This is a genomic window from Streptomyces sp. NPDC048659 (assembly GCF_040650575.1).
Classification (GTDB): Bacteria; Actinomycetota; Actinomycetes; order Streptomycetales; family Streptomycetaceae; genus Streptomyces.
On sequence record NZ_JBEZHM010000027.1, the window covers coordinates 1 to 56678 of the forward strand.

Sequence of the window (56678 nt, forward strand, 5' to 3'; positions counted from 1 at the left end):
GGCCGAGAGGCCGAGCGAGACGAGCCCGACGACGGCGGCGGCGGGCAGCATCCCGAGCCCGGTCTCGGCGGCGCCGTAGCCGAGCCCCCCCTTCCGCGCGTTCAGAACCAGCCGTCCAGGGTGGCCTCCTCGCAGAGCCGGACGACCGGCCTGCGGCCCGCGCCGAGGGTGCCGGGAGCGAGCCTGACCCGGACCCCGGGGCGTACCGCGTGCGGCGGCCCGTCGACCCGGCAGCGCACCACGAAGCCCTCGGCCATGTGCACCGGCCAGAGGTCCGCCTCGGCCGCGGTGAAGCCGCGCCGCACCGACACCACCCCTTCTCCCGCGCTGAGTTCGGGAGACAGGTCGGTCGACCCGCAGGTCGGGCAGAGCAGGCGCTGGAAGGTGGTGGTGTGGCACCAGCGGCAGCGCTGGAAGTGGAGTTCGGGCGCGGCGGCCGACTCCTCGGCGAGGACGGCGGTCCCGCTGCGCAGACCCGTGGACCCGGTGTGGAACACGATGCTTCTCCTTGCACTCGGCGGCTCAACCGTGCATGGAGCGAGGGTATGGCACTCAGTGCCAGTAAGAAAGACCTGAGTTCCCTCAATTGGCGATACTGAGATCCCCTCGGGCCCCGGAAACGTTTCCTCGCGTTCCCTGGCGCTTCCTCGCGTTCCCTCAGCTCTCCCCGAGGCTCGACTCGACCTCGCGCACCACGCGCCACATCGGGGTGGACCGCTTGGTGATCACCACGACCACGTCGTCGTCGCCCTCGGCGGGCGCCGCGGGCGCGGCGGGCTCCGGGTTCCAGGTCTCCCGGACGAACTCCAGGGCCCGGTCCACCTCGGCCAGCGGGTCGCCCTCGCCGCCCGAGCGCAGCCAGTGGCGCAGCGCGTGGTTGTGCGCGGCGACGACGGAGGCGGCGATCACGTTGGCCCGCAGGGTGCCGTCGCGGCGGTCGGCGAACCGGGTGCGGAGGTAGTCGCCGAGGGTCTTCTCGTACCGCCAGACCACGGAGAGCTCGTACGTGCGCAGGCCGGTGACCTCGCGGGTGAGGCGGTAGCGCTGGACGGAGAAGGTGGGGTTCTCGGCGTACATCCGCATGACCAGGCGGGTGGCCTCGCAGATCCGCAGCAGCGGGTCGTCGGTGTCCTCGCTCGCGGCGAGGAACTCGGTCATGTCCGCCAGGCTCTGCTCGTGGTCGGGGAAGACCACGTCCTCCTTGGAGGGGAAGTAGCGGAAGAAGGAGCGCCGGCCCACCCCGGCCGTCTTCACGATGTCGTCGACGGTGGTCTGCTCGTAGCCGCGCTCCAGGAAGAGCTGGAAGGCCGCCGCGACGAGGGAGTCACGCATCGAGGGCTTGGCGGGGTGGGTGCTCATACCCCGGAATTTAGCACTCGGATCCCTCGCGCGGCGGCACTTGGTGCCACGGTGGTGGTCAGCGGGCCGCCATGCGCAGGGCGCCGTCCATCCGGATGGTCTCGCCGTTGAGATAGTCGTGCTCGGTGATCATGGTGACCAGGCGGGCGTACTCCTCGGGGCGGGCCAGCCGCTGCGGGAAGGTGACGCCGGCGGCGAGGCCGGCCCGGATCTCCTCGCTGAATCCGGCCATCATCGGGGTGTCGACGATGCCGGGGGCGACCGTGACGACCCGGATGCCGAACTGGGCGAGGTCGCGCGCGGCGGTGACCGTCATCCCGGCGACGGCCGCCTTGGACGCGGCGTACGCGATCTGGCCGACCTGGCCCTCGAAGGCGGCGATGGAGGCGGTGTTGACGACGAGTCCGCGCTGGCCGTTCGCGTCCGGCTCGTGGCGGGCGATGGCCTCGGCGGCCAGCCGCATCACGTTGAAGGTGCCGACCAGGTTGACGTCCAGGACGGTCCGGAAGAGCCCGAGGTCGTGCGGGCCCTTGCGGCCGAGGATCCGCGCCGAGGGGGCGATGCCCGCGCAGTTGACCGCGAGCCGCAGCTCGGCGCCGTCCTCGTCGATCCGCGCGAGCGCGGCCCGGACCTGCTCCTCGTCGGTGACGTCGGCGGCGAGCAGGGTCACCCCGTCGGGCAGCCCCGCGCCGGCCGCGTCGACGGCCTTGCCGAGGTCGAGGCCGTAGACGGTGGCCCCCTTCGCGGCGAGCGCGGCGGCGGTGGCCGCTCCGAGCCCGGAGGCGGCACCGGTGACGAGTGCGGCGGAACCAGCGATGTCCATGGGTCTCCTTGTGAGAGCGTGCTCGTGCTGACCGCTTACAGCGGCTTGCTCATGAAGAGGGCGGTCTCGCCCTCGCTCGCCGTCCCCCGGTAGAGGGTGGTGTCGAGCCCGCAGAGCTCGAAGCCCATCCGGCGGTACGCGCGGACGGCGGGCGCGTTCACGTTGGTCACCTCCAGCCAGGCGGTCCGGGCGCCCCGGCTCCGCCCGTACGCGCAGGCGCGCTCCATCAGGGCCTGACCGACCCCGGCGCCGCGGTGCGCGGGCGCCACCGCGATGGTGTCGACGACCAGGCGGCGGTTCCACTCCTCCACACGGAAGGCGACGTATCCGCGCACCGCCTCGCCGCCGGGCCCGTCGACGGCGACCTCGACGCGCAGGCCCTCGAAGGGCGCCTCTCCGTCGTCGCCCTCGTCGGGGAAGACCTTGAGGAGGGGCGGGTCGACCGGCGTCTCGCGCAGCGTGAAGCCGTCGGGGCCGGCCAGCACCTCGTACACGCGGTCCGTGCGGAAGGAGTCGTCGAGCGCCTCGATCGCGGCCCGGTCGGCGGGCTCGGCCGGACGGCAGACGACCGGCGGGGGGCCGTGCGGGGCGGGCTGGGGCGGGTGTCCGGAGGTGTGCAGGGGTCCGGCCTCTCTTCCGTTCATGCCTTGAGCTGGCGGCTGATGACCAGGCGCTGGATCTGATTCGTACCCTCGAAGATCTGCATGATCTTCGCCTCGCGCATATAGCGCTCGACCGGGAAGTCCCGGGTGTAGCCGTAGCCGCCGAGGACCTGGACGGCGTCCGTGGTGACCTTCATCGCGGTGTCCGTGGCGATCAGCTTGGCCGCGCTGGCCTGGCGGCTGAAGGGCCGGCCGAGGTCGCGGCGGCGGGCCGCGTCCAGATAGGTGGCGCGGGCGGCGTCCACGGCGGCGGCCATGTCGGCGAGGAGGAAGCCGAGGCCCTGGTGGTCGACGATCTTGCGGCCGAAGGTGCTGCGCTCGTTGGCGTACGCGACGGCGGCGGAGAGCGCCGCCTGGGCGAGCCCGGTGGCGCAGGCGGCGATGCCGAGGCGGCCGGAGTCGAGGGCGCTGAACGCGATCTGGAGGCCCTGGCCCTCCTCGCCGATGAGCCGGCCGGAGTCGACGAGGGCACCGTCCCAGTGGGCGGAGGTGGTGGGGACGGCCTGGAGGCCCATCTTGCGCTCGGGCCTGCCGAAGGTCAGCCCCTCGGTCTCGCCGGGCGCGAGGAAGCAGGAGATGCCGTGGCTACCGGGCGCGGTGCGGGCGAAGAGGGCGTAGAAGCCGGCCTTGCCGCCGTGGGTGATCCACGCCTTGTTGCCGGTGATGCGGTACGCGCCCTCGGCGGTGCGCTCGGCCTTGCAGCTGAGGGCGGCGGCGTCGGAGCCCGCCTGCGGCTCGGAGAGGCTGTAGCCGCCGATCAGGCGCCCTTCGAGCATCTCCGGCAGCCAGCGCTCCTTCTGCTCGGGCGTGCCGAAGGAGTGCAGCGGGTGGCAGGCGAGTGTGTGCACGCTGGTGGCGACGGCGACGGCGGCCCAGCGGGCGGCGAGCTCCTCCAGGACCTGCAGGTACACCTCGTAGGGCTGGCCGCCGCCGCCGAACTCCTCGGGGTACGCGAGGCCGAGCAGCCCGGCCCGGCCCAGGGTCGCGAACAGGCCCTCCGGGTAGGTCTCGGCCTCCTCGTGCGCGTCGGCGCGCGGCGCGAGCTCCTTGTCGGCGATCTCCCGCGCGAGGGCGATGAGGTCCGCGGCTTCGGGGGTGGGAAGCAGGCGGTCGACATCCATGGCGACTCCAGTCAGGACGCGGGCTGATACGCGAAACGGTACTGCGAGGGGTACGTCAGTACCGGTGAGAGTAGCGCAGATGGGTGTCGGCACAAGCCCCCGCACGAGGCGACCGGCATACTGTTCGGGTGATCGAGACCTCAGCCGCCGACGCACCCAGGCTCACGGGCCGGGGCGCCGCCCGCCGCTCCGAGCTCTTCGAGAAGCTGGTGGCGCTGCTCGTCGGCGAGGGCTTCGCCCAGCTGACCCTGGACGATCTCGCCGCCCGGCTGCATTGCTCCAAGCGCACCCTGTACGGGCTGGCCGGGAGCAAGGAGCAGCTCGTCCGGGCCGCCGTGGTCCACTTCTTCCGGCGCGCGACCGTCCGCGTCGAGTCGGTGCTGGCGGCCGCGACCGGCCCGGCCGAGCGGCTGGCGGCCTATCTGCGGGCGGTCTCGGCCGAACTGGCGCCGGTCTCGCCGCGCTTCTTCGACGACGTGGCGGCGTTCGAACCGGCGGCCGAGGTCTACGAGCGCAACACCCGCGCGGCGGCCGGGCGGGTCCAGGAGCTGATCGAGGAGGGCGTGACGGCCGGGGTGTTCCGCGAGGTCCACGTCACCTTCGCCGCCGACGTGATCTCCTCCGTGATGGTCCGCATCCAGCGCCGCCAGGTCGCCGCCGCGACCGGCCTGGCCGACGCCGAGGCGTACGACCAGCTCGCGGAACTCCTGCTCAACGGGCTGCGCCGGGGGTAGCGGCGGCGTACGCGCGCGAGGGGCCCCGCGACCAGCACGGGGGTCAGTCCGGGTTCGCCGAGGTGGCGGTCGATGAAGGCGTTGATCCGGGCCGCCAGGACCTGCCGCCCCGGCCGGTCCGTTAGTGGCCGGTTCCCGCCCGGGCGCGGTCACCCTGTGCGCTTGATCCACTACCGTGTGCCGCGCACCTGTCCGACCGTCTCCCAAGGAGAGAACCGCGTGGAGCACAGCCGTACCGCCCTGAGGATCCGGGCCGTCCTCGCCGCCCTCGGCGTCACCGCCGCCCTCGCCACCGCGCCCGCCGCCGCCGAGACCGCCCCGCCGCCCGCGCCCGGCGCCGCGGCGGGCCGCCACGCGCCCTGCACCGGCGAGTTCGAGGGCGACAAGCGGCTCGGGCCGAAGTACCTGCCGAAGAGGTGGCAGGAGCCCGTGGGCCCGCTGGTCAGGAACTACCACCGCACCGGGCGGCTCTCCTCCGCCGACTTCCTCAAGAAGTACTGGGAGGGCCCGGCCGACACCGGGAGCTGGAAGTACCCGCCGAACGACGGCTTCGGCGAGGTCAACGGGCAGGTCGACAAGGCCCCCAAGGCGCTCCGCGAGGGCGCCCGGCTCGACCGCTTCGGCTCCGAGTACGGCGGCTATCTGGCCCCGGCCGGCGACGCGTACGCCAAGCGCGCGCTGCCCCCGCAGAACCTCAACACCCGGGACGCGGCCTTCGCCTGCGACTACCACCTGTACGAGGTGACGAAGACCTTCGTGGTCTGGGAGGGCTCCATCGCGCCCTGGTTCGAACAGCCCGGCGGCGGGCGCCAGATCAAGCTGGACGCGGCCTTCCTGAACCCGGGCGAGGGCCAGCGGCTCAACGTGAAGTGGCTCCTCGACAACGGCTATCTGGTACGCCTGTCCGCGTGACCGCACGCGAACGCCTCGCGCGGGCACTCCGGGAGGCCGGGGTGCCCGACGAGGTCTACTGGATCGAGGGCGCCCACGAGCCCGTACCCACCCCGCCCGACTTCGCCTACCTCCGGGCGGCGCCGGACGGCGAGGGCTGGGAGACGGGCGTGTACGAACGCGGGACGCACCACCCCGTGGCCCGGCACCCCGCGGAGACGGACGCCTGCGACCGCCTTCGCGCGCTGGTGCTGTAGTTCCCGTCGGCCGGTCAGGCCACCGAGCCGAGCCGGCCGGCCGGTTCGCGCGGGCCGTCGTGGTGGATCGGGGTGTGGGCGCCGGTGAGGGCGGCACCGGTGCCGCCGCGGCGGTTGGCGACGATCTCGGCGCCGATCGACAGCGCGGTCTCCTCCGGCGTACGGGCGCCGAGGTCGAGGCCGATCGGGGAGCGCAGGCGGGCCAGTTCGATCTCGGTGACGCCGACCTCGCGCAGGCGCTTGTTGCGGTCCTCGTGGGTGCGGCGGGAGCCCATGGCGCCGATGTAGGCGACGGGCAGCCTGAGCGCGGCCTGGAGCAGCGGGACGTCGAACTTGGCGTCGTGGGTGAGGACGCAGAGCACCGTGCGGGCGTCGACGTCCGTGGTGGCCAGGTAGCGGTGCGGCCAGGCGACGACGATCTCGTCGGCCTCGGGGAAGCGCGCCTTGGTGGCGAAGATGGGGCGGGCGTCGCAGACGGTGACGTGGTAGCCGAGGAACTTGCCGACCCGCACGAGCGCGGAGGCGAAGTCGATGGCACCGAAGACGATCATGCGGGGGGCGGGGACGGAGGACTCCACGAGGAGGGTCAGCGGCTGTCCGCAGCGGCTGCCGTCCTCGCCGATCCCGACGGTCCCGGTGCGGCCCCCGTCCAGCATCGCGCGAGCCTCGGCGGCGGCGGTGCGGTCCAGCTCGGGGTGGCCGCCGAGCACACCCTCGTACGAGCCGTCGGGGTGGACCAGGAGGGCCCGGCCCATCAGGTCGTCGGGGCCCTCGACGATCCGGGCCAGGGCCGCCGCCTCGCCCGAGGCGGCGGCGGCCAGCGCGGCGGGGTAGACCCCGCCGCGGACCGGGGTGACGAGGATGTCGATGATGCCGCCGCAGGTCAGACCGACCGCGAAGGCGTCCTCGTCGCTGTAGCCGAAGCGCTCGACGACCGTGCGGCCGTCTTCGAGCGCTTGCCGGCACAGCTCGTAGACGGCGCCCTCCACACATCCCCCGGAGACCGATCCGATCGCCGTGCCGTCGCTGTCGACGGCGAGTGCGGCGCCCGGCTGCCGGGGCGCGCTCCCGCCGACCGCCACGACGGTGGCGACGGCGAACACGCGTCCCTGCTCGACCCACCGGTGCAGCTCTTCGGCGATGTCCAGCATCTCGACTCCTCGGAATGTGTGGGGAGGGCGACGTTACGGGCGACGTCAGCCGACGCCCAGCCAGCTCTCGATCGGGTTGATCGCGAAGTAGATGACGAAGATGCCGGTCAGCGCCCACATGAAGCCGCCGACCTCCCTCGCCTTGCCCTGCGCGGTCTTGATGACCACGTAGGAGATGACGCCGGCCGCGACACCGGTGGTGATGGTGTACGTGAAGGGCATCAGGACCACGGTGAGGAACACCGGGATCGCGACGGAGCGGTCGCTCCAGTCCACGTGCTTGGCGTTCTGCATCATCATCGAGCCGATGACGACCAGGGCCGCGGCGGCGACCTCCTGCGGCACGATCGCGGTGAGCGGCGTGAAGAAGAGGCACAGGGCGAAGAACGCGCCGGTGACCACGGAGGCCAGGCCGGTACGGGCGCCCTCGCCGACGCCGGTGGCGGACTCGACGAAGACCGTCTGGCCGGAGGCGCCGCCGGCGCCGCCGAGGATGCCGCCCGCGCCGTCGATGAACAGCGCCTTGGACAGGCCCGGCATCCGGCCCTTGTCGTCGGCGAGCTTGGCCTCGGTGCCGACACCCAGGATGGTGGCCATGGCGTCGAAGAAGCCGGCCAGCACCAGGGTGAAGACGATCATGGTGATGGTGATGTAGCCGACGTCGCCCCAGCCGCTGAAGGACACGTGCCCGATCAGGGAGAAGTCCGGTGCGGAGACGGCGCTGCCGTGCAGCTCGGGGGCGCCGGAGAACCACGCCTTGGCCGGGATGTCGGCGACCGCGTTGAGGACGGCCGCGACGACCGTGCCGGCGACGATGCCGATGAGGATGGCGCCGGGGATGTTGCGCGACTGCAGGGCGAAGATCAGCAGCAGGGTGAAGGCGAAGATCAGGACGGGCCAGCCCATGAGCTCACCGGCCGGGCCGAGGGTGACCGGACCGCCGCCGGGAGCGGGGTTCTCGTGGACGAAGCCGGCCTTCACGAAGCCGATGATCGCGATGAAGAGACCGATGCCGATGGTGATGGCGTGCTTGAGCGCGAGGGGTATCGCGTTCATGATCATCTCGCGGAGGCCGGTGACCACCAGGAGACAGATGACCGCGCCGTACGCGACCGACATGCCCATGGCCTGCGGCCAGGTCATGACGGGCACGACCTGCGAGGCCATGACGCCGGAGACGCTGAGTCCGGCGGCGAGGGCGAGGGGGACCTTGCCCCAGAAGCCCATCAGGAGCGTGGTGGCGGCGGCGCACAGCGCCGTCGCGGTGATCAGCGCGGGCTGGCTGAGGACGTTGCCGTCCACGTCCTTGCCGCTGAGGATCAGGGGGTTGAGCAGGAGAATGTACGCCATCGCCATGAAGGTGGTGATGCCGCCGCGGATCTCCGTCGGGACGGTGGATCCTCTCTCCGAGATGTGAAAGTACCGGTCGAGCCAAGACCTTCCGGCGGGGTTGCGCGAGCCGGAGCCCGCGTCCTCCGCGGTGGTCTTGGGCTCCACTGACGACTGGGTCATGGGGCCTACTCCCAAGGTTCAAAGGGGCACCCGCATCAGACTTCGAAGGATGTTTCTGATCTGTGAAGCTGCGGGATTTGGGAAATCACGTGGGCTGCACGACCCGGGGGACGGCCCGAGACGAACGGATGGTGCGGTGTCCCCGGACGGTGCGGGCGGGGGAAGTGTGACGTTCCTGGGAGGCACGCACCGTCCGGAGAGGTCCTACAGGGTGCCGGTGAGCGCCTCGGGGCGGACCGGCGTCTTGTTGAGCTCCAGGCCCGTCGCGTTCCGGATCGCCGCGAGGACGGCCGGGGTGGACGACAGGGTCGGGGCCTCGCCGAGTCCCCGCAGGCCGTACGGCGCGTTGGGGTCGGCCAGTTCGAGGACGTCGACCGGGATGGTCGGCGTGTCGAGGATCGTCGGGATCAGGTAGTCCGTGAAGGAGGGGTTGCGCACCTTCGCGGTCTTCGGGTCCACGATGATCTCTTCCATCACCGCGACGCCCAGGCCCTGGGTGGTGCCACCCTGGATCTGGCCGACGACGGAGAGCATGTTGAGCGCCTTGCCGACGTCCTGCGCGGTGGCGAGCTCGATGACCTTGACCAGGCCGAGCTCGGTGTCCACCTCCACCACCGCGCGGTGCGCGGCGAAGGTGTACTGGACGTGGCCGTCGCCCTGGCCGGTGACCAGGTCGAACGGCACCGTGGCACGGTGGCGGAACTCGAGTTCGAGGTCGATCGGCTCCTCGCCCTCCAGGATGTCCGCGAGGGTCGCGAGCACCTCGCCGCCGTCGGTGACGACCTTGCCGCCCTCCAGGAGCAGCTCGGCGGTCGCCCAGGCGGGGTGGTAGGAGCCGTTCTTGCGGCGCCCGATCTCCAGGACCTTCTCGCGGACGGCCTCGCAGGTGTTCTTCACCGCGCCGCCGGTCATGTACGTCTGCCGGGAGGCGGATGTCGAGCCGGCGGAGCCGACCTGGGTGTCGGCCGGGTGGATCGTGACCTGCGTGACGCCGAGCTCGGTACGGGCGATCTGGGCGTGCACGGTGACGCCGCCCTGGCCGACCTCGGCCATCGCCGTGTGGACCATGGCGACCGGCTCGCCGTTGATGACCTGGAGCACCACGCGGGCGGTCGAGTAGTCGTCGAAGCCCTCGGAGAAGCCGACGTTCTTGATGCCGACGGCGTAGCCGACGCCTCGGACGACGCCCTCGCCGTGCGTGGTGTTGGACAGGCCGCCGGGCAGCGCGCGGACGTCCGCGCCCTCGCCGGCGGTCTCCCACTGGCGCTCCGGCGGCATCGGGCGGGCCTTGACCCGGCGCAGCAGCTCGGCGACCGGGGCCGGCGAGTCGACGACCTGGCCGGTCGGCATGAGCGTGCCCTGCTCCATGGCGTTGAGCTGGCGCAGCTCGACCGGGTCCATGCCCAGCTTGGCCGCCAGCTTGTCCATCTGCGCCTCGTACGCGAAGCACGCCTGGACCGCGCCGAAGCCGCGCATGGCGCCGCAGGGCGGGTTGTTGGTGTAGAGGGCGACGGCCTCGATCTCGACGTCGTCGACCACGTAGGGGCCGGCGCCGAGCGAGGAGGCGTTGCCGACGACGGCCGGGGAGGCCGAGGCGTAGGCGCCGCCGTCGAGGACGATGCGGGCCTTCAGGTGGGTGAGCTTGCCGTCCTTGGTGGCGCCGTGCTCGTAGTGCAGCTTCGCCGGGTGGCGGTGCACGTGCCCGAAGAAGGACTCGAAGCGGTTGTAGACGATCTTGACCGGCTTGCCGGTGCGCAGCGCCAGCAGGCAGGCGTGGATCTGCATCGAGATGTCCTCGCGGCCGCCGAAGGCGCCGCCGACGCCGGAGAGCGTCATGCGGACCTTCTCCTCGGGCAGGCCGAGGACGGGGGCGATCTGCTTGAGGTCCGAGTGCAGCCACTGGGTGGCGACGTAGAGGTCGACGCCGCCGTCCTCGGCGGGCACGGCCAGGCCGGACTCCGGGCCGAGGAACGCCTGGTCCTGCATGCCGAAGACGTACTCGCCCTCGACGATCACGTCGGCCCGCTTGCGGGCCTCCTCGACGTCGCCGCGGATGATCGGCTGGCGGTGCACGATGTTCGGGTGCGGGACGTGACCGGAGTGGTGGTCGTCGCGGCCCTCGTGGATCAGCGGCGCGTCCGGGGCGAGCGCGGAAGCCTCGTCGGTGACGACGGGCAGCTCCCGGTACTCGATCTTGATCTTGGCGGCGGCGCGGCGGGCGGTCTCCGGGTGGTCGGCGGCGACCAGCGCCACCGGCTCGCCGTGGTGGCGGACCTTGCCGTTGGCCAGGACGGGGGTGTCCTGGATCTCCAGGCCGTAGTTCTTCACCTCGGTCGGCAGGTCGTCGTAGGTCAGCACGGCGTAGACGCCGGACATCGCGACGGCCTCGGAGATGTCCATGGAGACGATCTCGGCGTGGGCGACGGTGGAGCGCAGGGTCTGGCCCCACAGCATGTCCTCGTGCCACATGTCCGAGGAGTAGGCGAACTCGCCGGTCACCTTGAGGGTGCCGTCGGGGCGGAGCGTGGACTCGCCGATGCCGCCCTTGGTGTGGTTCTGGGTGACGTTCGTCGGCGTGCCCGCCGGAACGGTGCGCGTGTTCTGCGCCATGGTCAGACCGCCTCTCCCTGACGGGCGGCCGCCAGGCGGACCGCGTCGAGGATCTTCTCGTAGCCCGTGCAGCGGCAGAGGTTGCCGGAGAGGGCCTCCCGGATGTCCTGGTCGGACGGGTCGCTCTGGCGCTCCAGGAGCTCGTCGGCCGCGATCAGCAGACCCGGGGTGCAGAAGCCGCACTGGACGGCGCCGGCGTCGATGAACGCCTGCTGGATGGGGCTCAGTTCGACGCCCTCGCCGGTCTGCGAGTCCTGCGTCGGACGGGCCTGCCACCGCTTCGCCTCGTCGAGCGAGGTGCCGCAGGCGCCGGAGGCGCAGCCGCCGTGGCCGGGGCCGTGCTCGGCGCGGTCCTTGGCGAACTCCGCCAGGCCCTCGACCGTGACGACCTCGCGGCCCTCGACCTGGCCGGCGGCGACCAGGCAGGAACAGACGGGGACGCCGTCGAGGCGGACCGTGCAGGAGCCGCACTCGCCCTGCTCGCAGGCGTTCTTCGAGCCGGGCAGGCCCATGCGCTCGCGCAGGACGTAGAGGAGGGACTCGCCCTCCCAGACGTCGTCGGCTTCCTGCGGGCGACCGTTGACCGTGAAATTGACGCGCATGGTTATGCAGCTCCCTCAAGCGTGCGGCCGTTGCCGCGGTACTGCTCCCAGGTCCAGCCGAGCTGGCGGCGAGCCATGATGCCGACGGCGTGACGGCGGTACTTGGCGGTGCCTCGGACGTCGTCGATCGGGTTCGCGGCGCCCGAGCAGAGGTCGGCGAACTGCTTCGCGATCGACGGGGTGATGATCTTGCCGCTGTCCCAGAAGCCGCCCTCTTCGAGGGCCGCGTTCAGGAACGCCTCGGCCTCCTTGGCGCGGATCGGGGTCGGCGCGGCGGAGCCGATGCCGGTGCGGACCGTGCGGGTCTCCGGGTGCAGCGCCAGGCCGAAGGCGCAGACCGCGATGACCATCGCGTTGCGGGTGCCGACCTTGGAGTACTGCTGGGGGCCGTCCGCCTTCTTCACGTGGACGGTCTTGATCAGCTCGTCGGGCTCCAGCGCGTTGCGCTTCACGCCCGTGTAGAACGCGTCGATCGGGATGAAACGGGTGCCGCGCACCGACTCGACCTCGACCTCGGCGCCGGCCGCGAGGAGCGCGGGGTGGGCGTCGCCGGCCGGCGACGCGGTGCCCAGGTTGCCGCCGACGCCGCCGCGGTTGCGGATCTGCGGGGAGGCCACCGTGTGCGAGGCGAGCGCCAGGCCCGGGAGCTCCGTGCGCAGGTTCTCCATGATCTGCGTGTACGGGACGGAGGCGCCGAGGCGTACGTTCTCCTCGCCGACCTCCCACTCGCGGAGCAACTCGATACGGTTGAGGTCCAGGAGGTACTCGGGACGCCGGTGGTCGAAGTTGATCTCGACCATGATGTCGGTACCACCGGAAATGGGCACGGCCGTGGGGTGCTCGGCCTTGGCGGCGAGCGCCTCCTCCCAGCTGGCGGGGCGAAGGAAGTCCATGGTGGCTCTCTTCTTGTGCTTCTAGTGAACGGGGGGGGTCGTCCGTACGGGCCTGGGATGACGGCCGGCCCTCGACGATCTCTTCATGAGCTGTTAACGCGGTGTGTGGCCTAGTACACAAGCCCGTGTCGCCGGGGTGCAGTCACCGAAAACATGAAGGAGTTGGCTGGCTGCCATCCTCGTCTTGTAGATTCGAACGAACGGCGGGAAGCAGAAACCTCTCCGTTTTCCCCTGGAAACGGTGGCACCACGCCACCGGCGACAACGCGACACCCACGAGAAGGAACGGCGGCGACAACATGCGGCTGCGCGCACTGCTGGAAAATGACGCGCTCGGGCTGCGCCTGCTCGGCGGCGACGAGGAGCTGGACCGCACCGTCCGTGGCGTGATGACGACGGACCTCAAGGACCCCAGCCGCTATCTGTCGGGGGGAGAGCTCGTCCTCACCGGCCTCGCCTGGCTGCGGGACGCCGACGACGCCGAGCCCTTCGTCCGGATCCTGGCCGCCGCCGGGGTCGCCGCGCTGGCCGCCGGCGAGGCCGAGCTCGGCGACATCCCCGACGATCTCGTACAGGCGTGTTCGCGCCACCGCCTTCCCCTGTTCGCAGTAAACGAGTCCGTTGCGTTCGCGACGATCACCGAGCATGTTGTTCGACAGGTGTCCGGGGAGCGGGCCGGGGACCTCGCCGCCGTCGTCGACCGGCACCGGCGGCTCATGACCTCCGGGCCCGCCGGGGGCGGGCCCGAGGTCGTCCTCGATCTGCTCGGCTCCGACCTCGACCTCCGGGCCTGGGTGCTCTCCCCCACCGGACGCCAGATCGCCGGCGCCGGAGAGCCCCTGGAGCCCGCCCTCGCCGCCACCCTGGCGGGCGAGCACCTCGCCGCCACCCGCACCGGGCGGCGCGGGCCGCACCGGCTGAACCTCGGCGGAAGCACCTACTCCCTCTTCCCGATCCGCAACACCGGGCGCGGCGCCGCGCCCGCCGCCCGGGACGTCCGCGAGACCGTCCTCTCCGACTGGCTGCTCGCCGTCGAGGCCGACGCCGGCGACTGGCCCGCCGCCCGGCTCGACCTGCTCCAGGGCGTCACCCAGCTCATCGCCGTCGAGCGGGACCGCCGCGACGCCTCCCGCACGGTGCGGCGACGGCTCGCCCAGGAGGTCCTGGAGCTCGTCCAGACCGGCGCCGCGCCCGCCGAGATCGCCGCCCGGCTCCGGGTCGCCGCGCCCGTGCTGCTGCCCGGGCTCGGCAGCGCCCCGCACTGGCAGGTCGTCGTCGCCCGCGTCGAGTGGGACGAGACCGCCGGGCAGGGCGGCACGCTCGACAGCGGGCCCGTCGCCCAGGCGCTCCTGGAGGAGATCCTGGTCGACCCCGCCAGCTCCGGCGCCGACTCCTCCGACCGCATCGCCGTCGCCCACAGCGGCGACGAGGCCATCGCGCTCGTACCGCTCGCCGCCGCGCCGCTGCCCGACAGCGAGGACGAGCCGCCCGCCGTCGCGCTCGGGCTGCACGCCGACGCGCTGCTCGCCGCCGTGCGGGCGCCGCTCTCCTCCGGGCTCTCCGACGACGGGCGCCTCACCCTCGGCGTCAGCGCCGCCGTGCACTCCGCCGAGGGGCTGCGCGGGGCCCTCGAAGAGGCCCGGCACGCCCGCCGCGTCGCCGCCGCCCGGCCGGGGCGGGTCTGCGCCGCCGGGCACCACGAGCTCGCCTCGCACGTGCTGCTCCTGCCGTTCGTGCCCGACGACGTCCGGCGCGCCTTCACGGCGCGGCTCCTCGACCCGCTGCGCGACTACGACCGGCGGCACAGAGCCGAGCTCATCCCTACGCTGGAGGCGTTCCTCGACTGCGACGGGTCCTGGACCCGCTGCGCCACCCGGCTCCACCTGCACGTGAACACGCTGCGGTACCGGGTCGGGCGGATCGAGCAGCTCACCGGGCGGGATCTGTCCCGGCTGGAGGACAAGCTCGACTTCTTTCTCGCGTTGCGGATGAGTTGATCTTTTCTTGTGTGATCCGTTCATCTCTTCGGGTGATCAACGGAGTTGACGGGGCGGCGGGTCTTCGCCGCCCCGTTCCGTGTTCTGGCGCCCGGTGGCGATCATCCTCCTTGTGAAATCTTTCACCCGACCCCTTGGCCCCGGGGCCGTGCGCGTGCTGAGATGCGCTCCTACTCACAGCTCGATGGCGCGCTCGGGGAGGGCAATGTGGCGTACGGCCGGGGAACCCCACTGGAGACGGCGGTCTGGAGACTCCGCTCCCGTGGTTGCTGGACGGACGCGGCCGAACTGCTCGCCCCACGCGCCACGGAACCCGGCGCGGCCCTGGAGCGGGCCGCCCTGCTGATCGAACGGTGCCTCTACACCGAGCAGGGCTGGGGCGACGCGGAGGACGCGCTGCGGGCGGCCGAGGCCGTCGCCCGCACCGACGAGGAGCGGGGGGCCGCCGCGTGCGAGCGGGGGTATCTCGCCTACGCCTCCACCCTGTTGGGGGTCCGGGACCGCGTCGACGAGGCCCGGGCCGCCCTGGGGCGGGCCGCCGCCCTGCTCGAACCCGAGTCCTCGGGGCGGGCTCTTCTCGATTTTCGGCGGGGGCTCATCGCGCAGAACCTCGGCGAGTCCCCGCAGGCCGCCCGCGCGGCCTACCGCAAGGCCCACGCCGGGGCCGCCGCCCACGGCGACTCGCTGCTGCTCTCGTTCACCTGGCGGCATCTCGCCGGGCTCGCCCTGCGCGAGGGCGAGCTGGCCGAGGCGCGGCACGGGTTCGCCGAATCCCTGCGGATCCGGGAGGAGTTGGGGTACCTCGTCGGGACCGCCCCGGCGCTCGCCTCGCTGGCCGAGGCCGAGGTCGAGCCCGAGGCGGGGCGGCTGCGGGCCGAGGCGTTGCGGCTGTTCCGGCTGTTGGGCGGGGTTCCCACCTGGCTCGCCTCTCAGTTGACGCCCCGGCCTGCCCTGTAGGGGTGGGTGCCGCGGGGGACGGGGAGGGGGTCGCGTTCCGGACTGCATGATTTACGGCGCGGGGCGGGTCACTGTGGGGAGCCACGCTCTTGTTCCGCGCCGCAAATCACGCTTTACGTCCGGAACGCGACCCCCTCCCCGTCCCCCGCTCCCGTCCGTCCGTCGTCAGCCGGTGGTGCGGTCCAGGAGCGTCAGGGACTCGTCCATGCCGATCAGGAGGGCCGCGTCCGGTGTCACCGCCACCGCCCTCACCGGCGGGCCCGGGCGGAAGGTGCGGTTTCCCTCAGGGCCGTGGAGCTGTACGGTGCCGTCCGCCCACGCCATCGCCACGAACGGGCCGTACGGCGTCTCCGCCGCGTGCAGTGCCACGACCGGGGACGGGCGTTCCGCCAGGGGGGTCGGGTCGGGGTCCTCGCCGGGGATCCAGCGGCGGACCGTTCCGTCTATGCCTCCGCTGCACACGAACGGGGTCTCCGACTCCACCGCCGCCACCGCCGTCACCCTGCCGCTGTGCGGCGCCGCCTGGTGCAGGCCGGTCAGGCCGAAGGCGTGCACCGAGCCCAGGCGGTCGCCCACGATCACCGAGCCCTGGATCGCGGCCAGGGCCGTGCCCGGGTGGCGGGTGAGGGTCGCCGCCACCGCTTCGGTGAGGCGCTGGAGGTACGGCGGGCGGGGGGCCGTGCCGGGGACCGGGTGGAGGCGGCCCCGTTCGTCCAGGAGCAGGACCGTGCCGTCGGGGGTGGGGGCCAGGGCCGTCACCCTGCCCCGGACCGGGTGGACCAGGCGGCCTCGCGGGTGGGCGTCCGCCGCGTTCAGGAGGTGGACCGTGCCGGTGCGGTCCGCCGCGAGGACCGTGCCGCCCTGGACCGCCAGCGCGGCTATGGGGCCCGGCCAGGGTGGGGTCACGTCGCCGGTGACCCTCGTCCACCGCACCTTCCACGGGGCCGGTCTCGCGGCCTCCTCCAGCGCGGGGGCGATCCTCGGGTCCGCTCCGTCGCCCAGGGACGTCAGGAGGGCCAGGGCGCGGTCCGCCGGGGTGGCGGCCGCGCACAGTGCCTGGCCCGCGCGCAGCCAGGCCGGGCGCAGGCCGCCGTGCTCGTCGTCCGCCTCGCGCACGTAACCCGCCGTGACGCGGTAGGGGTCCGCCGTGACCACCGCGGTGGGGTCGGAGAGGTCCGGGAGGTGCTCCTCTTGTGCGGGCGGGGAGGGTGGGGGCTCGTGCTGTTCCGCGTCGATCACGGTCGCTCTGGACGCGGTGAGGATCGCCTGTTCCGGTGTGGTCTCCCGGGTTTCCACGACGATCCGGATCCTGCCTTGTGTGGCCAGGTCCCTCAGCAGTTCGGCGATGCGGGTGGGTTCGGCCGCCTCGTGGAGGGCCGGGAGGAGCAGGATCGTGCGGGGGGTGCGGCCCGGCTCGGTGGTCGCCAGGACGTGGACCAGGTCGGCGGGGGATGCGGCGACCACGCCTAGGTGGGACGCGATCGCCCAGGCGGCGCCCAGGGCCGACTGGCCCGTCAGCGGGACGAGGGCGCGCGTGGTGCGGCGGCGGCCGGCGGCGCGGGGGGTCTGGCCGGCCAGCCAGTCGAGCAGGCCGGGGGCCTCGGTGACGAGGCAGAGGCGCGGGGCCTCGGGGTCCGTGAGCCAGCCGAGCAGGGCCGCGGCCCCGGGGCGCTCCGCGCGGACGGACGGCATGGGCACCTCTCGGTCGGCGCGGGCGCGACGGGTGTCGTGCTGACGTGGTCGACCTTAGTCGCCCGGGGCGCTCGCGTCGTCAGTCCTGCGCCCCCGCGAAATGCTCCCGTACGAGTGAGGAGACGACCTGGAGGTCCTGGGCGATCAGGGCGTCGAGCAGGGCGCTGTGCTCGGCGGCGTCCGCGACGAGTTCGCCGTGGGTGGTGGCGGGGGCGCTGACGAGCGGCCACTGGGAACGGCGGTGCAGGTCGTCGGCGATGAGCAGGAGCTGGCGGTTGCCCGCGAGGGCGAGGACGGCCCGGTGGAAGGCCCGGTCGGTCTCGGCGTAGTGGGCGCGGTCGCCGCGGGCGGCGGCGGCCCCGGTGGCCTCGGCGAGCGGGCGGAGTTCGGTCCAGCGGGCGGCCGGGACGGTGCGGGCCAGGCGGAGCATGACGGGGACCTCGATGAGGGCCCTGATCTCGGCGAGCTCGGCCAGTTCGGTCGGGGTGCGTTCGGTGACCCGGAAGCCTCGGTTGGGGACGACCTCGACGGCGCCCTCGGTGGCGAGCTGCTGCATGGCCTCGCGGACGGGGGTGGCGGAGACGCCGAAGCGTTCGCCGAGCGCGGGGGCGGAGTAGACCTCGCCGGGGACGAGTTCGCCGCCGACGAGGGCGGTGCGGAGGGCTTCGAGGATCTGGCCGCGGACGGAGTGGCGGCGGACCGGGCGGGGGGCCAGGCCGGGGGCGGGGTCCTCGCCGTGGGTGTGTTCGCCGCGGACGTCCTGGGCGCGGGTCTGTTCGGGGACCCTCGCCGCCGTGGCCGAGCGGTCCGTGGTCCGCTCGCGCGTACTGCCCTGCTCCACCCGGGTCCTCCTGCGCTTTGGTGCCGGGCCCGGCTCGCGGTGCCGGGGTCCCTTGTGCACGATAGGCGGACGGCGTCGCAGTTCAAACATGATGCGCATCGGGTAAGGTAAGGCTAACCTGCTAACGATCGCGATTCGGTGGTCCCGTATGGCCGTCCCCGCTCTGCTGCCGTCTCCCTCCGCCTCGCCCGTCGCGGCCTCCTACGCCCGGCTCGGCGAGGTCTTCCCCGGTCTGCGCGTCGACGAACACGAACGGGGCGCGCTGCTGCCCCGCGGTACGGGGTGGGTCGGCGCGGACGAGCTCGGGGCCGGCGAGGCCGCGCTGGACGCCTTCCTCGCCTGGGACGAGACGCAGGTACGCCGGGACTACGGGCGGTCGGCCCGGCCCGACGTGGTGGCCAGCTTCGGGCTGCACCGGTACGCCTGGCCCGCCTGCCTGCTGGTGACGCTGCCCTGGTTCCTGCACCGCCGGGTCCCCCGGCTGCCCGCGCGGGACGTGGCCTTCCACCGCGCCCTGGGACGCTTCGCGGTCCGGGTCGAGGAGTTCGCCTGCCTGCCCGGCGACCCCGCCGCCGCGCTGCCCGGCGCCCGCGTGGTGCCCGACGAGGAGGCGCTGCGCGCCGAGGTGCGGGCCTCCCTGGGCGAGCACTTCGAGGTGCTCCTGGCCGGCTTCGGGCCGCGGATGCGGCGGGGGCGGCGGGCGCTGTGGGGCATGGTCACCGACGAGATCGTCGAGGGGCTCTGGTACATCGGGGAGCTGCTCGGCGAGGAGCCGCGGGCCATGGCCGAGCTGGAGCTGCTCATGCCGCGCACGGCCAAGCCGTACGTGGGGCCGGCCGGCTTCCGCGAGCTGGCGGGCTCCGCCGAGGTCTGCGGCGCCTCCCGGGCCACCCGCGACCGCGCGACCTGCTGTTTCTTCTACACCCTGCGGCCCGAGGACACCTGCACGACCTGTCCGCGCACCGCCGACGAGGAGCGGGTGCGCAGGCTCGCCGCCGCGGGCTGACCGAGTCTTGCCCTTACGCCACCCTTCGGGGTGAGTCGATTCGTACGTAAGTTCCTTGTTCGGCAGGTCAGTTCGAGGCGATCCTACCTATTCGTATGGCCTGCGGACCCGATGGCGTGCTCTTGCCCCGAAACCCCGTGCCCGCCCGTTCCGGTCGGCCAGTATGGGCCGCCGTATCGGCCTAACTGCGAGGCACTACTGCGAGGCAAGGGACACCCCGATGAGACTGACCGACATATCGCTGGACTGGCTGCTTCCGGGCGGCGTGATGGTGGCGGGAGTCCTGACGGCGGTGGCGGTCCTCGCGCGCGGGAAGCGCGCCGGTGACCAGGCCGCGGCCGACGACTCCTGGGAGCGCAGCGAGGAGCGCCGCAGACGCAAGGAGGCGGTCTACGGCACCGCCTCGTACGTCCTGCTCTTCTGCTGCGCCGCGGTCGCGGCGGCGCTCTCCTTCCACGGGCTCGTCGGCTTCGGCCGGCAGAACCTCAACCTCACCGGAGGCTGGGAGTACCTGGTCCCGTTCGGCCTCGACGGTGCCGCCATGTTCTGCTCGGTGCTCGCCGTCCGCGAGGCCAGCCACGGCGACGCGGCCCTCGGGTCGCGCCTCCTGGTCTGGACGTTCGCGGGGGCCGCGGCCTGGTTCAACTGGGTGCACGCGCCGCGCGGCCTGGGCCACGCGGGGGCGCCGCAGTTCTTCGCGGGGATGTCCCTGTCGGCGGCGGTCCTCTTCGACCGGGCGCTGAAGCAGACCAGGCGGGCGGCGCTGCGCGAGCAGGGGCTGATCCCGAGGCCGCTGCCGCAGATCCGGATGGTCCGCTGGCTGCGGGCGCCCCGGGAGACCTTCGGCGCCTGGTCGCTGATGCTCCTGGAAGGCGTACGGACGCTGGACGAGGCCGTCGACGAGGTGCGCGAGGACCGCAAGGAGAAGGAGGCCAACCGGATCCGCAGGCGGGAGCAGGCGAAGCTGGACCGGGCGCGGCTGAAGGCGCTCAACCGGCAGCACCGGGCCTTCGGGCGCGGCGGCGGCCGTCAGGTGGAGGTGTCGGCCCTCGGGACCGGCACGGGTGCGGGCTCCGCGACGCCGGTGCAGGCCGCCGTCGCGGAGCCCGCCATAGCGGACCCCGGACAGTTGCCGCTTCGACACCGGCCCTCCCTGCAAGCCGTGAAGGGCGCTGAGACCCGGACCGTGGATCTCACCGCCGAGGACGACACCCAGACGCTGCCCCGGCTCGACTCCCTGGAGCGCAAGCTCGCGGATCTGGAGCAGCAGTTCGGCTGAGTCCGTTCACATGGACGGCGGGGCCGCCTCAGGCGGCCCCGCCGTTCAGTTCGAACCAGACCACCTTGCCCACCTCGCGGTTCTCCACTCCCCAGGAGTCGGCGAGCGCCCGGACCAGGAGCAGTCCTCTGCCGTGCGGGTCGTCGTCGGCGGGCCGGGCGCGCGGGGGGCGCAGTCCCGGGACGAAGTCCCTTACCTCGACCCGTAATTGCTCGGGCTCCACGGTGGCCGTCACGACCGCTCCGTCGCCCGTGTGGATCAGCGCGTTGGTCACGAGCTCGCTGGTGAGCAGTTCGGCGACGTCGCCGGCGCCGGGCGCGCCCCACGTCGCCAGGAACGCCCGCAAGGCGTGCCGCACCTCCGGGACCGCGGTGAGATCGGTGCGTCCCACCCTTCTGAGCAGTTGAGTCGGCTGTCGCGCCTCCCCGGCCATATCCCCCACCCCTGCGTCGGATCGAACAGGCTCACGGGGATGAATGCCCCCTGGGGAGGCGCGCATTCATGAACGTCAGGGGCGAGGCACGTTACGCAGGTTGGAACGGGCCATCTGGAGCATCCGACCCACTCCCCCGTCCAGGACGATCTTGCTGGCGGAGAGGGCGAAGCCGGTGACCATCTCGGCGCTGATCTTGGGCGGGATGGAGAGCGCGTTGGGGTCGGTGACGACGTCGACGAGGGCGGGGCCCTTGTGGCGGAAGGCGTCCTTGAGGGCGCTCGCGAGCTGTTTCGGCTTCTCGACGCGGACGCCGTAGGCGCCGGCGGCGCGGGCGATGGCGGCGAAGTCCGGGTTCTTGTTGGTGGTTCCGTACGAGGGCAGTCCGGCCACCAGCATCTCCAGTTCGACCATGCCGAGCGAGGAGTTGTTGAAGACGACCACCTTCACCGGGAGGTCGTACTGGACCAGGGTGAGGAAGTCGCCCATCAGCATGGTGAAGCCGCCGTCGCCGGACATCGAGACGACCTGGCGGTTCCGGTCGGTGAACTGGGCGCCGATCGCCTGGGGCAGGGCGTTGGCCATGGAGCCGTGGCTGAAGGAGCCGATGATGCGGCGGCGTCCGTTGGGGGTGAGGTAGCGGGCGGCCCACACGTTGCACATGCCGGTGTCGACGGTGAACACGGCGTCGTCGTCGGCGAGTTCGTCGAGGACGGAGGCCACGTACTCGGGGTGGACGGGGACGTGTTTCTCGACCTTGCGGGTGTATGCCTTGACCACGCCTTCCAGGGCGTCGGCGTGCTTCTTCAGCATCTTGTCCAGGAAGCGGCGGTCCGCCTTGGCCCGGACCCGCGGGGTGACGCAGCGCAGGGTCTCGCGGACGTCGCCCCAGACGGCGAGGTCGAGCCGGGAGCGCCGGCCGAGCCGTTCGGGCCGCACGTCGATCTGGACGATCTTGACGTCGTCGGGCAGGAAGGCGTTGTACGGGAAGTCGGTGCCGAGCAGGATCAGCAGGTCGCACTCGTGGGTGGCCTCGTAGGCGGCGCCGTAGCCGAGCAGTCCGCTCATGCCGACGTCGTACGGGTTGTCGTACTGGATCCACTCCTTGCCGCGCAGGGCGTGCCCGACGGGGGCCTTCACCCGGGCGGCGAAGTCCATGACCTCGGTGTGGGCGCCCGCGGTGCCGCTGCCGCAGAACAGCGTCACCCGTTCGGCTGAGTCGATCATCCGGACCAGGGCGTCGATCTCGCCGTCGCCGGGGCGGACCGTGGGCCGGGCGGTGACCAGGGCGATCTCGGCGGCCTTGTCGGGCGCGGGCTCGGAGGCGACGTCGCCGGGCAGCGAGACGACGCTGACGCCGCTCTGGCCGACCGCGTGCTGGATGGCGGTGTGCAGCAGCCGGGGCATCTGCTTCGGGTTGGAGATGAGCTCGCTGTAGTGGCTGCACTCGCGGAACAGCTGGTCCGGGTGGGTCTCCTGGAAGTAGGAGAGGCCGATCTCGCTGGACGGGATGTGGGAGGCCAGGGCGAGGACCGGGGCCATCGAGCGGTGGGCGTCGTACAGGCCGTTGATGAGGTGCAGGTTGCCCGGTCCGCAGGAGCCGGCGCAGGCGGCGAGCCGGCCGGTGATCTGGGCCTCGGCGCCCGCCGCGAACGCGGCGACCTCTTCGTGCCGCACCTGGATCCAGTCGATGGCGGAGTTGCGGCGGATCGCGTCGACGACCGGGTTCAGGCTGTCGCCGACCACTCCGTACAGGCGCTGGACGCCCGCGCGGACGAGGATGTCGACGAACTGTTCTGCGACGTTCTTCTTGGCCATGGATCCATCAACCCATGGCCCGACGGGTTACGCCTCCCAGACCGCGGCCCCGGTGCGGTCGTCGGCGTAGCCGGTGACGCGGAGCTGGGTGTCGGCGAGGAAGGCGGCGAGTCCGGGGGGCTCCGCGCCGGCCCAGCGGTCGGCGAGCTCGCGGGCGAGGGCGGGTTCGCCGCGCAGCGGCTCGGCGAGGCCCGGGGAGGCGAGCAGCAGGGTGTCGCCGGGGCGGGCGACGGAGGCGCGGAAGCGGAAGGGTTCGGCGGGGGGCGGGGGCGGCTCCGCCGGGACTTTCAGGGCTGGGTTGGGGGGTGGGGGGACGCCCAGGTCCGTCGTGGGGGTTTCGGCGGGCGCGGGGGGCGGCGAGCCGAAGCCGACGACGGGGGCGCCGGGGGCGGGCTCCGGGAGGAGGGGTTCGATGTCCTGCCAGGCGCCGTCGCGGAGCCGGAAGAGGCCGCCGGTGCCGAGGCCGAAGAAGATCCGGGTGCGGCAGCCGGGGTCGGCGGAGAGCAGCAGGCAGCGCAGGCCCGCCGTGTACTCCGCGGGGGTGAGGCCGAGCTCGGCGGCGCGGGCGCGGAGCCGGGTGGTGGTGCGGTCGGTGAGCCGGTGGAGGCCGGATTTGAGGTCGCCGCGGCGGCCGGTGCGGATGTCGTCGGAGAGCCGGGCGTGGCTGCGGCCGACGGCTTCGGCGATCCAGCGGCAGGCGTCGGCGGCGGCGAGGTGGGCGTGGTCGGAGGCGCGGGGTCCGGCGGCGACGGCGACGAGGACGAGGGCGGCCTCGGCGTGGCCGAAGCGGGCGGTGAGGAGGGCGTCGCGGCGGGGTTCGCCCCGGTAGCGGGCGGAGTCGCCGCGGACGGAGGCGGCGCGCAGGGTGTAGGTGCCGTAGCGGGCTCCGTCGAGGACGGTGTCGGCGACCAGGGCGGCGAGTGCGTCGGGGCGGGCGGCGGGCAGCGCGGTGGGCTCGGGCTCGTAGGTGGGCGGCCGGGTCCCGACGTGGCCGGCGCGGGGGCGGGGGGCGGGGACCTGGAGGGTGGGCTCGGGCGGTTCCTCAGGCGGCGGGGGCGGGGCCGGTTCGTCGGTGGCGAGCTCCCAGGGCGGCGCCTCGGGGGCGGCCGTCGTGGTGCCCGCGGTCGTGGCGCCCGCCGTCGTGGTTTCCGCCGTCGTGGTGCCCGCGGCGGAGTCGAAGCGCTCGTCGAGGCTGTCGGAGGTCGCGACGGGCCCGGTGTCCGGGGCCGCGGCGTCGTAGAGCTTGTCCCACCAGTTGTCCCCCTGCTGAGTCATGCCCTTATTGTCCACCGCACAGGCCGCCAGAAAACGGGACATCCGGAAATGTCTCGCGGAAGTCGGATGGCCCGATGGCCGGATGGAATGAATGGTCCGCCGGGCGACCCCACCCCCCACGGGAAGGACGCCCGGCGGACCGGCGTGATCAGCGCACGTCGTAGGCGCGGACCACGGTCTGGGTGACGGAGTTGCCCCGGGCGTCCGTCAGTTCGGTCTTCAGGGTGACCTGCTTGCCGGTCGCGCCCGCGTGGTTCACGGTCGCGGTCCAGCCGCCGCCCTGCCGGGAGACCCGGGCCGGGATCCAGGTCTCGCCCCCGTCGTAGGAGTACGAGAGCCTGGCCGAGGTGAGGGCCGCGGGGGTGTAGCCCGCGTGACCCGTCGCGCCGAGGCCGATCCGCTGTCCGTCGGTCGCGGCGAGGGTCTTGAGTCCGTCCTCCGGAAGGTCGTACCGGGGGAAGAGAATCGGGATGCCCTGAGAATAGACGCTCTCGTCGAGCTTGGAGGTGAATTTCCAGGCCGAGTTGACGGATGTGGAGCGGGCCCACACCCGGCTGCCGAGCTTCATGGTGTTCTGTTCCAGCGTGTACGTGCCGGGCGCGGACGGCACCTCGAAGGCTCCGGACGGCCAGCCGGTCTCGCCGATGACCTCGCCGTCCTTGCTCAGGCGGAGGTTGCCGATGTCACCGAAGGAGCCGGGCTCGGCGTGGTGGGTGGTGTCGCCCCACATGGCGTCGGCGAAACCGATGAGGTTGCCCTGGCGTTCGGCGACGAGGACCGGCGCGCCGGTCGCGTCGCGCGGGGCGGTGGGGGCGATGACGCCGTCGTACCAGCCTTCGGTGCGGCGCTCGCCGGGGGTGTAGCGGTGGGTGGCGCCGACCATCAGCTCGCCGAAGGGGAAGCTGCTGCCGATGAGCTGCCGCCAGGAGGTGTCGCCCGCGCTGTAGTACTCGGTGCGGGCGCCGGGGGCGGCGACGGTCTCCAGGGAGCCGAAGGTGACGGCGGTGCCGTCCGGCCGGTAGGCGGCGGGGAACTCCATGAAGTCGGCGGCGACGCCGGCGGAGCCGTAGCGGGAGTCGGTGCGGCCGAGGTCGCGGTCCCGGACCCGGTAGGCGCGGTCGTCGCGGACCTGGCCGGTCTCGGGGAACGCCAGGTTGTAGAGGTAGGGGCTCTTCGCGGTGGCCTTCCAGGTGAGCGTGGTCTCGCCGGTGCGGAGCCTGCCGAGCAGGGCGGCGGCCTCGTCGGCGGGGAGGGAGAGGACCGGCAGGACCGGTCCGGTGAAGCCGCCGCCGGGGTACCAGCGGCCCGGGGCCTGGTGGTACGTGAGGACGGCGACGGCGCCGGCCTCCTTGGCGTCGCGGGCGAGGCCGCCCGCGTCCTCGCTGTCGTCGGGGAGGCGGACCAGGGCGATCCGGCCCTTCACCCCGGCGGCGGCGAGCTCCTCGGGGGTGCCGGTGCCCGCGTCGACGAGCCGGGCGGAGCCGGTGCCGTCGAGGTTGTCGGAGGTGAGGGAGGCGGTCAGCGGGTGCAGTCGCAGGCCGTCGCGGGTGGCGAGGCGCTCGATCTGCGGGGCGGCGGCCCGCCAGTAACTGCCGAACTCGAAGTCGCCGTCGGCGGCGCGGCCTTCGACCGAGGCGTAGTAGGCGCGGACGGTGCGGGGACCGGTGGCGGTGCCGGCGTGCAGCCAGGTGTCGTCCCAGGAGCGGGCGAACGCGAGGGTCGCGCCGCGGGGCTCGGACGGCTTGTCGGTGCGGACCGACAGGCGGTGGGCGGCGCGGGCGTCGAGGACGACGGTGGTGTCCTTGCGCAGCTCCAGCTGCGGGCGGGCCAGGTAGCTGATCGAGTCGATCAGCCCGGTGTCCGTACCCGCGTCGGGGGTGGCGACGAAGGAGGAGAGGAAGTAGCTTCCGGCGCGCAGGCGGTAGACCTGGTCGGCGGAGCCCTCGTTGAAGCGGCGGGAGCCGCTGGAGTCGTCGGTGCCGATGACGTCGAGCGAGGAGGCGCCGTCGGCGGGCCTGCCCTGGCGGTCGATCAGCTTGACGCGCAGGGTGACGGTCTCCGGCTCGACGTACAGCGCGAACGGGGTGGCGACGCGTACGCCGCCGGGGCCGGTGGCGACCACGCGCCCGGTGACGTCGCCGTACTGGGCGCGCTCCAGGTGGGCGGCCGGGTCGAGGCGGAGCGGGACGCGGACGGTCGCGCCGGCCGGGACGGTGACGGTGCGTGCGTCGAGGCGGGCGAGCGGGGAGCGGACGGCGGAGCCGTCGTTGCCGGTGACCTTCTCGACGGCCAGGCTCAGGGTGACGGGCTTGGCGCCGGTGTTGGTGTACGGGACCGACGCGGTGGTGCGGTCGGTGCGGTCCTGGGGCCAGTTGAAGGTGCCGCCCTGGACGGCGGGGGCGCCGAGGACGGTCTGTCCGATGGCGGCCTTCACGTCGAGCCGGCCGCCGCCGACCTGGCGGGTGTCGCCGGGGACGCGGCTGTCGGCGGAGGAGACGAGGGCGGCCTTGATCTGCTGGCCGGTCCAGTCGGGGTGGCGCTGCTTGACGATGGCGGCGGCGCCGGCGACGTGCGGGGTGGCCATGGAGGTGCCGGACATCGACTGGTAGGCGTAGACGCCGCGGCCGCCGGCCGCCGCCGCGGAGATGTCGACGCCGGGGGCGGCGATCTCGGGCTTGAGGGTGTGGCCCGCGTCGGAGGCCGGGCCTCGGCTGGAGAACCACGCGGTGGAGTCGTCGCGGTCGACGGCGCCGACGGTGAGCACGCTGGGGGCGCAGCCGGGGGCGGAGACGGTGTTGTTGCCGGGGCCGGAGTTGCCGGCGGCTATCACGAACAAGGTGCCTTTGTTCTGGGCGAGTTGTTCGGCGGCGGCGCTCATCGGGTCGGTGCAGTCGGTCTCGGAGGGGTTGCCGAGACTCATGGAGACGACGTCGGCGCCCTGGGCGACGGCCCATTCCATGCCGGCGATGATCCACGAGGTGGCGCCGGAGCCGGAGTCGTCGAGGACCTTGCCGTTGAGGAGGGCGGCGCCGGGGGCGACGCCCTTCTTCTTGCCGCCGCTGGCGGCGCCGGAGCCGCCGACGGTGGAGATGGTGTGGGTGCCGTGGCCCTGGCGGTCGTCGGCGCCGTCGGAGTCGGTGAAGTTCTCCGAGGCGACGATCCGGCCCTTGAGGTCGGGGTGTTCCGCGTCGGCGCCGGTGTCGAGGACGGCGACCTTGGTGCCGGTGCCGTCGTAGCCGGCGGCCCACGCCTCGGGGGCGTGCACCTGGGCGGTGGAGCGCTCCAGGGTGGCCTGGACCTTGCGGTCGAGCCACAGCTTCTTCAGACCGCCGCCGGCGGCCGAGCGGGCGGCGGCGGGTCCGGTGACGTCGGCCCAGAAGGTGGCGGCCTGCTTCTTGTCTGCGGTGAGCGCGACGGCGTCGACGGTCCTGAGGACCTGGCCGCGGGTGGCGCCGCGCGGGGCGGGCGGGACGGAGCGGGCGGTCGCCAGGTCGGTGCCGTAGACGGCGATCAGCGGCAGGGTGGCGGAGCCGGCGTCGTCGTAGCCCTGGCGGACCAGTCCGGTGACGTTGAAGAGCTCCTCGTCGACGCGGCCGGCGGCCAGCGCGGGGGTGGCGCCCTCGGGGTAGACGTACAGGTCCTGGCCGGCCCGGCGGGTCTGCACGAGGGGCACGGTGCCGTCCTCGCGGGGCAGCGCGGCGGCGGCCGGGTTGCCGTCGGCGTCGCGGGTGACCAGCACCCGGTCGCCGGTCACCAGGGTCACGGTGGCGGGCCGCTGCCCGTTCTGCCCGTTCTGGCCGGCCTTGGCGCCGACCAGCGGACGCTTGCCGGTCGCCTGGACGTCCTGCGGCGCTTCGGCCGCGGACGCCGCGACCGCGGTGACGGCCAGGACGGCGGCGGTCGCTGCCCCCAGGGCCGTACGCGAAATCGGGCGCATCGCTCTCCCCATCTGATTCCGGTCATGAAGGCATAAAAGGCTTATGACCAGAGGCTGTTGGTGCTGCGGTGGCGCCACATTGGCAGAGGTGAGGGTGGTGCAGGCAGGATGGGCGCGGCGGGAATGCGCCGTGGCCGTTTCCCGCCAGAGCGCGAACGGAACGAAGGCGTCCGGTGAACGTCCGGCGAATGTCCGGGTCGTCCGGTGACGTCCGGTGAGGGGTGGGGTCAGCGATGCTGGGTGCGATAGGACTCGACGAGCGGCAGGAGTCCGCCTACCGGGCGCTGGTCGCGCTGGGCGCGGCGGAGGTCGCCGACCTGGCGCACCGGCTCGCGCTGCCGGAGACCGACACCGAGCGGGCGCTGCGGCGGCTGGAGTCCCAGGGCCTGGCCGCCCAGTCCTCGGCGCGCACCGGGCGCTGGGTCGCCGCGCCGCCCGGGGTGGCGCTGGGCGCGCTGCTCACCCAGCAGCGGCACGAGCTGGAGCAGGCGGAGCTGGCGGCGGCGCTGCTGGCGCGGGAGTACCGCGCGGAGGCGACCGAGCCGGCCGTGCACGACCTGGTGGAGGTGGTGACGGGCGCGGGGGCCGTCACCCACCGCTTCCTCCAGCTCCAGCTCGGCGCGACCGAAGAGGTCTGCGCGCTGGTGACGGGCAAGCCGATCGCGGTGTCGGGGATGGAGAACGACGCGGAGGCGCAGGCGGCGGAGCGCGGGGTGGGCTACCGGGTGGTGATCGAGCGCGAGGTGCTGACGCTGCCCTCGGGGCTGATCGAGCTGTCGGCGGCGCTGGGCCGCGAGGAGCGGATCCGGATCGTGGACCGGGTGCCGACGAAGCTGGTGATCGCGGACCGGGCGCTCGCGATGGTGCCGCTGACCGGGCGCGGCGCGGAGCCGGCCGCGCTGGTGGTGCACGCGAGCGGGCTGCTGGAGTCGCTGATGGGGCTGTTCGAGTCGGTGTGGCGGGAGGCGCTGCCGCTGCGGCTCGGCGCGGGGGCCCTGGTGACGGAGGACGAGACGCCGGGGCCGGACGCGACGGACCTGGAGATCCTGTCGCTGCTGCTGGCCGGGATGACGGACGCGAGCGTGGCGAAGCAGCTGGAGCTGGGGCTGCGCACGGTGCAGCGGCGGGTGAAGGGGCTGATGGAGCTGACGGGGGTGACGACCCGGCTGCAGCTGGGCTGGCACGCGTACGAGAAGGGGTGGGTGGCGCGGCGGTAGGGGCGGGCGGGGCGGGGGCGGCTCTTGGGCCCTGGGGTCATGGCCCAAGGTCCAGGGGTGGGCGTGGGCACGCCAAGGCGTGGCCGTATCGTGGCGGCCTGTTCTCGTCCGCCGGCCCCCGGCTTCCGGATCCGGGCCCCCGGCTTCCGGATCCCGGATCCCAGCCCCCGGGCCCGCTATCCCGGATCCCTTCCCGCCCAGGAGCACCCCATGAACGGAAGGCGCCTGCGCGCCCTGCTGGCCTTCGCCGCCCCGATGCTGGAGGACGGGGAGCGGGTGGAGGTGACCTCGCTGATCAACCTGAGCTCGGTCACGGTGCGCCGCACGGCCGCCTACGGGGTCGCCTCCGCGCTCCTGAGCGGCGGGGCGCTGGCCGTGGTGCCGGTGCCGGTGCCGATGTACCTGGTGATGACCGACCGGCGGCTGCTGGTCTTCCGGATGGACCGGGTGACGGCGAAGCCGGTCGAGCACGCGATGACGATCCAGCGCGCCCACCTCTACCGCTCGGAGATCAGGGAGCGGATCCTCAACTCCTCGTTCGTGCTCTCCTCGCCGTACAGCGAGACCTCGCTGAAGCTGGTCTTCCCGCTGATCGACCGCAAGGCCCGCGACCTGGTCGCCGCGGCGCTGCCGCTCGCCGTCGGCTGACCCGTACGTACCGCGCGACCTGCGCGGACACGCGGATTCCGGCACCCTTGGCAGATGGGTGTGTGGCAGCTCCTGCTGATCGCGATGGTGATGCTGCTCGGACTGTTCGGGGTGCTGACGCCCGGCGTGCCGGGGACGTGGCTGGTGTGGGCCGGGGTGCTCTGGTGGTCGCTGCACGAACAGACCGGGCTCGCCTGGATCCTGCTGGTCTCCTCGACGGGGCTGCTGCTCCTCACCCAGGTGGTCGTGTGGCAGCTGCCGCCGCGCCGCTTCCGGGGCGTGGGCATCACCCGGCGGATGGTCGGGTACGCGGGGGCGGGCGCCCTGCTGGGCTTCCTGCTGGTCCCGGTGGTGGGCGCGATCCCCGGTTTCGTCGGCGGCGTCTACCTCTCCGAGCGGCTGCGCCTCGGCGGCCACGGCCAGGCCCGGGCGGCCACCCGCACGGTGATGCGGGCGGCGGGCACCAGCGTGCTGGTGGAGCTCTTCGCGTGCCTGCTGATCGTGGGGGCTTGGGCGGGGGCGGTGATCTGGGGGTGAGGGGCCTCAGGGCGTGAGGCGGAGGTAGCGGGCCGCGTACGAGCGCCAGGGGCTCCACTCCGGGTGGTCCGGCAGGCCCTCCGGGGCGACGTCGGGGTCGCCGAGGGCGCGGGTGCGGATGGCCGTGGCCGCGCGGGCGGTCAGGCCCGGCACGGTGGCCAGCGCGGCGGCGGTGGCCGCCCGGTCGGCGCCGGGGTCGAGCCGGAGGGTGCCGTCGTCGAGCGCGCGGGCCAGCGGTCCGGCGACCGGGTCGGCGGTGAGGGCGGCGGGCTCGGGGAAGACGTGGGTGAGGCCGCCGCAGGGCGTCTCCAGCGGAGTGCCGTGCGCGGCGAGCAGCCGGGCGGCCCGGTCCGGGCCGGCCAGGGTCCGTACCGCGAACTCCTCCGGCTCGGCCGTGCCCGGCGAGCGGACGCCGGGGCGGGCGGCGACCTCGGCGGCGAGCGCGGGGTCGGCGCCGAGGCGTTCCGCGACGGCGTACGGGTCGGCGTCCAGGTCGAGCAGGCGGCGCAGCCGCTGGACGGCGGTGGTGAGGTCGCGCAGCTCGGTGAGGTGGAGGCGGGCCTCCAGCCAGCGGCCCGGGGAGCGTTCGTCGACGGAGACGATCCCGGTGCCGTACGGGAGGCGCAGGGTGCGCCGGTAGGTGCGGGCGCCGGGCGCGCCGACGACCTCCTCGACACCGGGCAGGACCTCGGCGGCGAGCAGGTCGAAGACCTCGCCCGCGGCGTACGGGCCGCGGTGGGCCAGCCGCAGCGGCACCCCGGCGGCCAGCGCGGGGCGCGGCCCGGCGCCGGTGCCCGTGCCGGATTCCTCGCGGAGCCGGGTGGGGGTGCGGGCGTAGACGGCGCGGATGGTGTCGTTGAACTGGCGCACGCTGGCGAAACCGGCCGCGAAGGCGATCTCGGTGACGGGCAGGCCGGTGGTCTGGAGCAGCAGCCGCGCGGTGTGGGCGCGCTGGGCGCGGGCCAGGGCGACGGGCCCGGCGCCGAGTTCGGCGGTGAGCTGGCGCTGCACCTGGCGGGCGCTGTAGCCGAGGCGTACGGCGAGGCCGGGGACGCCCTCCCGGTCGACGACGCCGTCGCCGATCATGCGGACGGCGCGCCCGACGACGTCGGCCCGGACGTTCCATTCGGCGGAGCCGGGCACGGCGTCGGGGCGGCAGCGGCGGCAGGCCCGGAAGCCGTGGCCCTGGGCCGCGGCGGCGGTGGGGAAGAAGCTGACGTTGCGCCGCTTGGGGGTGACGGCGGGGCAGCTGGGGCGGCAGTAGATGCCGGTGGTGGAGACGGCGAAGAAGAAGACCCCGTCGAAGCGGGCGTCGCGGCTGCTGACGGCTTCGTAACGGGTGTCCGTGGCGGTGGCTGTGACCGTGGCCGTGCGCGTGCCCGTACCCGCGCCTGTGCCCGTATCCGTATCCGTATCCGTGTCCTCCATGCCCTCCAGTGTGCGGGAGGTCCCCGGCCCTCGGCTGGCGGTTTTCGGACGCCGAGCCGGGGTGCCTGGGGACGCACGGACACGCGGACACGCAGACACGCGGACACGCGGACACGCGGACACGCGGACACGCGGACAGACGTCAGCGGATGCGGCCCCGCTTGATGTCCATGGCCGCGCGGCCCTCCGCTCCCTGGCGCTTCCAGTTCTTGAGCATCTCGGTGCGCAGGCGGGCGTCGGTCTTGGCGGCGAGCCGCCGGTTCTCGCGGAGCAGCTTGCGGTAGCTGTCCAGGCGGCGCTCGGGCAGGGTGCCGTCGGCGATGGCGGCGGTGACGGCGCAGCCGGGCTCGCTCTCGTGGGCGCAGTCGGGGAAGCGGCAGTCGCCCGCCAGGTCCTCGATCTCGCTGAAGACCTGGCCGACACCCGCCTCGGCGTCCCAGAGTCCGACGCCCCGCAGGCCGGGGGTGTCGATGAGCACGCCGCCGCCGGGCAGGGCGAGCAGGTTGCGGGTGGTGGTGGTGTGGCGGCCCTTGCCGTCGACGTCGCGGGCGGCCTGGACCTCCATGGCGTCCTGGCCGAGCAGCGTGTTGGCGAGGGTGGACTTCCCGGCGCCGGACACGCCGAGGAGCACGCTGGTGCCGCCGGCGGCGACCGCGTGGAGCACGTCGAGCCCCTCGCCGGTCAGCGAGCTGACCGGCAGGACCTGGACGCCGGGGGCGACCGTCTCGACGTCCTCGACCAGGTAGGAGAGGCCGACGGGGTCGGGGACGAGGTCGGCCTTGCTCAGCACGACGAGCGGCTGGGCGCCGGACTCCCAGGCGAGCGCCAGGAAGCGCTCGATGCGCCCGAGGTCGAGCTCGACGGCGAGCGAGACCGTGATGATGGCGTGGTCCACGTTGGCGGCGAGGATCTGCCCCTCGGACCGCTTGGAGGAGGTGGAGCGGGCGAACGCGGTACGGCGGGGCAGGCAGGCCCGTACGTACCGGGGGTCACCGGCGCCCTCGGGGTCGACGGCGGCCCAGTCACCGGTGCAGATCACCCGCAGCGGGTCGTGCGGAGTGACGAACGCGGTGTCGGCGCGGACGAGCCCGGCCTCGGTGACCAGGTCGCACTGGCCCCGGTCGACCCGGACGACCCGGCCGGCCAGCAGGCCCTGCGCGGCGTACGGGGCGAACGCGGCGGCCCAGTCCTCGTCCCAGCCGTAGGCGGCGAGCGGGTTCCGGTCAGCGGAGAGGGAAGACGGGTGGAGCGGAACGTTGAACAAGGGGAACCCTTCGAAGGGTGGCCCCGGCGGCGCGCTCCAGCGCGCGGAATTCGAGTGGGTGTCAGCCGGAGACCACAGGGGTGGGAACGATGAACTCCTGAATGCGGGCAGAGCCCGTCACCGTGACAGTCATCAATGTCCTCACCTCCTGCTTCTTCTCTACGAACCGACAGCGCGCCCTGGGCGGCGACGCAGCCGCACCGTGGAACGAGCAGAACCATAGCCCCGCCCCAGGCCAGGGCACCACCGATTAAATCCGGAGCCCCGCCGATCAGAACGCGTGGAGGTACACCCGGGCCTTGCCGCCCGCCAGGTCGTACACGTACACGTCGATCCACTGGACGCTGCCGCGCCGGGAGTCCCGCACGCACGGCGGGCACACCCCGGCCCAGCGGGCGCCCTTGAGCGTCTGCGGCTCCGGCAGACCCAGGTGCCCGAAGAGTTCGCGACTCGGCGGGACGTCCACGGCTTTGGTGTGGATCGGCTTCTCGGAACGAAGGCCCTCCGCGACCCGTACGGCCGTCGCCGCGTCCGTGACGAAGGAGAGAAGGTAGACGTCTTCTCTGGGGTTGACCTGAACCGCGCCCTTCACCTCCGCGGCGCCCGCCGGAACGCCGACCTTCATGAAGTCGGCGGCCTGCCGCGCGCCGGCTCCCTTCTCCCAGTACGGGTAGGGGTCCCGCGAGGCGCGGTCCCGGTCGGCGGTGGAGCACGAGCTCAGGAGCAACGAGGCGGCCAGCACCGTCAGCAGACGCCGGGTGGTCTTGCGCGTGCCATGGTGGAAGGTCGAGCCGCTTCCCCGCATGTCGAACTCCCGGGCGATGCCCATCTCGTGCGACCGTCCCCTCTCGTCGTCCCGGATCACGATGCCGCCGGGGAACATCGTCTCCTTGGCGTGGTCCCCGTTGTATCGGTCCCCGGCATCGACCTGGTAGTCGAGGGAGACCTTGGGGTCACCGTCCGCGCCCGGGCTTACCGGCACCATGCCGGAGATGCTCCGTCCGTGTGCGCCGACCGGGTGGAACCACTCGTCGCTACGGAAGCCCGCAGGGGTGCCAAGCATTCTCCGGGCGGTCATCTGCCGGTGGTGGTGTGCCTCGGGTGCTCGGGTAGGTTCGTACCCCGGGCCGTCGCCCGCCGGGAGCGCCGGCGCGGTCCGCGCGTGCGTGACCGATTCCGTGCGCCTGCGACAGATCAAGAGCGATGGGGTGGGCCGCATGCGGCGGCGTCGAATATGGGGGACGGCCGCGGCCGTCGTGGCCGGGCTCACCGGGGTGTTGGTCCTTCAGGGCGCGACCGGGGACACCGGCGGCGGTGACGGCGCGGGCGGCGGCGGGCCGGTCCGGGCCGAGACCCGTTCGCTGGGGCTGACGACCTCCGCCGGCGGGCGCGCCGCGACGCTGGGGCAGCGGGACACCGAGCGTTTCAGCATGCTCGGCGTCACCTGGACCGATCCCTCGGCCCGGATCACCGGCACCGTCGAGGCCCGCACCCGCGCCGCCGGCACCGACCGGTGGGGGCGCTGGGTGCGCCTGGACGGCGACAGCGGCGAGGGCGAGCGCGACGCGCGGCGCGGCGGCACCGAGCCCGCCTGGGTCGGCGACTCGGACGGCGTGGAGGTCCGCGTGGTGGCGGGCGGCCGGGCCTCGGCCGCGCTGCCCGCCGGGCTGCGCCTGGACATGGTCGACCCGGGCCGTTCGAAGGCGAGCTCGCTGGATCCGGCGGCCTTCGCCGTCGAGGGCGCCCCGGCCGCCGACGAGACCGCCGACCCGGGCTCCTCGCCGTCGGGCGAGCCGACGCCGGACGGCGGTACGGCCACGGCCACCGACCCGGCGGTCCCGACCGCCCCGACCGGTCCCACGCCGGACGGCTCGGCCTCGCCGACCGACTCGGCGAGCCCCTCGGGCCCGGCGACCGACACCGCATCCCCCTCGCCTTCGGCCTCCTCGGCCACCGCCTCGCCGACGCCGTCCCCGACGGTGACCGGTCCCCCGTCCACGGCGCCCCGGCCGCCGATCCGCACCCGCGCGCAGTGGGGCGCCGACGAGTCGATCAGCCCCGAGGCCCCGGGCTACCTGCCGGACGGGAAGGTGAGGGCGGTCGTGGTCCACCACACCGCCGAGTCGAACGACTACTCCTGCGCCGACGGCCCCCGAGTGGTGCGTGGCATCTACACGTACCACGTGAAGGTGCAGGGCTGGAAGGACGTCGGCTACAACTTCCTCGTCGACAAGTGCGGTGTCGTCTACGAGGGCCGCAAGGGCGGGGCGGACCGTCCGGTGCAGGGCGCGCACGCCTACGGCTTCAACGCCGAGACCACCGGCGTCTCCGTGCTCGGCACCTACGTCCAGAGCGCCCCGCCCACCGCCGCCATGGTCTCGGTGGCCCGGGTCGCCGCCTGGAAGCTCGGGCAGTACGGGGTGGACCCGAAGGGCACCGCCACGCTGACCGCGGGCAGCGCCGGGGCCAACTACTTCAAGAAGTCCTGGGCCGCGGGCGCCCGGATGACGTTCCCGACGATCCTCGGGCACCGCGACAGCTACAACACCCAGTGCCCCGGCAACGCCTTCTACGCCCAGCTCGGCACCATCCGGAACTGGGCGGCCGGCCCGGTCACCGGCCTGACCGTGAAGAGCGTCGCCGGCGCGAGCCACACGAACGCGGGGTACGTCACCCGCGGCCCGGTCACCGTCGGCTGGAGCTCGACCACCCCGGCGGACCTGATCGCCCGTCACGAGCTGCTGCTCGACGGCAAGGTCGTCGCCACCGCCCCCGGCTCCGCCGTCTCCGCCGCCGCGATCGTCCCGGCCGGCACCCACACCCTCCAGCTGCGGGCCGTGCACCAGTCGAAGCGGACGGCCACCGCCCCCGCCCTGACCGTCGTCGGCGACACCACCGCGCCCCGCTTCTCCGCCGCGCCCACCGCCGAGCTGACCACCGGCACCGCGACCGCGTCCGCCGCGCCGGTGAAGCTGCGCTGGAAGGCGGCCGACGCCGTCGCGCTGCGCGATGTGCGGCTGACCTCGCCCGCCGTCACCTACGGCCCCACCGCCACGGTCTCCGGCGTCCTCGGCGCCCGCCCGGGCACGGCCACCCCCTGGACGCTGACCGCCTACGACCTCGCGGGCAACAAGGCCGCGGCCGGGGTCTCCGCCACCCCGGTGATCCTCCAGGAGACCGCGGCGGCCCGCTCCGGCACCTGGGCCGCCAAGTCCTCGGCGAACTACCTGGGCGGCGCGTCCTACTCCAGCGGCACCAAGAACGCGTCGCTGAGCTGGACCTTCACCGGCCGCTCGGCCGCCTGGGTGGTCTCCCGCTCCGCCGCCTCCGGCCAGGCCCACGTGTACGTCGACGGGGTCAAGGCCGCGACCGTCGACCTCAAGTCCGCGACCACCCGCTACCGGGACGTCGTCTGGACCAGGACCTGGGCGGGCAGCGGCAAGCACACCGTGAAGATCGTGGTCGTCGGCACCGCCGGCCGCCCGACCGTCACCACGGACGGGCTGATCCACCTCAAGTAGCGGCCCGGGAGCCTCCGGGAGTCCCCCGGAGCCCCTGGGAGCCCGCGGCCCCGGTGTCCGATCCGTACAAGACGGACGGCCCGGGGCCGTCTACGTTCGTGGCCATGGACACCACGCACGACACCTCCACCGACACGGCCGCCCCGCCGCCCGTCCCCCGCCTCGACGTCATCGGTCTCGTCACCGCCGACATGGGCGCCTCGCTCGCCTTCTACCGGCTGCTCGGCCTGGACCTCCCGCCCGGCGCCGAGGACGCCCCGCACGTGGAGCTGGCGCTGCCCGGCGGGCTGCGGGTGCTGTGGGACACCGAGGACGTCGTCCGCACCTACGACCCCGACTGGACCCGCCCGGCGGGCGGCGAGCGGATCGGGCTCGCCTTCCGCTGCGCGGACCCGGACCACGTGGACGCGGTCTACGCGACCCTGACCGGCGCCGGACACCGCGGGCACCTCAAGCCCTGGGACGCCGTCTGGGGGCAGCGGTACGCGGTGGTGCTCGACCCGGACGGCATGGGGGTCTCGCTCTACGCCGACGCGGACGCCGACGCCTCCGTGGACGCCTCCGCCGACGCCGTATAGGCGGTCAGGGTCGTGCCCGTCAGGGCCCGCATCTCCCGGGCCAGGTGGGCCTGGTCCGTACACCCCGCGCGGTGTGCCGCGTCCGCGTACGGCAGCCCCGCCGCCACCAGCGCGAGCGCCCGGCGCAGCCGCAGCACGCGGGCCAGCGTCTTGGGACCGTAGCCGAAGGCCGCCAGCGAGCGCCGGTGCAGCTGCCGGGCGCCGAGGCCCACCGCGTCGGCGACCGCCCCGACCGGCTCGCCCGCCCGCAGCCCGGCGACGACGGCCCGCAGCAGCGGGTCGGGCGGCGGGGCGTCGGCGGCGGCGCGCAGCACCAGCTCCTCCAGGGCGGCGGCCCGGTCGGCGGCCCCGGTCACGCCGTCGGCGAGCCCGCGGGCCCGCCGGGCGCCCCACAGCTCGGCGAGGTCGACCCGCTGGTCGCGCAGGGCGCTCGCCTCGACACCCAGCACCCCGGGCGCCTCGCCGGGGGCGAAGCGGACACCCGCGTAGTGCGCGGCGGGGGTCCCGGTCGTGTGCGCGCGGGTGTCCGGGCCCGCGACCAGGAGCCGGCCGTCGGCCCAGATCAGGTCCATGCAGCCGTCCGGCAGGACCGGTCCGGCGGCGTCGGCGGGGCCGGTGGCGCGGGTCCAGACGACCGCGCCGGGCAGGCGGGCGGGGCGTTCCTCGTACACCCCTCCAGGGTAGGACGGGCCCGGCCCGGGCGCCGATCCGCTGACACGGGCGGGGCCGTCGGACAGAATGGTGCGCGAACCAACTGTTCGGGCCACGGGGGTAGTTGTGGGCACACTCATGGAGTTCGGTACGGGGGACGGCACGGTCCTGGTGGAGGCGGACGGCGACCAGCCCGGCGCCCGCCCGGTCTCCCGCGGCGGCAACTCCCTGGTCCGCGCGGGCCAGACGCTCGACGAGGCGCTGGTGGGGATCCGCGCGGCGGCCGAGTCGGCGCTCGCGGTGTTCCGGGGCGGCGCGCTGCGGCCGGACGCGGTGGAGCTGGAGTTCGGGGTGAAGCTGACGGCCGAGGCGGGCGCGGTCATCGCGAAGACGGCGGTCGAGGGGCACCTGACGGTGAAGCTGTCCTGGTCGCCGGGCGGCGCGGGCCCGGAGACCACGGTCTCGGTCCCGGCGGCTCGGGCGGCGGGCGCCCCGGAGGACGGGACCGGGGGCGCGGGGGGCGCTGACCTCGCGGGCGGCACGGGCGGCGCGGGCGGCGCTGATCTAGCGGGCGGCGCGGGCGGCGCTGACCGCGCGGACGGTGCTGACCGCGCGGGCGGCACAGGCGGCACGCGTACCGACGGTGGCGCCGGTACCGACGGCGGCGCAGGTGCCGACGCCCGCCCCGACGCCCCTGGCCCCGGCGCCGGCGGCGGCCCGCGCTGATGGGTTCTCCCGCCTGGCACGCGCGGGTCGACGGGGCGGGGCTGGTGCTGGGCTCCGGGTTCCTGGTGGCCGCCGACACCGTCCTGACCTGCGCGCACGTGGTGGACGGGCGGTCGGACGCCACGGTCTGGTTCCCCGGTGCGCAGGGCCTCGGGGAGGTGCGGGCGCGGGTGGCCCGGCGCGGCCCGTGGGGCGGCGGGGCGGCCGACCCGGGCGATGTCGCGGTGCTGACGCTGGACCGGCCGGTGCCCGTGCCGCCGATCGCGTTCGCCGGGCCCGAGGACCTCGCCGGGGACCGGGAGCCGCCGCGGCTGGTGGCGTACGGCTTCCCCGACGGGTACGCGCACGAGGGCGCCCAGACGGAGCTGCGGACCACCGCCGCCGGGCAGTTGATCCACGACGAGTGGCAGCAGGCGGAGTACTGGAAGGGCTTCGGGCAGGAGCCCTCGCACGGCTTCAGCGGCGCGGCGGCCATGCGCGCGGCCGACGGGACCGTGGTCGGCATGGTCGCCTCGTACGACCCGGTGGTGCGCAACGCGCGGATCCTCCCCGCCCGGGTGCTGGCCCGTTACGTGCCCGCGCTCGCCGCGCTGGTGCCCACTCCGGGCTGCTCTCCGGAGGAGAAGCGCGGCCTGGTCGAGCTGGTGGAGCGGGCCGGGCCGCTGCCGGTGCCGGTCGAGCGGCTGCTGGCCGCCGCGACCGGGCCGCTGGGACCCCCGCTGCCGCCCGCGCCGCCCCGGGACCTGTGGCGGGGCGTGTGGCACCTGCTCTCCGAGACCACCCCGGTGCGCGGGCGGCTGCCGCTCGCCGAACTGGCCCTGCGCGTCGCCGACCTGACGCAGGACGAGGAGCTGCGCCGGGCCTTCCGGGGGTGGGCCCGCGAGCACCGGGACCGGCACCGGGGGCCGCGCCGGGAGACCGCGCCGGCCGCGCACGCCGGGCGGACCGGGGACGCCGGGCGGGCCGGTCCCGGCGGGTCCGTGCCCTGGGCGCCGATCCTGGTGGAGGTGCGGCGCAGCGGGGCGGACGGTGCCAGTGTGATCGCCGAGGTGTCCGTGTACCGGGGCGGGGACCGGCTGCTGGTGAGCGAACGGCGGCTGACGGCGGCCCGGTTGCGGGGCTGGGTGCTGGACCGGATCGACGAGGCGTACGAGGAGATCGTCGACGGGCGTCCGCTGATCGCGTTCGCGCTGCCCCGGTCCTGGCTGAACAAGGACGTCGACCAGTGGACCCGCAAGCGGGGCCAGGAGCCGCCGCTCGGGTGCAGTTCGCCGGTGGTGGTGCTGGACCACGACCGGCGGTCGAAGGGTCGGCAGCAGTTCGCGCTGAAGCGGGTGTGGGAGGAGCTGGACCGGCAGGAGGGCTCGCCGCTGCACCGGGTGGCCTGCGCCACCCCGCAGGGCCCGGCGCAGTTGTCGGTGCTGCTCCAGGACGTGCGGGGCGCGGTGGGCTTCGGCCGGCCGCCGACGGCGTCGCGGGAGCGCAGCCTGTACGGCGCCGCCCTGGACGCGCCCGCGCCGATCGTGCTGTGGCCGCGCGACGGCTGCCCGCCGGGCGGCCCGTGCGCCGGGGACTGCTCGGGCAGCGGTTTCCTGGACCGGATCGCGGAGCGGATCTCCCGGCTCCCACCGGGCGAACTCCCGGACCTGGTCTTCCGGTTGCGCAAGGAGGCGTTTCTGCACGAGGGGCCAGAACCGCACTGGGCGGCGCAGCTGTCCCTGGTGTGGGAGGACCCGCGCCGGTTCCCGGACGTCCGTCCGCTGCGCCACTCCCCCGTCGGCTGAACAGCCTTCCCGTATCCCTCACTTGGAGCAGCAGCGATGTCCCTCTGGCCCGTGTACACCGGTTCGAGCGCGCCGCACGACGGTGTCGACGCGCTGCCCGCGCCGCCGCCGTGGCGGGCGTTCGACGGCGGGCCCGCGCTGCCGCCGCCCCGCGAGGAGGACGAGGCGGGCAGCGCGCCGGGCCGGGCGCACCGGGCCCGGACGTATCAACCGACGGCCGAGACCGTGCAGTTGGTGAACGCGGCGCTGCATCTGCGGCGCCCGCTGCTGGTGACGGGCCCGCCGGGGAGCGGCAAGTCGAGCCTGCCGTACGCGGTGGCGCGCGAGCTGCGGCTCGGCCGGGTGCTGCGCTGGAACGTCACCAGCCGGACGGCGCTGACCGACGGCCTGTACCGCTACGACCCGTTGTCGCGGCTGTACGCGGCGGGCCGGGCCGCCGAGGGCGAGCGGTCGGGCGGGGAGGCGGCGATCGAGGACCATCTGCGGCTCGGGCCGCTGGGCACGGCGCTGCTGCCGTACGAGCGGCCCCGGGTGCTGCTGATCGACGAGATCGACAAGAGCGATCTGGACCTGCCGAACGACCTGCTGCACGTCCTGGAGGAGGGGCAGTACGAGATCCCGGAGCTGGTGCGGGCCGCGCGCTCGCATCCGGTGGCCGAGGTGATGGTGGCGGACGCGGAGGAGCGGGTGCCGGTGCGGCACGGGGAGGTGCGCTGCCGGGCGTTCCCGTTCGTCGTGCTCACCAGCAACGGCGAGCGGGAGTTCCCGCCCGCGTTCCTGCGCCGCTGTGTGCGGCTCGAACTGCACCAGCCGCCGCGCCGGCAGCTGGAGGACATCGTGCGGGCGCATCTGGGCGAGCTCGACGAGCGGGACCACGCGCTGGTCGACGCGTTCCTGCGCCGGGGCAGCGCGGGCGAGCTCGCCACCGACCAGTTGCTGAACGCGGTGTACCTGACCCGGACGGCGGGGCTCGACGCGGGGTCGCGGGAGGAGCTGGCGAAGGCGCTGATGCCGTATCTGGGGCGGGCGGCGGAGTCGTGGGACGTCGATGACGTCTGACGGGGCGGCGGGGGCGGAGCCGGGTGGGCAGGACGGGCCGGGGGCGACGAACGTGCCGGGTGCGACGAGTGCGACCGGCTCGCCTGGTACGCCGGGGGCGCCGGACGGGCCGGGTGCGACGGATATGACGGGTACGCCGGGTGCGACGGACGTGCCGGGTGCTTCGGGTGCACCGGACGTGACCGGCTCGCCGGGTACGCCGGGCGCCCTGGCCGCGCTGGCCGAGGTCCTCGCGACGGCCGGGGCGGAGCCGCCGACCGGGCGCGAGCTGGCGGAACTGCTGTGGCTGGCGCGGCTGTCGGCGCCCGAGGGGCCGCCGAGGCCGCCGAGGCCGCCCGTGCCGCCGAGGCGGGTGCGCCCGGTGCGCGTGCCGGGGCCCGAGGCAGCGGTGCCGCCGCCCGCGCCCGGCCCGCCGCCGGTCCCGCCCGGCCCGCCGCCCCCGGCGGGCGCCGAGCCGCCGCCGCCGCGGGTGCCGCTGCACCCGCCCGCCGCGCCGCCCGCGCCGGGTCCCGCGGGGCCCGCGCACAGCCCGCTGCTGGCGCCCGCGCCGCCGATGCTGGCCCGCCCGCTGGCCCTCCAGCGGGCGCTCCGCCCGCTGCGCCGGACGGTGCCGGGCCCGGCGGGGCGGGAGGTGGACGAGGCGGCGACGGCGGACCGGATCGCGGCGCTGGGCGCGGGCCGCCGCCCGTGGCTGCCGGTGCTGCGGCCCCGTCAGGAGCGCTGGCTGCACCTGCGGATCGTGTACGACACGGGCCCGACGATGCCGATGTGGCGCCCGCTGGTCCGCGAGCTGCACACGGTCCTGGCGCAGACCGGGGCCTTCCGGACGCTGGACGTGCTGCGGCTGGGCGAGGACGGGCAGCTGCCCCGGCGGCACCGGGAGCGGGGCCGCACGGCGGTGCTGGTGGTGAGCGACGCCATGGGGCCGCAGTGGCGGGAGGGTCCGGCCGGGGCCCGCTGGCGCCGGACGCTGGCGGCGCTCGCCGGGGAGGCGCCGGTCGCGCTGGTGCAGCCGCTGCCGGAGCGGCTGTGGCGGCACACCGCGGCGCCCGCCGTGCCGGGCCGGTTCGTCTCGCCCGCCGCGGGCGTGCCCAACACGGCGCTGGGCTTCGTCCCGTACGACGGCCTGCCGGGCGGCGGGGCGGGCGTCCCGCTCCCGGTCCTGGAGCCGGCGGCGGGCTGGCTCGGCCACTGGGCGGCGCTGGTCGCCTCCCCCGCCGGGGCGGAGGTGCCGGGCGCGGCGACGTTCGTGGTGCCCGGCGGGCCGGTGGTGCCGGAGGACGGGCTGGTCCCGGCGGACGCCGACCCGGAGGAGCTGGTGCTGCGCTTCCGGGCGCTGGCCTCGCCGCAGGCGTTCCGGCTGGCGGCGCACCTGGCGGTCGGCTCGGCGCGGCTGCCGGTGATGCGGCTGGTGCAGGCGGCGGTGGAGCGGCGGCCGGAGCCGGGGCACCTGGCGGAGGTGGTGCTGAGCGGGATGCTGCGGGCGCACCCGGGCGCGGATCCCGGGGCGTACGCGTTCCGGCCGGGGGTCCGGGAGGTGCTGCTGGGCGCGCTGCCCCGGACGTCCCTGGTCCGCACGGCGGAGCTGCTGGCGCGGGTGAGCGCCGAGATCGAGGCGCGGGCGGGCGCCCTGCCGGGCGAGTTCCGGGCGCTGGTGGCGAGCCTGGAGGGGCGGGGCCCGGACCGCGCGGTGGGCCGCCCGTTCGCGCTGGTCAGCGAGGAGACGGTGCGGCTGCTACGGGGCCCGGAGCGGCCGCGCGGTTCGGCGGCGACCGGATCCGTACCTCCCATGGCCGGCTCCGGCATGGGGGGCGGGACCGGGATGGGGCCCGGGGTCGGGATGGGAGGCGGGTCGGGGATGGGAGCCGGGTCCGGAGGCGGACCCGCGACCGGGGCCGGACCGGGGGCCGGGCCCGTATCCGTATCCGAGCCCGGGTCCGTATACGGGTCCGAGCCCGACTCCGGCTCCGGCTCCGACTCCGGCTCCGACTCCGGCTCCGAGTCCGGGTCCAGGCCCAAGGACACGACCCCGCGTCCAGGCACCCCCGCCCCCGCGGAGGGGCCGCCGCCGCTCGACCCCGACCGGTACGAGGTCTTCGAGCGGATCGGCGGGCGGACGGCGCGGGTGTGGCGGGGGTACGACCGCTATCTCCAGCGGCACGTGGCCCTGTCGTACTTCCCGTTCCCGGCGCCGGGCGAGCCGGTGGTCGCCGGGCACAACGGGCGGGACCGGCGGTCGGCGGGCGCGGACTTCCTGGCGGGCGGCTACGAGGTCGCCCGGGTGACGGCGCCGAACCTGATCAAGGTGTTCGACGCGCTGATGCTCGACGAGGGCTGCTGCCTGGTCGCCGAGCTGGCGCCGGGGCGCTCGCTGCGGCAGCGGCTCGACGAGGCGGGCGGCCCGCTGCCGGTGGACGAGGCCGCGTCGATCGCGCGGAGCGTGCTGCACGGCCTGTGGGCGCTGCACCACGGGACGGCCATGCTGGGCCGGGGCGGCATCCCGCACGGGAACCTGACGCCGTCGAAGGTGCTCGGCGTGGACACCGGGCCGCCTCGGCTCTGCCACCACGGGCTGCGCTGGCCGTACTCCCCGCCGCACGAGGACCCGGACCGCACCTCGCAGTTCCCGTCCCCGGCGCGGCTGGCGGGGCTGGACAGCTGGCCGGGCACGGCGCGTTATCTGGCGCCGGAGCGGCGGTGGGGGCGGCCGACGCCGGACTCCGACCTGTACGCGCTGGGGTGCGTCCTGCTGGAGATGCTGACGGGCGCTCCGCCGTCGCTCGCGGGCTCGTCCGGGGGCGGGGCGCCGGAGGAGGGGCCGCAGCTCGACCCGGGGCTGCCGCTCGAACTGCGGCAGGCCGTCACGGGGCTGCTCTCGGACGCCCCGGACCGGCGCCGCAGGGGGGCGACGCTGCTGGCCAATCTGCGGCTGCCGAGCCAGCTCAAGGCGACGACCTCGGACTACCGGCTGCTGGGCAGGCCGCAGGCGTGGATCGGCGGCGAGGACGTCGGTGAGAACGCGTACCAGACGAACCCCTTCCTCGCCCGGCTGCTGACCGCGCGCGGACAGGTGGTGTCCGACGCGGAGATGGCGGAGGCGCTGAGCGAGCACCCGAAGCTCCGGCCGGCGCAGTACGTGCACCACCTGAAGGCGCTGGGCGTCCCGGCGCGCCGGGTCGACGGGGGGTACGCGCTGGACCTGCCGGCCCGGTTCCTGGACGTGGGCCGGGCCGAGGCGCGGGTGGCCGAGGCGGAGCGGCTGCTGGCGCGCGGGGAGCACGCGGCGGCGCGCTCGCAGCTGCGGGGCGCGCTGGCGCTCTGGTACGGGCCGCCGCTGGCGGGGATCCTCGGCACCTGGGCGGCGGCGGAGCGGGTGCGGCTGCTGGAGGCGCGGGAGCGGATCGAGGAGCGGCTGGCGTCGCTGGAGCGGGTGTCGAGGGCGGTGTCGCCGGGCCGGCTGGTGGTCGTGGAGCAGGATCTGGCGCCCTGGGCGGGCGAGACGATGGCGGAGGTGGCCGCGCTGGTGCGGGGGGCGGGCGCCGGGGAGCTGCGGGCCCCCCGGGGTGTCTCGCCGATGCTGGCGCCGCTCCCGCCGGAGGCCGACGCGGTCGCGTTCGTGGAGTGGCTGGTGGGGACCTTCCCGTACGAGCTGGCGGCGCGGCTCCCGGGGGGCCGTGCCCGGCCTGCGCGGCTGGTCGTGGTGGTCCACGACGAGTCGGACGGGGCGGCGTTCAACCTGGCCGAGGCGGGCCGCCGGGCGCCGGGCCCGGTGGCCCTCGGGGCGCGGCTGGTGGTGACGGCGCTGGTCTCGCACGGGCTGCGGGGTCGGTTGTCGCGGGCGCGGCGGCGGGACTTCGGCACGATCACGGCGACCGCGGGCGGCTGGCGGCACTCGGTGGTGGTGATGCCGGACGCGGGGCCGGGGGTGCCGGTGGCGTAGGGGCGGGGCGGGATCGGCCGGGTCGGGTCGGCTGTCGCGCCCGTACGGTACGGGGCTGGCCCGCTGCCGAGCCCGTACGATCGGAGCGGGCCCGCTGCCCGAGCCCGTACGGTAGGAGCAGGCCCGCTGCCCGAGCCCGTACCGTACGGGGCTGGCCCGCCGCCGAGCCCGTACCGTACGGGCCGGTCGGGCCTCATCCGGCCTCATCGGGCCCGGGGCGTCAGTCCTTCTCCCAGCCCGCGTGCAGGCGGGACTTCACGTCGTCCGGGGGCAGGAACTTGGACCAGCGTTCGGGGAACTCGGACGGCATGTCCGGGTCGTCCTCGTCCACGTCGTCGGCCTCCGCGCGGATCCGGGCGACCAGGTCGGCGGCCTGGGCGGCGCGGACGCGTTCGTTGGCCTCGCGGGCGGCGGCGGTGGCGACGGAGGGCCAGACGCGGTCGATGGCCGCGTTGACGGCGGCGCCGACGAGGACGGCGAAGGCGGAGATGCCGATCCACAGCAGGACGGCGATGGGGGCGGCGAGGGAGCCGTAGATGGTGGGGCCCTCGACCTGGCTGGTCAGGTAGAGGCGCAGAAGGCCGCTGCCGAGGAACCACATGCCGAGGGCGACGAGGGCGCCGGGGATGTCCTCGATCCACGGGGAGCGGACGGGGACGGACACGTGGTAAAGCGTCGTCAGGAACGCGATGGACAGCAGGACGACGGTGGGCCAGTAGAGGACGGAGACGACCTCCGTGCCCCAGGGGACGAACTCGACGATCCGGTCCGGTCCGACGACCGCGAGCGGCAGCACGACGGCGCCGATGAGCAGGGCGACGATGTACAGCAGGAAGGCGAGGAGGCGCGTCTTGACGATGCCGCGGTGCCCGTCGAGGCCGTACATGACGGTGATGGTGTCGATGAAGACGTTGACCGCGCGGGAGCCGGACCACAGGGCGATCGCGAAGCCCAGGGAGATGAGTTCGGGCCGTTTGCCCTGGGTGACGTCCTCCAGGAGGGGGCGGGCGAACTCGTTGACGCCCCGGTCGGAGAGGACCGTTCCGGCGGCGTGGAGGATGTTCTCCTCGATGCTGGCGACGGTGTTGGTGTTGGTCCACTCGTCGGCGTAGCCGAGGAGGGCGATCAGGCCGAGGAGCAGCGGGGGCAGCGACAGCAGGGTGAAGAAGGCGGCTTCGGCGGCGAGTCCGAGGATGCGGTACTCGATGCACGAGTTCACGGTGTCCTTGAGGAGCAGCCAGACCATCTTCCGCTTCGAGACGTTGCGGTAGAGGACGCGAGCGCGGTGGAGTCTGCTCCAGGGCCGACGCTCGGGCCTTTCGGGGGTTTCGTTCGCTGCCTGCACCTCCTTACCGTATCGGCACGGCCGCCGGCACCGGCACCGTGACCGACCATGCTCCGTCCCTGGTGGGCCGCGTTCCGTGCGGCGGACGGCCGGGCCCCGCCGGGACGGGCACCGGAGTGGGGGACGGGGGCGAACACCTGTCCGCACCGGGGGGTGGAGCGGGTCCGTCCGGTTGTGTGAACTCGCGTGCGGGCGGACCGTCCTGGGAGTGATGTCCGCGCGTGCCCAGGGGTGGACCCGTGGGGCCGTCCGCCGTTCGGCGGGCGTTCCGGGGAGGTCGGCACGCGCGGAAAAGCCGAGGGTGGTGCTGCGCCGACACGGCACCACCCTCCGCTTCGGCTCCAGCGTCGTCGACGGGGGCGGGGGTCGCCAGAGTTGCAAGGGGTTGCAGGATTACCCCAAGCACCCTTCGCGTCGCTCTGTGGAGCGGCACGATGGGCCCCGGCGGCCCCGGTGGGCGCGCCCGGTTCGGACGCGCGGCGGGGACCGGGAGCAGAACCGATACGGCAACGGCGCGCCGACGCGGCCCCGCGGGGAGCCGGGAGCTGGGAGGGACCGATGAACAACACGAAGCTGGACCTGAACCGGCTCGCCGCCATGGACGCCGGAAAGGCGAGCCGGCTGCTGCACCGGGTGCGGGAGGAGACCCTGGCGGGCCGGACGCCGCCGCTGGCTCCCCGGCCGGTCATCGACGCCTCCTGGCAGCGCATGTTCCGGATCGGCCTCGACCCGGACCAGGGGACGAGCAGCGTGCTGCTGGAGCGCGAGGAGCTGGAGATGCGGCGCCGGGCGACGGTGCTGGGCGAGGTGATGCGGACGCTGAGCGCGGGCCTCGCGGGGATCGCCGACGCCTCCCTGCAGATCATGGTGGTGACGGACGAGCAGGGCCGGGTGCTGTGGCGGGAGGGCAACGCCGGGGTGCTGCGGCAGGCGAACGGGATCTGCCTGGAGGAGGGCGCGGCCTGGAGCGAGCAGTCGACCGGGACGAACGCGGTGGGCACGGCGCTCGCGATGGGCCGGGCGGTGCAGGTCCACTCGGCCGAGCACTACGTGCACACCCTGCACAACTGGACCTGTGCCGCCGCGCCGGTGCACGACCCGCGCGACCGGCGACTGCTCGGCATCGTGGACGTGAGCGGCCCCGCGTCGAGCTTCCATCCGGCGACGCTGGCGCTGGTCGCCTCGGTGGCGCAGCTCGCCGAGGCGGAGCTGCGGCAGCGGCACCTGCGGTCGATCGAGCGGCTGCGGTCGGTGGCGGCGCCGATCCTGTGCCGGGTGGGCGGCCGGGCGGTCGCGGTGGACACGCACGGCTGGACGGCGGCGGTGACCGGGACGGCGCCGGTGGACCGGCTGGCGCTGCCGAAGTCCTTCCGGGCCGGCCGGGTGTGGCTGCCGTCGCTGGGGATGTGCGCGGTGGAGCCGCTGCCGGGCGGCTGGCTGCTGCGAGCCGAGGAGGAGGCCGGGCCCGCCGACGCGGGGTCGGGCGCGGCGAGCCGGGTGGTGCTGGACGTGAGCGGGCCGCGCCGGTGCACGGTGGAGGTGTCGGGTGCGGCGGGGAGCTGGTCGCAGGAGCTGAGCCCGCGCCACGCGGAGCTGCTGTACGTGCTGGCGCTGCACCCGGAGGGGCGGTCGGCGGCGGAGCTGGCGGAGGACGTGTTCGGGGACCGGAGCCGGACGGTGACGGTGCGGGCGGAGATGTCGCGGGTGCGGCGGAGCCTGGCGGGGGTCCTCGCGCACCGCCCGTACCGCTTCAGCGAGGAGGTCGAGGTGGAGCTGCGGGGCCCCGAGCATCCGGTGGACCTGCTGCCCCGGTCCACGGCCCCGGCGGTGCTCGCGGCCCGCGGGAGGACGGGGCCGCGGGGGTAGGGCCCGGCCGCGGGACCCGGCCGCGGGACCCGGCCGCGGGGCCTGTCCGTGCCGCCCGGCTCACGGCAGCCGGCTCGCGGCGCCCGGCAGCCGGCTCGCGGCCCGGCCCGCCCGTCAAGCCCGGCCGTGGGTGCCCGCCCGTAAGGCCCGGCCGTGGGCCCGCGCGCGCCGCCCGGCCGCCCCGTCCACCGCCTGTCCGGATGACGGACAATGTGTCCGAGGACACCAGGTCCACGTCCGTCACCTGTAGGAATCCGCCGCTCCGCGTGATGCGATGGGCGTATGAGCATCACTCTCACCACCTGGTCGCTGGAACAGACCTCGCCGTCCGATCTGAACCCGGTCGCCCCGCCCGAAGGGGTCGACCTGCGGATCGAGCGGGCCGGGGTGCCCTCGGCGGAGTTCAGCCGCTTCCTCTATACGGCGGTCGGCGGCGACATCCGCTGGACCGACCGGCTGTCGCTGACCTACCCGCAGTGGCAGGCCATCGTGGAGAAGCCGGGTGCCGAGATCTGGGTGGCGTACGAGAACGGGACGCCGGCCGGTTACGTGGAGCTGGATCCGCAGGACGACGGGGTCGTGGAGATCGTCTACTTCGGCCTGATCCCGGCCTTCCGGGGCCGCCGGATCGGCGGGCGGCTGCTCTCGTACGGGGTGGAGCGCGCCTGGGACCTGGCCGAGCGCTGGCCGGACCGGGCGCCGACCAAGCGGGTCTGGCTGCACACCTGCTCCCTGGACGGGCCGCACGCGATGGCCAACTACGAGCGGCGTGGCTTCCGCCTGTTCGACACCAAGACCGAGGAGATAACGGAGCCCGCGAATCCGGGACCGTGGCCGGGCGCGTACGCCTGAGCCGTCGTTCACCCACATGCGAAGGGGCCCTGAACTGGGCCCCTTTTGCGTGACCCAGACCACACCATCTCGCCCAGCGAGACACCTGCGTCCACATTCTGGATAATGCTGGACTGGGTCCAAAGTCCCGTGACACGCTTCCGTCATGTCTGGAACTGGAATTGCCTTGGTGAGTCGGCGGCACGTCGACCTCGGCCGCATGTCCAGCGCCATCTGTTCGGCGCGCTGAGCGAACCAGCACCGCCGCGCATCTTCCTGCAGTCCCTTTCTCTGCGCACTGTCGCGCCGCCCTCCATCCTGAGCGCGAGTGTGCAGGTCAGAGCCGCCCTCTCGCAGTCCCGAAGGACATATCGCCATGGCCGCCAACCCGGAAAACCCCGCTCCCGCCACCCCCCGCCGCAAGGCCGGGCGTCACCGTGGCGAGGGTCAGTGGGCCGCGGGGCACTTCACCCCGCTGAACGGCAATGAGCAGTTCAAGAAGGACGACGACGGTCTCAATGTGCGGACACGTATTGAGACGATCTACTCCAAGCGTGGATTCGACTCCATCGACCCCAACGACCTGCGCGGCCGGATGCGCTGGTGGGGCCTCTACACCCAGCGCCGCGAGGGCCTCGACGGCACCAAGACCGGTGTCCTGGAGCCGGAGGAGCTGGACGCCGAGTTCTTCATGCTCCGCGTCCGCATCGACGGCGGCCGGCTGACCACCGAGCAGCTGCGGGTCATCGGCGAGATCTCCCAGGAGTTCGCGCGCGGCACCGCCGACCTCACCGACCGGCAGAACGTCCAGTACCACTGGATCCGCATCGAGGACGTCCCCGAGATCTGGAACCGCCTGGAGGCGGTCGGCCTGTCCACCACCGAGGCGTGCGGCGACACCCCGCGCGTCATCCTCGGCTCCCCCGTCGCCGGCATCGCCGAGAACGAGATCATCGACGGCACCCCCGCCATCGAGGAGATCTACCGCCGCATCGTCGGCAACCCCGACTTCTCCAACCTGCCCCGCAAGTTCAAGTCCGCGGTCTCCGGCTCGCCGCTGCTCGACGTGGCGCACGAGATCAACGACATCGCCTTCGTCGGCGTCGAGCACCCGGAGCACGGCCCCGGCTTCGACGTCTGGGTCGGCGGCGGCCTCTCCACCAACCCCAAGCTGGGCGTCCGGCTCGGCACCTGGGTCTCCCTGGACGAGGTCCCCGACATCTACGAGGGCGTCATCTCGATCTTCCGCGACTACGGCTACCGCCGGCTGCGCACCCGCGCCCGGCTGAAGTTCCTCGTCGCCGACTGGGGCCCGGAGAAGTTCCGCCAGGTCCTGGAGGACGAGTACCTGAAGCGCAAGCTGACCGACGGGCCCGCCCCCCGGCAGCCGGCCGGCCGCTGGCGCGACCACGTGGGCGTGCACCGGCAGCTCGACGGGCGCTTCTACGTGGGCTTCGCCCCGCGCGTCGGCCGGGTCGACGGCGCCACCCTGACCAAGATCGCCGAGATCGCCGAGGCGCACGGCTCGGGCCGGGTCCGTACCACCGCCGAGCAGAAGATGATCGTCCTGGACATCGAGGAGGCGCAGGTCGACTCGCTCGTCTCCGCCCTGGAGTCCCTGGACCTGCGGGTGAACCCGTCCCCGTTCCGGCGCGGCACGATGGCCTGCACCGGCATCGAGTTCTGCAAGCTCGCCATCGTCGAGACCAAGGGCCGCGGCGCCTCCCTCATCGAGGAACTGGAGCGCCGCATCCCGGAGTTCGACGAGCCGCTCACCATCAACATCAACGGCTGCCCGAACGCCTGCGCCCGCATCCAGGTCGCCGACATCGGCCTCAAGGGCCAGCTCGTCCTGGACGACGAGGGCAACCGGGTCGAGGGCTACCAGGTGCACCTCGGCGGCGCGCTCGGCCTGGAGGCGGGCTTCGGCCGCAAGGTCCGCGGCCTCAAGGTGACCTCCGCCGAACTGCCCGACTACGTCGAGCGGGTCCTCACCCGCTACCAGGCGGAGCGCGAGCCCGGCGAGCGCTTCGCCACCTGGGCCGCGCGCGCCCCGGAGGAGGCGCTGTCGTGAGCGAGCGAGCCGCGCCCTTCCACTGCCCCTACTGCGGGGACGAGGACCTGCGCCCGCACGAGACCGGCCACGGGGCCTGGGAATGCCGGGCGTGCAGCCGAGCCTTCCAGCTGAAGTTCCTGGGGCTGCTCGCCCCGGGCACTTCGGGCAACACCCCTGGAAGGGACGAGACATGACGATCACTCCGATCGCCGCGGACGCCACCGAGGCCGAGCTGAAGGCACTGGCCGAGCGGGCGGGCCGGGAGCTGGAGGACGCCTCGGCGCTGGAGATCCTCCAGTGGGCCGCGGGCACCTTCGGCGGGCGTTTCTGCGTCACCTCCTCCATGGAGGACGCGGTCGTCGCCCACCTCGCCTCGCGCGCCCTGCCCGGCGTGTCCGTCGTCTTCCTCGACACCGGCTACCACTTCCCCGAGACCATCGGCACCCGGGACGCGGTCGACGCGGTGATGGACGTCCGCGTCATCACCCTGACGCCGCGTCAGACGGTCGAGGAGCAGGACGCCGCGTACGGCGCGAAGCTCTACGAGCGCGACCCGGACCTGTGCTGCGCGCTGCGCAAGGTCAAGCCGCTGGAGGAGGGCCTGACGGCGTACGCCGCCTGGGCCACCGGCCTGCGCCGCGACGAGTCCCCGACCCGGGCGAACACCCCGGTCGTCGGCTGGGACGAGAAGCGGCGGAAGGTCAAGATCTCCCCCATCGCCCGCTGGACCCAGGACGACGTCGACGCGTACGTGCTGGAGCACGGGGTGCTCACCAACCCGCTGCTCATGGACGGTTACCCCTCGGTCGGCTGCGCCCCCTGCACCTTCCGGGTGGAGGAGGGCGAGGACGCCCGGGCCGGCCGCTGGGCCGGACGCGCGAAGACCGAGTGCGGACTGCACACCTGATGACCACCACCGAAGCCCCCCACACCGAGACCTCCCAGGAGAACCACGTGACCGGTGCCACCGTCTGGCTCACCGGCCTGCCGAGCGCCGGCAAGACGACCATCGCGTACGAGCTGGCCGGCCGGCTGCGCGCCGAGGGCCGGCCCGTCGAGGTCCTCGACGGCGACGAGATCCGCGAGTTCCTCTCCGCGGGCCTCGGCTTCAGCCGCGAGGACCGGGACACCAACGTGCAGCGCATCGGCTTCGTCGCGGAGCTGCTCGCCTCCCACGGCGTGACGGTGCTCGTCCCCGTCATCGCCCCGTACGAGGACAGCCGCGAGGCGGTCCGCAAGCGCCACACGGCCCAGGACACCCCGTACGTCGAGGTGCACGTCGCCACTCCGGTCGAGGTGTGCTCGGTGCGGGACGTGAAGGGGCTGTACGCCAAGCAGGCCGCGGGCGAGCTCAGCGGGCTCACCGGCGTCGACGACCCGTACGACGAGCCGCGGAACCCGGATCTGCGGATCGAGTCCCACACCCAGACCGTGCAGGAGTCCGCGGCGCAGCTGTTCGCGCTGCTCACCGAGAGGGGTCTGCTGTGACCACTGTCGCTCATGTCCACGAGGCGACGGGCAGCCCGTTCGCGCTGTCGCACCTCGACTCCCTGGAGTCGGAGGCCGTCCACATCTTCCGCGAGGTGGCGGGCGAGTTCGAGCGGCCGGTGATCCTCTTCTCCGGCGGCAAGGACTCGATCGTCATGCTGCACCTGGCGCTGAAGGCGTTCGCCCCGGCGCCGGTCCCCTTCACGCTGCTGCACGTCGACACCGGGCACAACTTCCCCGAGGTCATCGAGTACCGCGACCGGGTGGTGGCCGAGCACGGGCTGCGGCTGCACGTGGCCTCCGTGCAGGAGTACATCGACGCGGGCAAGCTGCGCGAGCGCCCCGACGGCACCCGCAACCCGCTGCAGACCGTCCCGCTGACCGAGGCGATCCAGCAGCACCGCTTCGACGCCGTGTTCGGCGGCGGGCGGCGCGACGAGGAGAAGGCCCGCGCCAAGGAGCGGGTGTTCAGCCTGCGCGACGAGTTCTCCCAGTGGGACCCGCGCCGCCAGCGGCCCGAGCTGTGGCAGCTGTACAACGGCCGGCACGCCCCCGGGGAGCACGTCCGGGTCTTCCCGCTCTCCAACTGGACCGAGCTGGACGTCTGGCAGTACATCCAGCGGGAGAAGATCGAGCTGCCGGAGATCTACTTCGCGCACGAGCGCGAGGTGTTCCAGCGCGACGGCATGTGGCTGACGGAGGGCGAGTGGGGCGGCCCGAAGGAGTCCGAGACCGTCGTGACGCGCCTGATCCGCTACCGCACCGTCGGCGACATGTCCTGCACGGGCGCGGTGGACTCCGACGCCACCACGCTGGACGCCGTCATCACGGAGATCGCCGCGTCCCGGCTCACCGAGCGGGGCGCCACCCGCGCGGACGACAAGCTGTCCGAGGCCGCGATGGAAGACCGCAAGCGCGAGGGGTACTTCTAATGAGCACGTCCATCGAGCAGCCGGCCGCCGAGCTCGCGGCCACCACCCTGCTGCGCTTCGCCACCGCCGGGTCCGTCGACGACGGCAAGTCCACCCTGGTGGGGCGGCTGCTGCACGACTCCAAGTCGGTCCTCGCGGACCAGCTGGAGGCCGTGGAGCACGCCTCCCGCTCGCGCGGCCAGGAGGCGCCGGACCTGGCGCTGCTGACCGACGGCCTGCGGGCCGAGCGGGAGCAGGGCATCACGATCGACGTGGCGTACCGCTACTTCGCGACGCCCCGCCGCCGGTTCATCCTGGCCGACACCCCGGGGCACGTGCAGTACACCCGGAACATGGTGACGGGCGCCTCGACGGCCGAGCTGGCCGTGGTCCTCGTCGACGCCCGCAACGGCGTCGTGGAGCAGACCCGCCGGCACGCCGCCGTGGCCGCGCTGCTGCGGGTACCGCACGTGGTCCTCGCCGTGAACAAGATGGACCTGGTCGAGTACCGGGAGTCCGTCTTCGCCGCGATCGCCGAGGAGTTCACCACGTACGCCTCCGAGCTGGGTGTCCCGGAGATCACCGCGATCCCGATCTCGGCGCTCGCCGGTGACAACGTGGTGGAGCCGTCGGCCAACATGGACTGGTACGGCGGCCCGACGGTCCTGGAGCACCTGGAGACCGTCCCGGTCAGCCACGACCTGACGGCCTGCCACGCGCGCTTCCCGGTGCAGTACGTGATCCGCCCGCAGACCGCCGAGCACCCGGACTACCGGGGGTACGCGGGCCAGATCGCCGCCGGTGCCTTCCGAGTCGGCGAGCGGGTCACCGTCCTGCCCTCGGGGCGGACGACGACGATCGCCGGGATCGACGCGCTGGGCGAGTCCGTCGACATCGCCTGGGCGCCGCAGTCGGTGACGATCCGGCTCGCGGACGACATCGACATCTCGCGCGGCGACCTGCTCGCCCCGGTCGGCGACGCCCCGGCGACCAGCCAGGACGTCGAGGCGACGGTCTGCCACGTGGCGGACACCCCGCTGACCGTGGGGCAGCGGGTGCTGCTGAAGCACACCACGCGCACGGTCAAGGCGATCGTGAAGGAGATCCCGTCCCGGCTCACCCTGGACGACCTCTCCCAGCACCCGGAGCCCGGGCGGCTGGTCGCCAACGACATCGGCCGGGTCCGCGTCCGCACCGCCGAGCCGCTCGCGCTCGACGCGTACGCCGACTCGCGCCGTACCGGCTCGTTCCTGCTGATCGACCCCGCGGACGGCACCACGCTCGCCGCCGGCATGGCGGGCGAGTCCTTCGCCTCCGCCAAGGCGATCGCCGAACCGGCCGCGAACGACGTGAACAACGAAGAAGGATGGGACTTCTGACGATGATTCAGGACTTCTGGGCCACCTTCGCGAAGGAGGGCGGCCGGGTGGGTTCCGGTGCGCTCGGCGCGGGCCGGGGAGGTGTCGCGCGATGTGCGTGCTGACCTCCACGCGCCGCTGTCGCGGCGTCACGCTGCTCGACCCGTGCCACCCCGTACGACATAGACACAGACGAAGACTTCGCAGAAGCTGATTCGAGGGGAACACCTCCCGTGCCTGCCACCACCCGTACCACCCTGCGCCGCGGCCTGGCCGCCGCTGCCGCCCTGCCCCTGCTCGTCGGGGCGCTCGCGTCCTGCGGCTACGGCTCCGACGCCAAGAAGACCGACGAGAAGAAGGTGGCCGCCGAGGGCACGAAGCTCTCCGCCGACACCGTACGGCTCGGGTACTTCCCCAACCTGACGCACGCCACCGCGCTGGTCGGCGACCAGGAGGGCATCTTCCAGAAGGAGCTGGGCGGCACCCAGCTGAAGGTGTCGACGTTCAACGCCGGTCCGTCCGAGATCGAGGCGCTCAACGCCGACTCGATCGACATCGGCTTCATCGGCCCCTCGCCGTCCATCAACGGCTACACCAAGTCCAAGGGCACCAACCTGCGCATCGTCGGCGGCTCGGCCTCCGGCGGCGTGAAGCTGGTCGTCAACCCGGCCAAGATCAAGACCCTGGACGACCTCAAGGGCAAGAAGATAGCCACCCCGCAGCTCGGCAACACGCAGGACGTGGCCTTCCTCAACTGGATCTCGGAGAAGGGCTGGAAGGTCGACGCCCAGAGCGGCAAGGGCGACGTCTCGGTGGTCCGCACGGACAACAAGATCACCCCGGACGCCTACAAGTCCGGCTCCGTCGACGGCGCCTGGGTGCCGGAGCCGACCGCGTCGAAGCTGGTGAGCGAGGGCGCGAAGGTGCTGCTCGACGAGTCCGACATCTGGCCGGACAAGAAGTTCGTCATCACCAACATCATCGTGTCGCAGAAGTTCCTGAAGGCGCACCCCGACGTGGTGGAGGCGGTGCTGCGCGGTTCGGTGAAGACCAACGAGTGGATCAACGCCAACCAGGACAAGGCGAAGGCGTCGGCCAACGCCAAGCTGAAGGAGCTGTCGGGCAAGCCGCTCGGTGACAAGGTCATCGACAGCGCCTGGCCGTCGATCCAGTTCATCGACGACCCGCTGGCGGCCACCCTGCAGGCGCAGGCCGACCACGCGGTCAAGGCCGGTCTCCTCAAGCAGCCCGACCTGAACGGCATCTACGACCTGAAGCCGCTCAACAAGGTCCTGAAGGCCGCGGGCAAGCCCGAGGTCTCCGACGCCGGTCTCGGCGCGAAGTAACCCAGCCGCAGCCCCACCCAGGAGGTGACGACCATGGCCACGACCACGACGCTCGCCAAGGCCGAGGACCGCGTCCGCGCGGCCGGTCACGCCGCGCGCATCGAGCACGTCTCGAAGTCCTTCGGCGGACCCGCCGGCGGACAGCTCGTCCTCGACGACATCTCGCTCGATGTCGCGCCCGGCGAGTTCGTCACCCTCCTGGGGGCCTCGGGCTGCGGCAAGTCCACCCTGCTCAACCTGGTCGCCGGGCTCGACCGGCCGTCCGCGGGGTCCA

Annotated in this window: 47 protein-coding genes and 1 pseudogene (1 of these 48 running past the window's edge); 27 read left to right on the forward strand and 21 right to left on the reverse strand. The window is 74.0% G+C overall.

Going from position 1 to position 56678, the window contains the following annotated elements:
- Window positions 1-101: 101 nt before the first annotated feature.
- From AB0C99_RS21130 to AB0C99_RS21150, 5 genes are all read right to left on the reverse strand, one after another.
- Window positions 102-497: a zinc ribbon domain-containing protein gene (locus AB0C99_RS21130; RefSeq protein ID WP_362477011.1), complete on the reverse strand. Its 396-nt coding sequence runs from the start codon at window positions 495-497 to the stop codon at window positions 102-104.
- A gap of 160 nt (window positions 498-657) precedes the next feature.
- Window positions 658-1359 (reverse strand): TetR family transcriptional regulator, encoded by a 702-nt coding sequence (locus AB0C99_RS21135; RefSeq protein ID WP_362477013.1) that lies wholly within the window; start codon window positions 1357-1359, stop codon window positions 658-660.
- 58 nt (window positions 1360-1417) lie between these two features.
- A complete protein-coding gene (locus AB0C99_RS21140; RefSeq protein ID WP_362477015.1) occupies window positions 1418-2182 on the reverse strand; it encodes an SDR family NAD(P)-dependent oxidoreductase in 765 nt (254 codons plus the stop codon).
- 35 nt (window positions 2183-2217) lie between these two features.
- On the reverse strand, window positions 2218-2826 hold the full coding sequence (locus AB0C99_RS21145) for a GNAT family N-acetyltransferase (protein ID WP_362477017.1): 609 nt from the start codon (window positions 2824-2826) through the stop codon (window positions 2218-2220).
- A complete protein-coding gene (locus AB0C99_RS21150) occupies window positions 2823-3965 on the reverse strand; it encodes an acyl-CoA dehydrogenase family protein (RefSeq protein ID WP_362477019.1) in 1143 nt (380 codons plus the stop codon). The genes AB0C99_RS21145 and AB0C99_RS21150 overlap by 4 nt, the downstream gene beginning before the upstream one ends.
- Window positions 3966-4093: 128 nt before the next feature.
- Here AB0C99_RS21150 and AB0C99_RS21155 point away from each other — a divergent pair, with 128 nt between their 5' ends.
- The 3 genes from AB0C99_RS21155 (at window position 4094) to AB0C99_RS21165 (ending at window position 5847) form a co-directional block, all read left to right on the forward strand.
- Window positions 4094-4699 (forward strand): TetR/AcrR family transcriptional regulator, encoded by a 606-nt coding sequence (locus tag AB0C99_RS21155; protein ID WP_362477021.1) that lies wholly within the window; start codon window positions 4094-4096, stop codon window positions 4697-4699.
- A 219-nt stretch (window positions 4700-4918) separates the two neighbouring features.
- Window positions 4919-5611: a TNT domain-containing protein gene (locus AB0C99_RS21160; RefSeq protein WP_362477023.1), complete on the forward strand. Its 693-nt coding sequence runs from the start codon at window positions 4919-4921 to the stop codon at window positions 5609-5611.
- Window positions 5608-5847 carry a hypothetical protein gene (locus AB0C99_RS21165; protein WP_362477025.1) on the forward strand — a complete coding sequence of 80 codons (240 nt, stop codon included), beginning with the start codon at window positions 5608-5610 and terminating at the stop codon, window positions 5845-5847. Before AB0C99_RS21160 ends, AB0C99_RS21165 begins: the two co-directional genes overlap by 4 nt.
- Window positions 5848-5861: 14 nt before the next feature.
- Here AB0C99_RS21165 and AB0C99_RS21170 read toward each other — a convergent pair whose 3' ends face one another.
- The 5 genes from AB0C99_RS21170 to AB0C99_RS21190 form a co-directional block, all read right to left on the reverse strand.
- A complete protein-coding gene (locus AB0C99_RS21170; RefSeq protein ID WP_362477027.1) occupies window positions 5862-6998 on the reverse strand; it encodes an XdhC/CoxI family protein in 1137 nt (378 codons plus the stop codon).
- Window positions 6999-7043: 45 nt separating this feature from the next.
- Window positions 7044-8510: an NCS2 family permease gene (locus tag AB0C99_RS21175; protein ID WP_362477029.1), complete on the reverse strand. Its 1467-nt coding sequence runs from the start codon at window positions 8508-8510 to the stop codon at window positions 7044-7046.
- 204 nt (window positions 8511-8714) lie between these two features.
- Window positions 8715-11120 (reverse strand): xanthine dehydrogenase subunit D, encoded by a 2406-nt coding sequence (gene pucD / locus AB0C99_RS21180; RefSeq protein ID WP_362477031.1) that lies wholly within the window; start codon window positions 11118-11120, stop codon window positions 8715-8717.
- Window positions 11121-11122: 2 nt separating this feature from the next.
- Window positions 11123-11722: a (2Fe-2S)-binding protein gene (locus AB0C99_RS21185; RefSeq protein WP_362477033.1), complete on the reverse strand. Its 600-nt coding sequence runs from the start codon at window positions 11720-11722 to the stop codon at window positions 11123-11125.
- Between the two features lie 2 nt (window positions 11723-11724).
- Window positions 11725-12615, reverse strand: a complete 891-nt coding sequence (locus tag AB0C99_RS21190; RefSeq protein WP_362477035.1) for a xanthine dehydrogenase family protein subunit M — start codon at window positions 12613-12615, stop codon at window positions 11725-11727.
- A gap of 299 nt (window positions 12616-12914) precedes the next feature.
- Between AB0C99_RS21190 and AB0C99_RS21195 the strand changes: the two genes are divergently transcribed.
- Window positions 12915-14612: a PucR family transcriptional regulator ligand-binding domain-containing protein gene (locus AB0C99_RS21195; protein WP_362477037.1), complete on the forward strand. Its 1698-nt coding sequence runs from the start codon at window positions 12915-12917 to the stop codon at window positions 14610-14612.
- 162 nt (window positions 14613-14774) lie between these two features.
- Window positions 14775-15569, forward strand: coding sequence for a hypothetical protein (locus AB0C99_RS21200; protein WP_362477039.1), 795 nt, complete (start codon window positions 14775-14777; stop codon window positions 15567-15569).
- Between the two features lie 165 nt (window positions 15570-15734).
- Here the strand turns inward: AB0C99_RS21200 and AB0C99_RS21205 are convergent, their stop codons facing one another.
- Both AB0C99_RS21205 and AB0C99_RS21210 read right to left on the reverse strand, forming a co-directional pair.
- Window positions 15735-17261 (reverse strand): PQQ-binding-like beta-propeller repeat protein, encoded by a 1527-nt coding sequence (locus AB0C99_RS21205; protein WP_362477041.1) that lies wholly within the window; start codon window positions 17259-17261, stop codon window positions 15735-15737.
- 79 nt (window positions 17262-17340) lie between these two features.
- Complete coding sequence (locus AB0C99_RS21210) at window positions 17341-18192, reverse strand: GntR family transcriptional regulator (RefSeq protein ID WP_362477219.1); 852 nt, start codon at window positions 18190-18192, stop codon at window positions 17341-17343.
- Window positions 18193-18250: 58 nt separating this feature from the next.
- Between AB0C99_RS21210 and AB0C99_RS21215 the strand changes: the two genes are divergently transcribed.
- Entirely contained in the window at window positions 18251-19108 is an 858-nt protein-coding gene (locus AB0C99_RS21215; protein WP_362477043.1) for a (2Fe-2S)-binding protein, read from the forward strand.
- 220 nt (window positions 19109-19328) lie between these two features.
- Window positions 19329-20387, forward strand: a complete 1059-nt coding sequence (locus AB0C99_RS21220) for a DUF2637 domain-containing protein (RefSeq protein ID WP_362477045.1) — start codon at window positions 19329-19331, stop codon at window positions 20385-20387.
- Between the two features lie 28 nt (window positions 20388-20415).
- On the opposite strand, the gene AB0C99_RS21225 is transcribed toward AB0C99_RS21220, so the two are convergent.
- From AB0C99_RS21225 to AB0C99_RS21240, 4 genes are all read right to left on the reverse strand, one after another.
- The gene (locus tag AB0C99_RS21225) at window positions 20416-20820 is read right to left on the reverse strand and encodes an ATP-binding protein (protein ID WP_362477047.1); all 405 of its coding nucleotides are present in this window, start codon (window positions 20818-20820) and stop codon (window positions 20416-20418) included.
- 75 nt (window positions 20821-20895) lie between these two features.
- Window positions 20896-22638, reverse strand: coding sequence for a pyruvate dehydrogenase (locus AB0C99_RS21230; protein WP_362477049.1), 1743 nt, complete (start codon window positions 22636-22638; stop codon window positions 20896-20898).
- A gap of 27 nt (window positions 22639-22665) precedes the next feature.
- Complete coding sequence (locus AB0C99_RS21235) at window positions 22666-23913, reverse strand: protein phosphatase 2C domain-containing protein (RefSeq protein WP_362477051.1); 1248 nt, start codon at window positions 23911-23913, stop codon at window positions 22666-22668.
- 148 nt (window positions 23914-24061) lie between these two features.
- Entirely contained in the window at window positions 24062-27850 is a 3789-nt protein-coding gene (locus AB0C99_RS21240) for a S8 family serine peptidase (protein WP_362477053.1), read from the reverse strand.
- Between the two features lie 233 nt (window positions 27851-28083).
- Here AB0C99_RS21240 and AB0C99_RS21245 point away from each other — a divergent pair, with 233 nt between their 5' ends.
- From AB0C99_RS21245 to AB0C99_RS21255, 3 genes are all read left to right on the forward strand, one after another.
- Window positions 28084-29067: a helix-turn-helix domain-containing protein gene (locus tag AB0C99_RS21245; protein WP_362477055.1), complete on the forward strand. Its 984-nt coding sequence runs from the start codon at window positions 28084-28086 to the stop codon at window positions 29065-29067.
- 210 nt (window positions 29068-29277) lie between these two features.
- Window positions 29278-29715: a hypothetical protein gene (locus tag AB0C99_RS21250; protein ID WP_362477057.1), complete on the forward strand. Its 438-nt coding sequence runs from the start codon at window positions 29278-29280 to the stop codon at window positions 29713-29715.
- A 54-nt stretch (window positions 29716-29769) separates the two neighbouring features.
- Window positions 29770-30252 carry a DUF456 domain-containing protein gene (locus AB0C99_RS21255; protein WP_362477059.1) on the forward strand — a complete coding sequence of 161 codons (483 nt, stop codon included), beginning with the start codon at window positions 29770-29772 and terminating at the stop codon, window positions 30250-30252.
- Between the two features lie 9 nt (window positions 30253-30261).
- On the opposite strand, the pseudogene AB0C99_RS21260 reads toward AB0C99_RS21255, so the two are convergent.
- The 3 genes and pseudogenes from AB0C99_RS21260 to AB0C99_RS21270 all read right to left on the reverse strand — a co-directional run.
- Window positions 30262-31680: pseudogene (locus AB0C99_RS21260) on the reverse strand (AlkA N-terminal domain-containing protein); the annotation flags it as partial.
- Between the two features lie 142 nt (window positions 31681-31822).
- Entirely contained in the window at window positions 31823-32944 is a 1122-nt protein-coding gene (gene rsgA / locus AB0C99_RS21265) for a ribosome small subunit-dependent GTPase A (protein WP_362477061.1), read from the reverse strand.
- 271 nt (window positions 32945-33215) lie between these two features.
- Entirely contained in the window at window positions 33216-33929 is a 714-nt protein-coding gene (locus tag AB0C99_RS21270; RefSeq protein ID WP_362477063.1) for a hypothetical protein, read from the reverse strand.
- Between the two features lie 232 nt (window positions 33930-34161).
- Between AB0C99_RS21270 and AB0C99_RS21275 the strand changes: the two genes are divergently transcribed.
- Complete coding sequence (locus AB0C99_RS21275) at window positions 34162-36465, forward strand: N-acetylmuramoyl-L-alanine amidase (protein WP_362477065.1); 2304 nt, start codon at window positions 34162-34164, stop codon at window positions 36463-36465.
- Window positions 36466-36569: 104 nt separating this feature from the next.
- Window positions 36570-37043 (forward strand): VOC family protein, encoded by a 474-nt coding sequence (locus tag AB0C99_RS21280; protein ID WP_362477067.1) that lies wholly within the window; start codon window positions 36570-36572, stop codon window positions 37041-37043.
- On the opposite strand, the gene AB0C99_RS21285 is transcribed toward AB0C99_RS21280, so the two are convergent.
- Entirely contained in the window at window positions 36989-37714 is a 726-nt protein-coding gene (locus AB0C99_RS21285; RefSeq protein ID WP_362477069.1) for a helix-turn-helix domain-containing protein, read from the reverse strand. The two genes, AB0C99_RS21280 and AB0C99_RS21285, sit on opposite strands and share 55 nt — an antisense overlap.
- A gap of 106 nt (window positions 37715-37820) precedes the next feature.
- Here AB0C99_RS21285 and AB0C99_RS21290 point away from each other — a divergent pair, with 106 nt between their 5' ends.
- From AB0C99_RS21290 to AB0C99_RS21305, 4 genes are all read left to right on the forward strand, one after another.
- Window positions 37821-38420 carry a CU044_2847 family protein gene (locus AB0C99_RS21290; RefSeq protein WP_362477071.1) on the forward strand — a complete coding sequence of 200 codons (600 nt, stop codon included), beginning with the start codon at window positions 37821-37823 and terminating at the stop codon, window positions 38418-38420.
- Entirely contained in the window at window positions 38420-40204 is a 1785-nt protein-coding gene (locus tag AB0C99_RS21295) for a trypsin-like peptidase domain-containing protein (protein ID WP_362477073.1), read from the forward strand. The genes AB0C99_RS21290 and AB0C99_RS21295 overlap by 1 nt, the downstream gene beginning before the upstream one ends.
- A 36-nt stretch (window positions 40205-40240) precedes the next feature.
- Window positions 40241-41263, forward strand: a complete 1023-nt coding sequence (locus AB0C99_RS21300; protein WP_362477075.1) for a MoxR family ATPase — start codon at window positions 40241-40243, stop codon at window positions 41261-41263.
- Window positions 41264-41441: 178 nt separating this feature from the next.
- Complete coding sequence (locus AB0C99_RS21305; RefSeq protein WP_362477077.1) at window positions 41442-45203, forward strand: SAV_2336 N-terminal domain-related protein; 3762 nt, start codon at window positions 41442-41444, stop codon at window positions 45201-45203.
- 220 nt (window positions 45204-45423) lie between these two features.
- Here the strand turns inward: AB0C99_RS21305 and AB0C99_RS21310 are convergent, their stop codons facing one another.
- Window positions 45424-46548, reverse strand: coding sequence for a YihY/virulence factor BrkB family protein (locus tag AB0C99_RS21310; RefSeq protein WP_362477079.1), 1125 nt, complete (start codon window positions 46546-46548; stop codon window positions 45424-45426).
- Window positions 46549-47106: 558 nt separating this feature from the next.
- Here AB0C99_RS21310 and AB0C99_RS21315 point away from each other — a divergent pair.
- The 11 genes from AB0C99_RS21315 to AB0C99_RS21365 form a co-directional block, all read left to right on the forward strand.
- A complete protein-coding gene (locus AB0C99_RS21315) occupies window positions 47107-48414 on the forward strand; it encodes a GAF domain-containing protein (protein WP_362477081.1) in 1308 nt (435 codons plus the stop codon).
- A 282-nt stretch (window positions 48415-48696) separates the two neighbouring features.
- Complete coding sequence (locus AB0C99_RS21320) at window positions 48697-49266, forward strand: GNAT family N-acetyltransferase (protein ID WP_362477083.1); 570 nt, start codon at window positions 48697-48699, stop codon at window positions 49264-49266.
- A 145-nt stretch (window positions 49267-49411) separates the two neighbouring features.
- Entirely contained in the window at window positions 49412-49495 is an 84-nt protein-coding gene (locus AB0C99_RS21325; RefSeq protein ID WP_351188065.1) for a putative leader peptide, read from the forward strand.
- 126 nt (window positions 49496-49621) lie between these two features.
- Window positions 49622-51319 (forward strand): nitrite/sulfite reductase, encoded by a 1698-nt coding sequence (locus AB0C99_RS21330; protein ID WP_362477085.1) that lies wholly within the window; start codon window positions 49622-49624, stop codon window positions 51317-51319.
- The gene (locus tag AB0C99_RS21335) at window positions 51316-51495 is read left to right on the forward strand and encodes a hypothetical protein (protein ID WP_362477087.1); all 180 of its coding nucleotides are present in this window, start codon (window positions 51316-51318) and stop codon (window positions 51493-51495) included. Before AB0C99_RS21330 ends, AB0C99_RS21335 begins: the two co-directional genes overlap by 4 nt.
- Window positions 51492-52208: a phosphoadenylyl-sulfate reductase gene (locus AB0C99_RS21340; RefSeq protein ID WP_362477090.1), complete on the forward strand. Its 717-nt coding sequence runs from the start codon at window positions 51492-51494 to the stop codon at window positions 52206-52208. The genes AB0C99_RS21335 and AB0C99_RS21340 overlap by 4 nt, the downstream gene beginning before the upstream one ends.
- Window positions 52208-52789 carry an adenylyl-sulfate kinase gene (gene cysC / locus AB0C99_RS21345; RefSeq protein WP_362477093.1) on the forward strand — a complete coding sequence of 194 codons (582 nt, stop codon included), beginning with the start codon at window positions 52208-52210 and terminating at the stop codon, window positions 52787-52789. Before AB0C99_RS21340 ends, cysC begins: the two co-directional genes overlap by 1 nt.
- Window positions 52786-53721, forward strand: coding sequence for a sulfate adenylyltransferase subunit CysD (gene cysD / locus AB0C99_RS21350; protein ID WP_362477095.1), 936 nt, complete (start codon window positions 52786-52788; stop codon window positions 53719-53721). Before cysC ends, cysD begins: the two co-directional genes overlap by 4 nt.
- Window positions 53721-55079 (forward strand): GTP-binding protein, encoded by a 1359-nt coding sequence (locus tag AB0C99_RS21355; protein WP_362477098.1) that lies wholly within the window; start codon window positions 53721-53723, stop codon window positions 55077-55079. Before cysD ends, AB0C99_RS21355 begins: the two co-directional genes overlap by 1 nt.
- A 212-nt stretch (window positions 55080-55291) precedes the next feature.
- On the forward strand, window positions 55292-56404 hold the full coding sequence (locus tag AB0C99_RS21360) for an aliphatic sulfonate ABC transporter substrate-binding protein (RefSeq protein ID WP_362477101.1): 1113 nt from the start codon (window positions 55292-55294) through the stop codon (window positions 56402-56404).
- A 33-nt stretch (window positions 56405-56437) separates the two neighbouring features.
- Window positions 56438-56678, forward strand: the 5' end (the start) of a protein-coding gene (locus AB0C99_RS21365; protein WP_362477104.1) for an ABC transporter ATP-binding protein. 557 nt of this gene lie beyond the right edge of the window; only the first 241 of its 798 coding nucleotides appear in the window; its start codon is at window positions 56438-56440; its stop codon lies beyond the right edge, outside the window.

Excerpts from the sequence above, each read along its gene's own strand:
- AB0C99_RS21135 (WP_362477013.1), bottom strand. The coding sequence starts at position 1,359 with ATGAGCACCCACCCCGCCAAGCCCTCGATGCGTGACTCCCTCGTCGCG.
- AB0C99_RS21140 (WP_362477015.1), bottom strand. The coding sequence starts at position 2,182 with ATGGACATCGCTGGTTCCGCCGCACTCGTCACCGGTGCCGCCTCCGGG.
- AB0C99_RS21145 (WP_362477017.1), bottom strand. The coding sequence starts at position 2,826 with ATGAACGGAAGAGAGGCCGGACCCCTGCACACCTCCGGACACCCGCCC.
- AB0C99_RS21150 (WP_362477019.1), bottom strand. The coding sequence starts at position 3,965 with ATGGATGTCGACCGCCTGCTTCCCACCCCCGAAGCCGCGGACCTCATC.
- AB0C99_RS21170 (WP_362477027.1), bottom strand. The coding sequence starts at position 6,998 with ATGCTGGACATCGCCGAAGAGCTGCACCGGTGGGTCGAGCAGGGACGC.
- AB0C99_RS21175 (WP_362477029.1), bottom strand. The coding sequence starts at position 8,510 with ATGACCCAGTCGTCAGTGGAGCCCAAGACCACCGCGGAGGACGCGGGC.
- pucD (WP_362477031.1), bottom strand. The coding sequence starts at position 11,120 with ATGGCGCAGAACACGCGCACCGTTCCGGCGGGCACGCCGACGAACGTC.
- AB0C99_RS21185 (WP_362477033.1), bottom strand. The coding sequence starts at position 11,722 with ATGCGCGTCAATTTCACGGTCAACGGTCGCCCGCAGGAAGCCGACGAC.
- AB0C99_RS21190 (WP_362477035.1), bottom strand. The coding sequence starts at position 12,615 with ATGGACTTCCTTCGCCCCGCCAGCTGGGAGGAGGCGCTCGCCGCCAAG.
- AB0C99_RS21195 (WP_362477037.1), top strand. The coding sequence starts at position 12,915 with ATGCGGCTGCGCGCACTGCTGGAAAATGACGCGCTCGGGCTGCGCCTG.
- AB0C99_RS21200 (WP_362477039.1), top strand. The coding sequence starts at position 14,775 with ATGCGCTCCTACTCACAGCTCGATGGCGCGCTCGGGGAGGGCAATGTG.
- AB0C99_RS21205 (WP_362477041.1), bottom strand. The coding sequence starts at position 17,261 with ATGCCGTCCGTCCGCGCGGAGCGCCCCGGGGCCGCGGCCCTGCTCGGC.
- AB0C99_RS21210 (WP_362477219.1), bottom strand. The coding sequence starts at position 18,192 with ATGTTTGAACTGCGACGCCGTCCGCCTATCGTGCACAAGGGACCCCGG.
- AB0C99_RS21215 (WP_362477043.1), top strand. The coding sequence starts at position 18,251 with ATGGCCGTCCCCGCTCTGCTGCCGTCTCCCTCCGCCTCGCCCGTCGCG.
- AB0C99_RS21220 (WP_362477045.1), top strand. The coding sequence starts at position 19,329 with ATGAGACTGACCGACATATCGCTGGACTGGCTGCTTCCGGGCGGCGTG.
- AB0C99_RS21225 (WP_362477047.1), bottom strand. The coding sequence starts at position 20,820 with ATGGCCGGGGAGGCGCGACAGCCGACTCAACTGCTCAGAAGGGTGGGA.
- AB0C99_RS21230 (WP_362477049.1), bottom strand. The coding sequence starts at position 22,638 with ATGGCCAAGAAGAACGTCGCAGAACAGTTCGTCGACATCCTCGTCCGC.
- AB0C99_RS21235 (WP_362477051.1), bottom strand. The coding sequence starts at position 23,913 with ATGACTCAGCAGGGGGACAACTGGTGGGACAAGCTCTACGACGCCGCG.
- AB0C99_RS21240 (WP_362477053.1), bottom strand. The coding sequence starts at position 27,850 with ATGCGCCCGATTTCGCGTACGGCCCTGGGGGCAGCGACCGCCGCCGTC.
- AB0C99_RS21245 (WP_362477055.1), top strand. The coding sequence starts at position 28,084 with ATGCTGGGTGCGATAGGACTCGACGAGCGGCAGGAGTCCGCCTACCGG.
- AB0C99_RS21250 (WP_362477057.1), top strand. The coding sequence starts at position 29,278 with ATGAACGGAAGGCGCCTGCGCGCCCTGCTGGCCTTCGCCGCCCCGATG.
- AB0C99_RS21255 (WP_362477059.1), top strand. The coding sequence starts at position 29,770 with ATGGGTGTGTGGCAGCTCCTGCTGATCGCGATGGTGATGCTGCTCGGA.
- AB0C99_RS21270 (WP_362477063.1), bottom strand. The coding sequence starts at position 33,929 with ATGGTGCCGGTAAGCCCGGGCGCGGACGGTGACCCCAAGGTCTCCCTC.
- AB0C99_RS21275 (WP_362477065.1), top strand. The coding sequence starts at position 34,162 with ATGCGGCGGCGTCGAATATGGGGGACGGCCGCGGCCGTCGTGGCCGGG.
- AB0C99_RS21280 (WP_362477067.1), top strand. The coding sequence starts at position 36,570 with ATGGACACCACGCACGACACCTCCACCGACACGGCCGCCCCGCCGCCC.
- AB0C99_RS21295 (WP_362477073.1), top strand. The coding sequence starts at position 38,420 with ATGGGTTCTCCCGCCTGGCACGCGCGGGTCGACGGGGCGGGGCTGGTG.
- AB0C99_RS21300 (WP_362477075.1), top strand. The coding sequence starts at position 40,241 with ATGTCCCTCTGGCCCGTGTACACCGGTTCGAGCGCGCCGCACGACGGT.
- AB0C99_RS21315 (WP_362477081.1), top strand. The coding sequence starts at position 47,107 with ATGAACAACACGAAGCTGGACCTGAACCGGCTCGCCGCCATGGACGCC.
- AB0C99_RS21320 (WP_362477083.1), top strand. The coding sequence starts at position 48,697 with ATGAGCATCACTCTCACCACCTGGTCGCTGGAACAGACCTCGCCGTCC.
- AB0C99_RS21325 (WP_351188065.1), top strand. The coding sequence starts at position 49,412 with ATGTCTGGAACTGGAATTGCCTTGGTGAGTCGGCGGCACGTCGACCTC.
- AB0C99_RS21330 (WP_362477085.1), top strand. The coding sequence starts at position 49,622 with ATGGCCGCCAACCCGGAAAACCCCGCTCCCGCCACCCCCCGCCGCAAG.
- AB0C99_RS21340 (WP_362477090.1), top strand. The coding sequence starts at position 51,492 with ATGACGATCACTCCGATCGCCGCGGACGCCACCGAGGCCGAGCTGAAG.
- cysC (WP_362477093.1), top strand. The coding sequence starts at position 52,208 with ATGACCACCACCGAAGCCCCCCACACCGAGACCTCCCAGGAGAACCAC.
- AB0C99_RS21355 (WP_362477098.1), top strand. The coding sequence starts at position 53,721 with ATGAGCACGTCCATCGAGCAGCCGGCCGCCGAGCTCGCGGCCACCACC.